The 56,768-nt window shown below is 71.3% G+C and carries 47 protein-coding genes and 3 tRNA genes (2 of these 50 only partly in view); 19 read left to right on the forward strand and 31 right to left on the reverse strand.

Annotated features, from left to right (window positions below; translation table 11 throughout):
• Both ACQHII_RS32720 and ACQHII_RS32725 read right to left on the reverse strand, forming a co-directional pair.
• Positions 1-1,038 carry the 5' portion of a xylulokinase gene (locus ACQHII_RS32720; protein ID WP_427922647.1) on the reverse strand. The gene continues 420 nt to the left of window position 1, outside the view, so only the first 1,038 of its 1,458 coding nucleotides appear in the window; the start codon lies at positions 1,036-1,038; its stop codon lies beyond the left edge, outside the window.
• A gap of 51 nt (positions 1,039-1,089) precedes the next feature.
• Positions 1,090-1,395: a hypothetical protein gene (locus ACQHII_RS32725; RefSeq protein WP_019066994.1), complete on the reverse strand. Its 306-nt coding sequence runs from the start codon at positions 1,393-1,395 to the stop codon at positions 1,090-1,092.
• A 181-nt stretch (positions 1,396-1,576) separates the two neighbouring features.
• On the opposite strand from ACQHII_RS32725, the gene ACQHII_RS32730 reads away from it, so the two are divergent.
• From ACQHII_RS32730 to ACQHII_RS32750, 5 genes are all read left to right on the forward strand, one after another.
• A tRNA-Asn gene (locus ACQHII_RS32730) sits at positions 1,577-1,649 on the forward strand.
• 6 nt (positions 1,650-1,655) lie between these two features.
• Positions 1,656-1,731: transfer RNA gene (locus ACQHII_RS32735), tRNA-Asn, on the forward strand.
• A 185-nt stretch (positions 1,732-1,916) separates the two neighbouring features.
• Positions 1,917-1,993 (forward strand) — tRNA-Ile (locus tag ACQHII_RS32740).
• Positions 1,994-2,325: 332 nt separating this feature from the next.
• Positions 2,326-2,559, forward strand: a complete 234-nt coding sequence (locus ACQHII_RS32745; protein WP_053672219.1) for a type II toxin-antitoxin system VapB family antitoxin — start codon at positions 2,326-2,328, stop codon at positions 2,557-2,559.
• Positions 2,556-2,963: a PIN domain nuclease gene (locus ACQHII_RS32750; RefSeq protein ID WP_427922648.1), complete on the forward strand. Its 408-nt coding sequence runs from the start codon at positions 2,556-2,558 to the stop codon at positions 2,961-2,963. Before ACQHII_RS32745 ends, ACQHII_RS32750 begins: the two co-directional genes overlap by 4 nt.
• Positions 2,964-3,374: 411 nt before the next feature.
• Here the strand turns inward: ACQHII_RS32750 and ACQHII_RS32755 are convergent, their stop codons facing one another.
• On the reverse strand, positions 3,375-5,486 hold the full coding sequence (locus ACQHII_RS32755; protein WP_427922649.1) for a LamG-like jellyroll fold domain-containing protein: 2,112 nt from the start codon (positions 5,484-5,486) through the stop codon (positions 3,375-3,377).
• A 320-nt stretch (positions 5,487-5,806) separates the two neighbouring features.
• Between ACQHII_RS32755 and ACQHII_RS32760 the strand changes: the two genes are divergently transcribed.
• Positions 5,807-6,685: an alpha/beta fold hydrolase gene (locus ACQHII_RS32760; protein WP_427922650.1), complete on the forward strand. Its 879-nt coding sequence runs from the start codon at positions 5,807-5,809 to the stop codon at positions 6,683-6,685.
• Between the two features lie 3 nt (positions 6,686-6,688).
• Here ACQHII_RS32760 and fxsT read toward each other — a convergent pair whose 3' ends face one another.
• The 5 genes from fxsT to ACQHII_RS32785 form a co-directional block, all read right to left on the reverse strand.
• Complete coding sequence (gene fxsT, locus ACQHII_RS32765) at positions 6,689-10,630, reverse strand: FxSxx-COOH system tetratricopeptide repeat protein (protein WP_427922651.1); 3,942 nt, start codon at positions 10,628-10,630, stop codon at positions 6,689-6,691.
• The gene (locus ACQHII_RS32770; protein ID WP_427922652.1) at positions 10,627-11,958 is read right to left on the reverse strand and encodes a TIR-like protein FxsC; all 1,332 of its coding nucleotides are present in this window, start codon (positions 11,956-11,958) and stop codon (positions 10,627-10,629) included. The genes fxsT and ACQHII_RS32770 overlap by 4 nt, the downstream gene beginning before the upstream one ends.
• A 105-nt stretch (positions 11,959-12,063) precedes the next feature.
• Positions 12,064-12,897 carry an AAC(3) family N-acetyltransferase gene (locus ACQHII_RS32775; protein WP_427922653.1) on the reverse strand — a complete coding sequence of 278 codons (834 nt, stop codon included), beginning with the start codon at positions 12,895-12,897 and terminating at the stop codon, positions 12,064-12,066.
• The gene (gene fxsBH / locus ACQHII_RS32780) at positions 12,890-15,058 is read right to left on the reverse strand and encodes a radical SAM/SPASM protein FxsBH, inactivated beta-hydroxylase extension form (protein WP_427922654.1); all 2,169 of its coding nucleotides are present in this window, start codon (positions 15,056-15,058) and stop codon (positions 12,890-12,892) included. The genes ACQHII_RS32775 and fxsBH overlap by 8 nt, the downstream gene beginning before the upstream one ends.
• Before the next feature lie 159 nt (positions 15,059-15,217).
• The gene (locus ACQHII_RS32785) at positions 15,218-15,400 is read right to left on the reverse strand and encodes a hypothetical protein (RefSeq protein WP_427922655.1); all 183 of its coding nucleotides are present in this window, start codon (positions 15,398-15,400) and stop codon (positions 15,218-15,220) included.
• A gap of 214 nt (positions 15,401-15,614) precedes the next feature.
• Here ACQHII_RS32785 and ACQHII_RS32790 point away from each other — a divergent pair, with 214 nt between their 5' ends.
• On the forward strand, positions 15,615-16,535 hold the full coding sequence (locus ACQHII_RS32790; RefSeq protein WP_427922656.1) for a DUF4231 domain-containing protein: 921 nt from the start codon (positions 15,615-15,617) through the stop codon (positions 16,533-16,535).
• A 54-nt stretch (positions 16,536-16,589) separates the two neighbouring features.
• On the opposite strand, the gene ACQHII_RS32795 is transcribed toward ACQHII_RS32790, so the two are convergent.
• Positions 16,590-17,126 (reverse strand): hypothetical protein, encoded by a 537-nt coding sequence (locus ACQHII_RS32795; protein WP_427922657.1) that lies wholly within the window; start codon positions 17,124-17,126, stop codon positions 16,590-16,592.
• Between the two features lie 160 nt (positions 17,127-17,286).
• Here ACQHII_RS32795 and ACQHII_RS32800 point away from each other — a divergent pair, with 160 nt between their 5' ends.
• Entirely contained in the window at positions 17,287-17,796 is a 510-nt protein-coding gene (locus ACQHII_RS32800) for a hypothetical protein (RefSeq protein ID WP_427922658.1), read from the forward strand.
• Between the two features lie 81 nt (positions 17,797-17,877).
• Here the strand turns inward: ACQHII_RS32800 and ACQHII_RS32805 are convergent, their stop codons facing one another.
• Complete coding sequence (locus ACQHII_RS32805) at positions 17,878-18,717, reverse strand: DUF1932 domain-containing protein (protein WP_427922659.1); 840 nt, start codon at positions 18,715-18,717, stop codon at positions 17,878-17,880.
• A 218-nt stretch (positions 18,718-18,935) separates the two neighbouring features.
• Here ACQHII_RS32805 and ACQHII_RS32810 point away from each other — a divergent pair, with 218 nt between their 5' ends.
• Positions 18,936-19,460, forward strand: a complete 525-nt coding sequence (locus ACQHII_RS32810; protein ID WP_427922660.1) for a hypothetical protein — start codon at positions 18,936-18,938, stop codon at positions 19,458-19,460.
• A gap of 270 nt (positions 19,461-19,730) precedes the next feature.
• Here ACQHII_RS32810 and ACQHII_RS32815 read toward each other — a convergent pair whose 3' ends face one another.
• The 5 genes from ACQHII_RS32815 to ACQHII_RS32835 form a co-directional block, all read right to left on the reverse strand.
• The gene (locus tag ACQHII_RS32815) at positions 19,731-21,155 is read right to left on the reverse strand and encodes a GAF domain-containing protein (RefSeq protein ID WP_427925462.1); all 1,425 of its coding nucleotides are present in this window, start codon (positions 21,153-21,155) and stop codon (positions 19,731-19,733) included.
• Complete coding sequence (locus ACQHII_RS32820) at positions 21,152-22,192, reverse strand: rod shape-determining protein (protein WP_019067023.1); 1,041 nt, start codon at positions 22,190-22,192, stop codon at positions 21,152-21,154. Before ACQHII_RS32820 ends, ACQHII_RS32815 begins: the two co-directional genes overlap by 4 nt.
• A gap of 193 nt (positions 22,193-22,385) precedes the next feature.
• On the reverse strand, positions 22,386-24,086 hold the full coding sequence (locus ACQHII_RS32825) for a carboxyl transferase domain-containing protein (RefSeq protein ID WP_427922661.1): 1,701 nt from the start codon (positions 24,084-24,086) through the stop codon (positions 22,386-22,388).
• Positions 24,079-25,524, reverse strand: coding sequence for an acyl-CoA synthetase (locus tag ACQHII_RS32830; RefSeq protein ID WP_427922662.1), 1,446 nt, complete (start codon positions 25,522-25,524; stop codon positions 24,079-24,081). Before ACQHII_RS32830 ends, ACQHII_RS32825 begins: the two co-directional genes overlap by 8 nt.
• 60 nt (positions 25,525-25,584) lie before the next feature.
• Entirely contained in the window at positions 25,585-26,631 is a 1,047-nt protein-coding gene (locus tag ACQHII_RS32835; RefSeq protein ID WP_427922663.1) for a MerR family transcriptional regulator, read from the reverse strand.
• Between the two features lie 140 nt (positions 26,632-26,771).
• On the opposite strand from ACQHII_RS32835, the gene ACQHII_RS32840 reads away from it, so the two are divergent.
• The gene (locus tag ACQHII_RS32840; RefSeq protein ID WP_427922664.1) at positions 26,772-27,647 is read left to right on the forward strand and encodes an ATP-grasp domain-containing protein; all 876 of its coding nucleotides are present in this window, start codon (positions 26,772-26,774) and stop codon (positions 27,645-27,647) included.
• On the opposite strand, the gene ACQHII_RS32845 is transcribed toward ACQHII_RS32840, so the two are convergent.
• The 10 genes from ACQHII_RS32845 to ACQHII_RS32890 form a co-directional block, all read right to left on the reverse strand.
• The gene (locus tag ACQHII_RS32845; RefSeq protein WP_427922665.1) at positions 27,637-28,227 is read right to left on the reverse strand and encodes a hypothetical protein; all 591 of its coding nucleotides are present in this window, start codon (positions 28,225-28,227) and stop codon (positions 27,637-27,639) included. The two genes, ACQHII_RS32840 and ACQHII_RS32845, sit on opposite strands and share 11 nt — an antisense overlap.
• Complete coding sequence (locus ACQHII_RS32850) at positions 28,115-29,056, reverse strand: FkbM family methyltransferase (protein WP_427922666.1); 942 nt, start codon at positions 29,054-29,056, stop codon at positions 28,115-28,117. The genes ACQHII_RS32845 and ACQHII_RS32850 overlap by 113 nt, the downstream gene beginning before the upstream one ends.
• The gene (locus tag ACQHII_RS32855; protein WP_427922667.1) at positions 29,053-29,262 is read right to left on the reverse strand and encodes a Trm112 family protein; all 210 of its coding nucleotides are present in this window, start codon (positions 29,260-29,262) and stop codon (positions 29,053-29,055) included. The genes ACQHII_RS32850 and ACQHII_RS32855 overlap by 4 nt, the downstream gene beginning before the upstream one ends.
• Positions 29,259-30,164, reverse strand: a complete 906-nt coding sequence (locus tag ACQHII_RS32860) for a hypothetical protein (RefSeq protein ID WP_427925463.1) — start codon at positions 30,162-30,164, stop codon at positions 29,259-29,261. The genes ACQHII_RS32855 and ACQHII_RS32860 overlap by 4 nt, the downstream gene beginning before the upstream one ends.
• 23 nt (positions 30,165-30,187) lie before the next feature.
• Positions 30,188-30,916, reverse strand: a complete 729-nt coding sequence (locus ACQHII_RS32865) for a methyltransferase domain-containing protein (protein ID WP_427922668.1) — start codon at positions 30,914-30,916, stop codon at positions 30,188-30,190.
• A complete protein-coding gene (locus tag ACQHII_RS32870) occupies positions 30,913-32,202 on the reverse strand; it encodes a condensation protein (RefSeq protein ID WP_427922669.1) in 1,290 nt (429 codons plus the stop codon). The genes ACQHII_RS32865 and ACQHII_RS32870 overlap by 4 nt, the downstream gene beginning before the upstream one ends.
• Positions 32,199-36,530 carry an alpha-(1->3)-arabinofuranosyltransferase domain-containing protein gene (locus tag ACQHII_RS32875; protein ID WP_427925464.1) on the reverse strand — a complete coding sequence of 1,444 codons (4,332 nt, stop codon included), beginning with the start codon at positions 36,528-36,530 and terminating at the stop codon, positions 32,199-32,201. The genes ACQHII_RS32870 and ACQHII_RS32875 overlap by 4 nt, the downstream gene beginning before the upstream one ends.
• Positions 36,527-37,261 carry a class I SAM-dependent methyltransferase gene (locus ACQHII_RS32880; RefSeq protein ID WP_427922670.1) on the reverse strand — a complete coding sequence of 245 codons (735 nt, stop codon included), beginning with the start codon at positions 37,259-37,261 and terminating at the stop codon, positions 36,527-36,529. The genes ACQHII_RS32875 and ACQHII_RS32880 overlap by 4 nt, the downstream gene beginning before the upstream one ends.
• On the reverse strand, positions 37,258-38,445 hold the full coding sequence (locus ACQHII_RS32885; RefSeq protein WP_427922671.1) for a glycosyltransferase family 4 protein: 1,188 nt from the start codon (positions 38,443-38,445) through the stop codon (positions 37,258-37,260). Before ACQHII_RS32885 ends, ACQHII_RS32880 begins: the two co-directional genes overlap by 4 nt.
• A gap of 212 nt (positions 38,446-38,657) precedes the next feature.
• Positions 38,658-39,635, reverse strand: a complete 978-nt coding sequence (locus ACQHII_RS32890; protein WP_427922672.1) for a DUF3068 domain-containing protein — start codon at positions 39,633-39,635, stop codon at positions 38,658-38,660.
• A 174-nt stretch (positions 39,636-39,809) separates the two neighbouring features.
• Between ACQHII_RS32890 and ACQHII_RS32895 the strand changes: the two genes are divergently transcribed.
• The 4 genes from ACQHII_RS32895 (at position 39,810) to ACQHII_RS32910 (ending at position 42,971) form a co-directional block, all read left to right on the forward strand.
• The gene (locus ACQHII_RS32895) at positions 39,810-39,962 is read left to right on the forward strand and encodes a hypothetical protein (protein WP_362970637.1); all 153 of its coding nucleotides are present in this window, start codon (positions 39,810-39,812) and stop codon (positions 39,960-39,962) included.
• Positions 39,963-39,966: 4 nt separating this feature from the next.
• On the forward strand, positions 39,967-41,238 hold the full coding sequence (locus tag ACQHII_RS32900) for a helix-turn-helix domain-containing protein (RefSeq protein WP_427922673.1): 1,272 nt from the start codon (positions 39,967-39,969) through the stop codon (positions 41,236-41,238).
• Between the two features lie 120 nt (positions 41,239-41,358).
• Positions 41,359-42,132, forward strand: coding sequence for an IclR family transcriptional regulator (locus ACQHII_RS32905; RefSeq protein WP_427922674.1), 774 nt, complete (start codon positions 41,359-41,361; stop codon positions 42,130-42,132).
• Positions 42,129-42,971, forward strand: a complete 843-nt coding sequence (locus ACQHII_RS32910; protein ID WP_427922675.1) for an SMP-30/gluconolactonase/LRE family protein — start codon at positions 42,129-42,131, stop codon at positions 42,969-42,971. The genes ACQHII_RS32905 and ACQHII_RS32910 overlap by 4 nt, the downstream gene beginning before the upstream one ends.
• Before the next feature lie 100 nt (positions 42,972-43,071).
• On the opposite strand, the gene ACQHII_RS32915 is transcribed toward ACQHII_RS32910, so the two are convergent.
• From ACQHII_RS32915 to ACQHII_RS32930, 4 genes are read right to left on the reverse strand one after another with little or no spacing between them, the layout of a single operon-like run.
• A complete protein-coding gene (locus tag ACQHII_RS32915; protein WP_427922676.1) occupies positions 43,072-44,463 on the reverse strand; it encodes an FAD-dependent oxidoreductase in 1,392 nt (463 codons plus the stop codon).
• Positions 44,464-44,512: 49 nt separating this feature from the next.
• Positions 44,513-45,688 carry an MAB_1171c family putative transporter gene (locus tag ACQHII_RS32920; protein ID WP_427922677.1) on the reverse strand — a complete coding sequence of 392 codons (1,176 nt, stop codon included), beginning with the start codon at positions 45,686-45,688 and terminating at the stop codon, positions 44,513-44,515.
• Positions 45,685-46,869 carry an MAB_1171c family putative transporter gene (locus tag ACQHII_RS32925; RefSeq protein WP_427922678.1) on the reverse strand — a complete coding sequence of 395 codons (1,185 nt, stop codon included), beginning with the start codon at positions 46,867-46,869 and terminating at the stop codon, positions 45,685-45,687. The genes ACQHII_RS32920 and ACQHII_RS32925 overlap by 4 nt, the downstream gene beginning before the upstream one ends.
• Positions 46,866-47,402, reverse strand: coding sequence for a toxin (locus ACQHII_RS32930; protein WP_427922679.1), 537 nt, complete (start codon positions 47,400-47,402; stop codon positions 46,866-46,868). Before ACQHII_RS32930 ends, ACQHII_RS32925 begins: the two co-directional genes overlap by 4 nt.
• 485 nt (positions 47,403-47,887) lie before the next feature.
• Here ACQHII_RS32930 and ACQHII_RS32935 point away from each other — a divergent pair, with 485 nt between their 5' ends.
• Both ACQHII_RS32935 and ACQHII_RS32940 read left to right on the forward strand, forming a co-directional pair.
• Positions 47,888-48,856, forward strand: coding sequence for an arabinan endo-1,5-alpha-L-arabinosidase (locus ACQHII_RS32935; RefSeq protein ID WP_427922680.1), 969 nt, complete (start codon positions 47,888-47,890; stop codon positions 48,854-48,856).
• 20 nt (positions 48,857-48,876) lie between these two features.
• The gene (locus ACQHII_RS32940) at positions 48,877-50,397 is read left to right on the forward strand and encodes an alpha-N-arabinofuranosidase (protein WP_427922681.1); all 1,521 of its coding nucleotides are present in this window, start codon (positions 48,877-48,879) and stop codon (positions 50,395-50,397) included.
• A 5-nt stretch (positions 50,398-50,402) separates the two neighbouring features.
• Here the strand turns inward: ACQHII_RS32940 and ACQHII_RS32945 are convergent, their stop codons facing one another.
• Complete coding sequence (locus ACQHII_RS32945; protein WP_427922682.1) at positions 50,403-53,378, reverse strand: glycoside hydrolase family 35 protein; 2,976 nt, start codon at positions 53,376-53,378, stop codon at positions 50,403-50,405.
• A 118-nt stretch (positions 53,379-53,496) separates the two neighbouring features.
• Here ACQHII_RS32945 and ACQHII_RS32950 point away from each other — a divergent pair, with 118 nt between their 5' ends.
• The 3 genes from ACQHII_RS32950 to ACQHII_RS32960 all read left to right on the forward strand — a co-directional run bounded on the left by ACQHII_RS32950 (position 53,497) and on the right by ACQHII_RS32960 (position 55,984).
• Positions 53,497-53,955 (forward strand): RrF2 family transcriptional regulator, encoded by a 459-nt coding sequence (locus ACQHII_RS32950; protein ID WP_019067053.1) that lies wholly within the window; start codon positions 53,497-53,499, stop codon positions 53,953-53,955.
• A 102-nt stretch (positions 53,956-54,057) separates the two neighbouring features.
• The gene (locus ACQHII_RS32955) at positions 54,058-54,981 is read left to right on the forward strand and encodes a sulfite exporter TauE/SafE family protein (RefSeq protein ID WP_427922683.1); all 924 of its coding nucleotides are present in this window, start codon (positions 54,058-54,060) and stop codon (positions 54,979-54,981) included.
• A gap of 346 nt (positions 54,982-55,327) precedes the next feature.
• Positions 55,328-55,984, forward strand: a complete 657-nt coding sequence (locus ACQHII_RS32960) for a DUF4360 domain-containing protein (RefSeq protein ID WP_427922684.1) — start codon at positions 55,328-55,330, stop codon at positions 55,982-55,984.
• Positions 55,985-56,041: 57 nt separating this feature from the next.
• Here ACQHII_RS32960 and ACQHII_RS32965 read toward each other — a convergent pair whose 3' ends face one another.
• On the reverse strand, positions 56,042-56,768 hold the 3' portion of the coding sequence (locus ACQHII_RS32965; RefSeq protein WP_427922685.1) for an intradiol ring-cleavage dioxygenase. It continues 29 nt past the right edge of the window; 727 of the gene's 756 nt are visible here — the last part of the coding sequence; its start codon lies off the right edge, out of view — the gene reads right to left on this strand; the stop codon is at positions 56,042-56,044.

Below are 56,768 nucleotides of genomic sequence, written 5' to 3' on the forward strand. Positions count from 1 at the left end.
GGCCAGCGTCCCGGCGGTGTGCGGCAGATTGGGCGTCCGCTCACCCTCCAGATACGGCAGGAACACCAGCCCGTGCGCACCCGGCGTGGACTTCATCGCCAGCTCGGACAGACTCTCCAGATCGGGCAGCCCGAGCAGCTCGGCGGCCCCGCGCAGGGTCCGTACGGCGTTGAGTGTGGTGACGACCGGCAGATGCATCCCGGTCGCGTCGGCCAGCGAGGTGATCATCCCGCTCTGGTCGAGGAGCGCCTCGGGGTGTACGGCCATCACGGACCCGGAGGCGCCGAGCGACACGACCGCGTCTCCGAACCCGATCCCGAGCCCGAAGGCGGCGGCCATGGTCTCGCCGGTCCCGGCGGAGATCAGCAGCCCCTCCGGGGTCGTACCGGCCGCGTCGGACGGGCCGATCACCTCGGGCAGCATGGCCTGGTGACCGAGGGCCAGCTCGACGAGGTCGGACCGGTAGCCGCCGCCGGCGGCGGACCAGTACCCGGTCCCGGAGGCCCCACCACGATCGGTCGTCCGCCTGACGGGCCGTCCGAGGAGCTGCCACACCAGCCAGTCGTGGGCCTGCAACAGGGCGGCCGTACGGCGGGCGTTGTCGGGCTCGGTCCGGTTCAGCCAGCGCAGTTTGGTCACCGGCTGCGCGGCCTGCGGGACACAGCCCACCGCCTGCGCCCAGGCCTCGCGACCGCCGAGCGCGTCGATCAGATCGGCGGCGGCGACCTGCGCCCGCTTGTCACCGCCGACCATCGCGGGCCGCACGGTGTTGCCCTGCGCGTCCAGCGGCACCAGCGCGTTCTGCTGCGCGGACACGCCGATGGCCTGCACACCTTCGAGCAGCCCCCCACCGGCCGCCTCGCCCAGCGACAGCAGCCAGGCCTGTGGATCGACATCGGAGGGCCGCCCGCCGCCCTCGGTCTCCGTTTCGACCGGATGCGGCGCGTATCCCTGCCTGAGCACGGACCCCGTGTCCGTGTCACAGACGACGATACGAGTGAAATCGGGCGAACTGTCCAACCCGGCGACTATCCCCATGGCGGAAATTCTGCCGTACGGCGGGAGGTGGCCGTGCCGGGTCGGGGCTCCCTAGGTGTTGCTGGTGCCCCAGTCGTCCTCGCCCGTGCCGTTCGCGTTGCGCTCACGCAGGGACCGTACGCGCTGGGCGACCGAGTCGGGGACCCGATCGCCGACCTTGTCGCCGACCGCGTGGTACGCCTTGCCCGCGAACTGGCGGCCCTGCTGCGCCGCCGACTCGGCGGTGTTGCGGACGGCCGGGTTCTGCGCGACCTGGCGTGCCGACTTCTTCAGCTGCTCGTAGCGTTCGCGTCCGGCCCGCGTGCCCAGCACGTAACCCAGAGCCAGTCCGACGACGAACGTGAGCTTGTAGCGCATGACGGCCACCCTTCCCTTGCGTAGTCCCTCGCGGGTCGGTCCCCCGCGGGTCTCCGGCGCGGCATCGGTGCCGGGGAACCGATTGGCGGAGCACCCCCCTGCTTGCGCTAATGTATGTGTCGCAGCGAGCGCACGCCCCCTGGCGAATACCCGGGTAGGTACGATCGATGCAACGAGGCATTCCCCTGTAGCTCAATTGGCAGAGCAGCCGGCTGTTAACCGGCAGGTTACTGGTTCGAGTCCAGTCGGGGGAGCTTCGATCTTCCGTAGCTCAATTGGCAGAGCAGCCGGCTGTTAACCGGCAGGTTACTGGTTCGAGTCCAGTCGGGAGAGCCAGGAGTTGGCAGTGCCTGGAGAGTGGACGAGGACCCCGATGGGGTCCTTTTTCATGTCCCCCGGAACCGCCCGGCGCAGGCCGCAGTCCTCATGGTCGTGCGAAGTCGACCATCCGAAGCAGGAGATCGTATGAGCGGCTATGCTGCGGCAGACGGCGCGCACAAATGTGCGCGACGCGCCGTAATGGGGCGGTAGCTCAGCCGGTTAGAGCAGCGGACTCATAATCCGTCGGCCGTGGGTTCGAGTCCCACCCGCCCCACCACTTGCTACGCGAGCAGAATCGATCTGACCGGCAACTTCGCTGGAGGGTCAGGCGAGTTGGGGCTCCCGGTGCCCCTGTCGTGATCGTGATCTCGTGATCGTCTGGACGGATTCTGGACGCCGATTCCGGTCAAGCCGGGCATGGTCCGTATGTGACATTTCGTGTCGACGTCGAGCAGGTCTGCGCCGCCTCGCCCTGTGGCGGGAGGCGGTCCATGGGAACGCCCCGACATCCAGCGCACTTCCCTCGCGCGGTCTGTTTGTGATCGATGACTGCGCCCAATGTTGGTGATGTATCTTGGGTACATACATCGTGGATGTTGGAGGTGTCCGATGTCCGTCACGCAGATTGATCTCGACGACGAGGCGCTGGCCGAGGCCATGCGGCTCATGGGTGTTACGACGAAGAAGGAGACCGTCAACGCGGCCCTTCGGGACTACGTGGCGCGGATCAAGCGGCTTGAGGCTGCGGAGAAGCTGGCCGCGCGAGGCGCGCGCGGCGAGTTCGAGCAGGCTGCGGCGGCGCATGACGCGGAGAAGCGTGCGCGACGCGAGGCCTTCGAGTGATCACATATCTGGTGGACACCTCGGCTCTGTGGCACCTGTTTCGCACCCCTGGCGCATTGCGTCCCTGGGAGGGGCACATTGCCGCCGGGGTGTTCCACCTCTGCGAGCCGACACGGGCCGAATTTCTCCACTCGGCAACCAGCCCGTCCCATCGGGATGAGCTCGCAGAGGAACTGGACGCGCTCTGCTTGCTCTCTCCGGTTCCGAAGAACGCCTGGCGCTGGGTCGACACCGCCCAGTACAAACTGACCCAGCGGGGCCGGCATCGGGCGGCTGGGGCGATCGACCTGTTGGTGTGTGCGACCGCGGTCCATCACGGGCACACCGTGCTTCACGTGGACAACGACTTCGTGACGGTGGCCGGAGTCCTCAAGGAAGTTCAGCAGCGAGACGCACGAGCCTGATCTCCTGAGGCAGGATCGCGTCTGTCGGCTTCTGACCTCAGTGATCGATGTTTCTGGGCGCATCAGCGGTCCTTCTACTGCACCGGCAATAAAACACGGAGCTATCCCGCCTGCACGGGGATCGCTCCGCAGGTCTGGGCCACATGGCGGGCATGCTTGCGTCGACCCCGTGCACGACGGGGAAGGCTCGTGCCCGCAGGCGCCGGTAGCAGGCTGTGACTTCCAGCGGCGCGGCTTTGGTGCGCTGCCGGCAACAGGGCCTCCTGGCGATCGGGTTGGTTCGCAACCCCGGACTGCCAAGAGGCCCTGCTGGCATGCGTCGGCCCTCGCGCGATCACGCCATCACGCCATCACCCGGTCAGGAACCCTGTTCGGCCGGGCCGGTCCCGTGATCGGTGGGCGGACGACGTCTCAGCACAGGCAAGGATTTGTACTCCATCCCAGGGCGATGACGTCGCGGTCCCTCAGCGCGCCGGAGTAGGCCTGTACCTCGTCCACGTCTCCGTGCAGGTACTCGCCCCAGCCGTCGCCGGACCTGGCCCGGCCGATCTGGAGGGCACCGGTGCTGTGCCAGCCGTTGGGGAGGCTCGTGGTCGCCTGGGCGTTGGTGTAGCCGTCGAGGTAGAGCTTGATCGTGTCGGTGGCGTCGTCGTAGACCACGGCGAGGCGATGGCCCTGGCCCTCGCCCCCGTCCGCGCCCACGATCTGGGACACCACCCTCTCGGGGGCCCCGGCCTCGTCCTTCTCCGGCATCACCAGTTGCCAGGTGTGCGTGGACGGCTCGTAGCGCACCTTGAAGGCGTCGGTGTGCTCGCCAGCCTGCGAGAGCACGGTCATCGGGTGGGCGGGCTCGGAGTCCGCGAGGCGTACGACGACGCCGAGAGTGAAGCTGTCCCCGGTGTCCACGACGGGCCCGTCGGCGGCGGCGTACCCGCTCTCGCCGTCCAGCCGCAGATGCCCGTCACCGACGAGTGGCGGCGGCACGTAGGTGCAGTCCGGGTCGATGTCCGGGATGCAGGAGTCGTCGGAGCCCTGGTAGATCGAAGCCCCCGCGCCGAGCCGCAGCGGCGCGCCGTCCGACTGCTCGGGGCTCACACCGTCCGTCGCGTTCTCCAGCGACCAGTGGCCGAGCAACTGCGGCTTGCGGTAGGCCAGTTCGGCCACCTCGTCCGGCACCACGACCCGGTCGTGAACCTGTACGTCACCGATGTCCCCGTGCCACTGGTCCTCATAGCCGGTAGCTCCGAGGGCGCGCCCGATCTGGAAGGCGCCGGTCGCCTCGGCGGGAGTCGCGTCGGTCGCGGTCCCGGCCTCGTGGCCGTTGACGTACAGCCGCGCCTTTCCGGTCTCGGCGTCGTACAGCCCCAGCAGATGGGCCCACTCGCCGGTCTCGGGGGCGCCGCCGGACACCTGCGCGCCGCCGATCGCGAACGACCAGGCGGGCCCGGAGTCCTGGTGGCGCAGCCCGAGGCTGAAGCCGGGCGCCCCGTCGGCGTCCTGGCTGACGGCGGTCATGTTCCGGTCGGTTTCGGCGGGACGTACCCACGCGCTCACCGCGAAGGTCTTGCGGACGTCGGTCGCCGGGGCGTCCGGGGTGAGGAAGGCGTCGCCGCTGCCGTCGAGGGCGACCGTGGCGGTGGCCGTGGTGCCTGTGGGCGCCGGGCCGCCGAAGGTCACGCCGGTCCCGGCGCGGGCGGGGGTGCCGGTCTCGGCGGCGGCCGAGCCGGAGTCCGCCGGGTCGTCCAGCTTCCAGCGGGCGACGGGGGCACGGCCGGCCTGCACGTTGAAGTCGTAACGCGACTCCGCGCTGCTTCGGCCCGAGCGGTCGATCGCGTGGACCGTCAGCGACTTGGGTCCCTCGGAGAGCGGCAGGTACGGAATGGTCACGGCCGCGCCCGGCCGCGCGGCGGAGGCGGTGCCGTAGGGGCCGCCCGTGAAGCCGTACGTGTACGACACCACGTCGTCGGAAGGCGAGTCCATGGTGAAGTGGCCGTAGACGCCCACTCCGTCCACCGAGAACACGTCCTCCGGGTTGGGATATTCGGGAGAGGTGATCGTCGCCTTCTCCGGGCTCACGTCGTCGTACACGAACGAGCAGACCGAGCCGTCGCCCTCGTCGCTCCACGGGGAGGTCGCCTTGCCGTCGTTCGCGCGGACGTGCCAGGAGACGACGGTGTTCGCCGGGATGTCGTTCGGCATCGTCCAGTACTGGCGCTGCCCCGAGGAGAGAGTGACGGTGGTGTAGGTGCGCTGCTGTCTCACTCCGGCCGCGTCCGTCCACCAGGCTTCGAACTCGCCACTGAGCGGGCTGGATTCGGAGGGCTGGTTGTCCTCCTCCGGGTCGTACAGCACCGCACTGAGCCTGGGCGGCGCCGATACGTATGGCGTGTCGTCACCGGTCGCGCATGCCTTGCCTGCCGACTGGAGGTCCTGGACGAGCGGCTGATTCGGCGGCAGGTTGTCCACCGCGTTCGCCGTCCCGGCAGCCGTGGCCAACAGCGCCGCCGCACAGCTCCCCACCACCGTGCGTCTGAGTCTGCCTGTCCTTGTGAACCTGCTCAAGTGGCCCTCCCCTGTGAGTACTTGATGCTCGTGGATCGCACGAGCGCCTGAAGCTAACAGAGACCACTGACAGCGCGGAAAGGGTTTCCTGGCCGACCCGTTCCAGAACGACCCACGTTGAAATGTGCGTCGGCGTAACGTCCTACCGTGGTCGTGCCGCTGGTGCCGCCCGGGTGTGGGCCTGGGGTGAACGCCCAGGTGTGGTCGGGCAGTTGGGCTTCCGTGTCGTTTCGCGTCGCGGCCGTACGGGCAGACCACGGGCACGGGAGGGGGACTCGGCGGTGCCTGATCTGGTGGAGACGAAGGGCGGGCGGCGGCTGCAGGTGGAGGTCTCGGGGGACCCGCGGGGCCGTCCGGTGTTCCTTCTCCACGGCATGCCCGGCAGCCGTGTCGGGCCGAGGCCCCGGTCGATGTTCCTGTATCAGCACGGCGCGCGGCTCATCAGCTTCGACCGCCCCGGATACGGCGGTTCGGACCGCAGTCCCGGGCGGCGCGTCGTGGACGTCGTCGAGGATGTGACCGCTGTCGCGGACGCTCTCGGGCTCGGCCGGTTCGCCGTCGTCGGCAGGTCCGGCGGCGGACCGCACGCCCTGGCCTGCGCCGCGCTGCTGCCCGGCCGGGTGACCCGCGCGGCGGCCCTGGTCGCACTCGCGCCGCGGGACGCGAAGGGGCTCGACTGGTTCGCCGGGATGACGCCCTCGAACGTCCTTGAGTTCCATACGGCGTTCACCGACCCGGAGCGGTACGCGGCCCGGATCATCCCGCGTTCGGCGGCCATCCGCAGCCACCCGGCCCGCCTGCTGGAGGAACTGCGCGCGGAACTGACCGACGAGGACCGGCTGATCGTCTCGGACAACAGCATCCGCTCCATGCTGCTGCGCAACTACCACGAGGCGCTGCGGACCTCGCCGTACGGCTGGATCGACGACGCCATCGCCCTGACCAGCCCCTGGGGCTTCGACCCGGCGCACATCGGCGTGCCGGTGCTGCTGTGGCACGGCGCGAAGGACGTCTTCTCGCCCGCCGCCCACTTCTCCTGGCTGGCCGCGCGCATTCCGCGCGCCAAGGCCGTCCTGGAGCCCAAGGCGGCCCATTTCTCGGCGCTGCGCGCGCTGCCCGACGTACTGGACTGGCTGCTGTCGGGCACGCCCCGGGGCTGAGGGTCACACCGCGAGCGGTTCCAGGTCCCGGTACACGCGGCGCTCGTGCGTCGCCAGGTGGGTGATGCCGTTGTTCTCGCCGAGCTGCCGTGCCTGCCTGCGCAGTTCGGTCACCGCCTCCTGGCGCAGCACATGGGCCTCGTCGGTGCGGCCGAGCGCTTCGAGGGTGAGCGCGCCGTTGCTGACGACGGCCAGGGTCTCGGGGTGCTGCCGGCCGAGGATCTCGCGCAGCGAGTCGATGGCGCGCTGTTCCAGTTTCCAGGCCTCCTCCAGCCGGTCGGTCTCGGCCAGCACGATCGCGTAGTTGGCGGAGCAGAACAGGGTGTGCGGGTGGTGGTCGCCCAGCACCGTGTTCATCCGGTCCAGCACCTTGCGGAACACCGACTCCGCCTCGCCGAGGTCGCCGCAGCCCCAGTGGAAGATGCCGAGGTTGTTCATGGCGGTCTGGGTGTACGGGTGGGCCTCGCCCGGCACCTTCACGTACTCGGCGAGCACGCGCTGGGCGGTCCTGCGCGCGTCCTGGCGGTCGCCGGCCGCGAACATGTCGGCGGCGAGGTTCAGTTCACAGGCCAGCGCGTCCGGTGTGGTCGCCGCGTTCTGCTTGCGGTACTGCTCCAGCGTGGCCGCCGTCAGCCGCTGGCCCTCGTCGAACCGGCCCGCCCTGCGCAGCGACACGGCGAGCGACTTCGCGCACCGCAGGGTGCCGGGGAACTCCGGGCCCAGTGTGCGTTCGTGCTTGGCGTACGCGTCCTCCAGCACGGTCACGGACTCGGTGTAGCGGCCGACCTCGCGCAGATCCCGGCCGAGGTTCTCCGCGGACGACAGCGTGTAGATGTGCTCGGGGCCGTGGACCCGGGTGCGCCGGTCGAAGGTCTCCTTGTCGATCTGGCGCGCGTCGCTGTACCTGCCGACCATGCGCAGCGCCAGCGCCAGGTTGTTGGCCGCGTTCAGGGTGCGCGGATGCGACTCGTGGAAGATCTCGCTGAACCCGCTGTGCGCCTCCCGGGCCAGTTCCACGCCGCGCGTGTACTGGCCGAGGGCGGCGAGGTCGGTGGCGAGGCTGGAGGTGGTGACGTAGGTGTGCGGGTGGGTGCTGCCCAGGACCCGTCGCTGCCGTTCGCGCAGCGCCTCGTTGATGTTCTGCGCCTCGACGTAACGTCCCTGCGAGCGCAGCACGTTGGCGAGCTGGCCCTGGAGGTAGAGGTACTGCACGTCGTCCTCGCCGAGCATCGGTTTCCAGTGCGCGAGGAGGGTCTCGGCGAGCTGCTGGGCGCGGGGGAAGTCGCCGCGTTTCCACAGGTAGCGGACGCGGTCGATGAGCAGCCGGCGGGGGTCGGCCTCCGTGCAGTTGCGGATGTCCGAAGCCGACAGGTGCGGCCAGATGGCGTCGAAGCGGGGCCAGGACTCGCGGTCGTCGGTGGGTTCGTCGCCGTCGGGCCGGGCGCCCGCGAGCACGGTGTGCACCATGTGCCGTGCCGTGCGCCGCTCGTCCTCCGTCATCTGCGAGCGGATCACGGCCTGGACCAGCCGGTGGATCTGGACGGAGCTGGACACCTGGTCGACCTTGGCGAGCGCGAGCCGGCCGATCTCCCGGATCACCCGGCCGAGGAGCAGGCCTTCCTGGAGCGCGGGGTCGTAGGGCTTGAGCGCGTCGAGCATCGCCTTGCCGTAGAGCAGATGGGAGGAGATCGGCTCGGGGGCGAGGAAGGCGCAGAGCTGGAGCAGTCGTACCGAGGCGGGTGAACGTTCCTTCAGGCGCTCGATGGAGATGTTCCAGGTCGCGGCCACTGTCTCGGGGTAGTCGGCGGCCTGGTTGAGGGCGAGGACCGCGGCCGCCTGTTCGGTGAGCCGGCGCAGGTACTCGGCGGTCGGGGTGGCGGTCTCGGCCAGCCAGGCCGCGGCCTGTTCCACGGCGAGCGGGAGGTCGCCGACGGCGGTGGCCACCTCGTCGGCCTCCTCCAGGCTGAGCCCCGGGGCGCGGCGGGAGAGGTGCTCGGTGCTCTCGCGGCGCAGGAAGACGTCGACGCCGAGGGTGGCTCCCCGCTGGGACCACGACTGGTTGCGGGAGGTGACGAGGATGTGGCCGCCGCTGCCGGCCGGGAAGTAGCCGACGAGGTCCTCGGGGTCGTCGGCGTTGTCGAAGACGAGGATCCACCGCCGGGTGGGGTTCCCCTCGGAGAGCATGTGCACGGCTTCCTGGCTGGCCAGCGCCATGTCGTCGCCGCCGGGCGCCCCGATGAGGGCACCGAGTTCGGCGAGCGAGGCGACGACGTCGTCGACGTGTTCCGCCGAGACCCACCAGACCAGGTCGTAGTCGGCCATGAAGCGGTGCACGTACTCCAGTGCGATCTGGGTCTTCCCGACCCCGCCCAGGCCGAAGAGGGCCTGGGGCTGCGGCAGGACGACCGACATCCCGCCGCGCAGCTGTTCGCGCACCTGGTCGAGGATCGGGCCGCGCCCGGTGAAGGTGGTGTTGCGCTGCGGCACGTTCACGAACCGGGGCTCGTGCGCGGGGAACCGGGGTGCCGCGGGCCCGGCGTCCGGCAGCTGCACGGGCAGCTCCAGCGCGCTCAGCAGGGCGGCGGCGCACTGCGACTCGTCGGACCCCAGGAAGTCGATCATCAACTCCTGGTCCAGGTACGGCTCCTGCGGCCGGGCCTCGTCGATCCGCACCGGCACCAGCGTGCCCAGTGCCGGGGCGGAGCTCGCCAGCGCGCTCAGGACGCCCTCGGCATACCGCGAGTGCTGGAGGGCGCCGGACACCAGGACCAGGGTGCGGGTGGCGGGTCCGATGCGGTCGACGGGACCGTCGGAGAGCTCGTGCAGCGTGACGTTGCAGCCGGCCCTCTTGAGTAACGACTCCACCCAGTCGGCCCACATCCGGTTCTCTGCCGCGTACACGATGATCATCTCGGCGGTGGTAGCCGACGGCCGGCGCCGGATGAAGGCGTCGCGGCAGCGCTGCCGTACCGGTTCCGGGATGGTCGGCAGACTGGTGATCGCGCCGTCGGTGAGGACCGAGGTGAGCCGCTCGAAGGCGGACAGCAGGGACTTGGGGTCGCCCTTCTCGTCGCCGAAGGTGGCGAGCGTCTCCTCGTAGGCGTAGTAGGGGCGGTACGGGATCTCGACATGGCCCCAGTAGTCGGTGATCTCGTCGGTGCCCAGCTGCTCGCCCTGCCGTCCCTTCGGCAGTCCGGCGAACTTCAGCCGGGCCAGCGCGCGGCCCGCGTCCACCTTGTCCTTCTCGCCCTCGTCGATGCGCATCGGCACCGGGAGCACGCGTATGCGCCGCTTGCGGTGCTCGTCGCCGACGCTGTGCGCGACGTCGGCGGCGCCGTTGAGGGACTGGTCGCTCAGGGTGAAGCAGTCGACCAGGACGTCGGGCATCTGCAGGGTGCAGATGTCCGCGGTGTCCGAGAGACCGGTGCGGGAGTCGATCAGGACGTAGTCGTAGGAGCGCTTCATGCTGTCGCGCAGTTCGTCCAGGAAGGCGCCGCCGCCGAGCCGGTCGTAGAAGTTGTCCCACTCCAGGGAGGAGGCGGTCGCCGAGTAGGCGCGGAACTGGCGGCCCGCGGAGAGGAAGTCGAGCGAGCCGCCGTCCGGGAAGCTGAGCCCCAGCGGTTCGGGGGACAGGGAGGCGGCGTGCTGTTCGACGTCGGCGAACTCCCGGTGCCAGGCGCCGGTGCGGTGGGTACCGTCCGTCGCCGCCCAGGCGTAGTCCTGGAGGATGTTGAGGACACCCGTGGTGGCCGTGATCACGTTGGGGTCCAGGAAGGGGTGGAAGAACCGGTGCAGGCCCGGTGCCTCCAGGTCCCAGTCGACGGCGAGCACGCGTTTTCCGTTGGCGGCCAGAATCCACGCCGTGTTGGCCAGCGCCATCGTCCGTCCGGTGCCGCCCTTGTACGAGTAGAAGGTGATGATGCGTCCGTCTCGTGCGGCCGTCATGCCTCTCCCTTGTCGTCGTCATCCGGGTTCTCCGGACCGGGTCCGGGCGGTGCGGAAAGGTCCAGCAGCCGAGGTCGCGGAACGTGCGGGACCTGGGGCGGCCGGGCCTCGGCGTGCTTGAGGAACTGCCGGGTGGTGTGTGCGACCACGGCGGGCAGCACATTGGTGAAGGCCGTCAGGGTGGGGACGCCATTGACGGCGATGCGGTGGTCGCTGCGCCGGGCCCGGTCCAGGATGGTGGGCATCGCCCGCTCCAACTCCTCGGCCAGGCGCTGTCCTTCGGGTCCGCGGCACTGGATGTCGGCCCGGTTGCGGGGGATGATCGCGCTGAGCCAGGGACGGGCCGCCGCGTCGAACGTCTTGAGCCGGCGCCGGCGTTCCTCGTCGCTCAGCGCCCACTGGTCGACCAGCAGGATGCCGGGGCCCTGGACCGGGGGTTCGTGCGCGCCGGCGGCGAACACGTGCTCGCTGGTGTCCTCGTCGTCGAAGGAGGCGACCGTCACCCGGTAGTCCAGGGTGCGGATCAGATCCTCGGCGACCGCGGACAGCGGCCGGGTCGACTCCGAGTGGTACGGGTTCCAGCCCAGCGCGTCGTCGCCGTACGGCTGCCGGTCGCGGTGCCGGGGGACGGTGTCGCGGGTGGGCGCGGCCACGGTCAGGCGGATGTGGCGGGGGCCGGTGCCGGGTGGTTTGAAGGCGCTGGGGGTGGCCTCGTAGTCGCGGGGCCTGCTGGGCGGGAGGTCCGACTCGTGGGCGACCCGCACGATGCGCTCGGCGAGACCGAGCACGGTCTCCTCGTACTCCTCGCGCAGGCGCTTGAGCTTGATCAGTCCGTAGATCCCCCGGGTCGCGTATCCGCTGCCGAGACCCGAGTCGTCCAGGTGGATGTGGCGTACGGAGTCGGGCAGTTCGTTGAACTCGACGCGGGTCCACAGCGCGGGCACGATCGCGGACACGTCGCTCTCCCCGGTGGTCCTGGCGTGCAGCATCCGCTCGGTGAACGCGAACCACTCCCGGCCGCACATCTCGCTGGAGAAGTAGCGGGGAGAAAAGAGCGGTACGAACACCCGGCACGAGGCGAGGTTCTGGCTCAGCTTCTCGGGCCAGCCCTCCCCGGAGCGCATCTCCCGGTCCATGAAACCGGCGTTGGAACCGGCGGGCAGGGCGGTGAGGGCCATGATGTGGCTGCACAGATCCTTGAACAGGACACGCACCCAGTGGTCGGGGTCCCCGCTGTCCGGACCCCACGGCGGTGTGTGGGCGTAGGACAGGAAGAAGTAGGGCCTCTGGTCCGGAACGCGGCCCTGTGCCCGTTCAGCTCTGTCCACCAGTCCCCCTGCCTGCCGACAAGCCGCCGGTCCGCCCCGTCGGCGGCGCCCCTCCGGCCGGAACCAACAATGTGCCGGACCGGGCGCCCCTACGGTTCGCTATTTTCAGGCCAAAGGCTGGCGATATCTGGACATCTGGTCCCGGGCGTGACCGACCACGTCCCTTATTCCACACAAGGTGACCGTTTTTGACGCCCACGCGGTTCTGCGCAGCAGTTCTCCCGGCAGCCGGGCGCCGATCGCGCCGAAGTCGCTGTCGTCCAGGACGAGATCGCGGTACGCGACCCAGTTCCCCTCCTGCCCCAGCACGCACCGGTACGTCCGCCGGGCGGGCCGGGGACGCAGGAGGTAGTCCGTGCGCGGGCGCACCAGATACTCGGCGTAGTGGAAGGCGCTGCACACCTCGAACCCCACCCGCAGCAGCAGGATCTGGGCGTCCGCGGCGTACAGCCGCCGCATCGGCGAGAGCCTGCCGAGATGACTGCGCAGCGGATGCCGGTGGAGCAACTCCTCTGCCCGCGGCCCGAGTCCGGCGAACGAGGTCTGCGGATGCGTGCTGCGCACGGCGCCGGGCGTGGAGCGCACGCACTCGGCGAGCGCCCCCATGGTGGGGCACCCGGTGGAGCCGGGGTCGAAGGGCGGCATCGTCGCGCGGTACCGCGCCGCCGCCTCCTCGCTCAGCCCCGCGACGGCCGTCCGGTACGCCCGTGAGGTGTCGGAGTTCTCGGGACTGAACGCCGGCACGACCAGGGTTCCGTCGGGGCCGAGCGCGTCCCGTAACGCGTCCCGGACCTGCCCGGGAGCGGTCCCGGTGCCGCTCAGCGCCGCGTGCACCATCAGCACACCGCCCCGGCGGATGCCCAACGACCCCAGCAGGGAAGCGAGTTCACCGGTCCGCGAGCCGCGTCCGGTCGCGGAGGCGTACGACTGCTCAGCCATGGGTGTCCGCCCACTGGGACCACATCCGGGCCACCAGCACGGTGCCGGTGACGGTCAGTTCGCCCTCGGGCAGCAGGGTGAGCGCGGTCAGTGCGCAGGCGGTTCGGTGGTCGTCCGTCGCCGCGCCCAGCGCCTCGTCCGCCTGGTCCAGCAGGGCGCCGGCCGGGCTGCCCAGCACATGCAGGTCCGCCGTCTCGCGCAGGGCGGTCAGCCGGGCCCGGCGGCCGACGCGGGGAAGCTCCCGGGCGAACTCCTCGGGCCGCACGTCCACCGCCACGCCCAGCGCGCCCAGCCCGTGGGACCCGAGCCGCAGACCGCTGCCCGGGACGAGCGGGGTGAGGACGGTGGGGCGGAACAGGTCGGGGCCGGTGTGCCGCGCCGAGGCGTCCTTCTCCAGCAGTTCGTAGCCGCGGATCACCCGTTCCGCGAACGCTCCTGACTCCAGCGCCGGTGCGACGGGCACGGGGAAGCAGTCGCGGTAGGGATCCGCGTCGTCGATCAGCGGGCCGTCCTTCGCCCACAGCCGGCCGAGCGGGCGCCAGCGCCCGGACGGGGCCGTCCCGTCCAGCGAGACCCGGGTCCCCGCCGTGTTCCCGCCGCTCTCGCGCACCTGGAACTCGCCCGGTCCCACGGTCACTTCGACGCGGCCCGGGGCGTCCAGCCGGTAGGTGCCGAGGGCCGGCAGATGCAGCCGGGTGCCGGGCTGGTCCCAGGAGAGCGAGGTCCTGACACCTGTCCACAGGGCCGCGGCGACGGACAGTGCCATGAACCGGGCCGGATCGGGGGGACCGCCGAGGGACCGCTGGAGGCCGGTGCGGACGTAGGGGTGGGCGAGGACCTCGTCCAGCAGTGGGGAGGTGTCCCGGTCCCCGTCCACCGCCAGCAGAAGCCGCCAGGCCTCCAACTCGTCAGGACCACCGGCCAGTTGCTCCCTCGCCCGGCGCAACAGCACCCGGTCCAGGTCGAGTTGGGCCCATTTCAGCTGCTCGGTGCCCAGCACCGCCGGGGCGAAGGAGCGGTCGGTCACCCGGTCGGCGATGCCTTCCACCAACGAGCGCAGATCGCCGCAGAAGACGCTGGGGTTCCCGAACCCCGGTTCCACGCCCGGCTGTTGCTCCGAGCTGTACCGGTGTCCGTACAGCCCGCCGCCGCACGAACCCACCACGGGACAGCGGCGGCACGTGTCACTGATTCCCTCGATCCCCGACTGCCGTGCCTGCACGCCCTCGTGGGACGCGAACTCGGCGAAACCGTGCTGGAACACGTCGTAGCCGGTCTCGGGAGCGCCCGCATAGGCGGTCTTCAGCCAATCCGCCTGCTCGAAGGTGCCGTCCGTCTCGATCACGGCCAGATCGCTCGGCGCGAGTCCCATCGCCTCGGTCAGACTGGGCCCGCCGCGCAGGGTGCTGAGCACGGATTCGAAGGTCCGCACCGGCATCGGGCGGCCCTGCTGGTCCCAGCGGTCGAAGACCTTGAGCAGCCAGTCCGCGTACGGGGTTTCGGCGCCGGACGGATTGGGCGGCGGCCGGTCCCAGGTGGAGTGGGGGAGGAGGTAGTCGATGCGGGGCGGGGCGAGTTCGCTGAGGGCGTCCTGGACGGCGACCGGGTCGTTGGTCACGTCCACCGTGCAGAGCAGTCCGCTGAACAGGTGCCGGTACTCGGGCTCCTGGAGCAGCCGGATGCCGCGTACCACACGGTCGTAACTGCTGCGTCCCTGACGGTCCAGCCGGTGTCTGTCGTTCGCCGCACGGCCCCCGTCGAGCGACACGCTGACCTGGACCCCGAACTCCTTGCAGACGTCCAGGTGGCGGCGGTTGAGGGTGACCGCGTTGGTGTGCATGCGCAGGTCGAGCGAGGTGTGCGGGGAGAGGGTGCGGGTGAGTTCCGCGCAGATGTCCCGTAACCTCGTCGGGCCCACGAGCAGCGGTTCTCCCCCGTGCATGATGACGGAGACGGAGTCGAGGCCCTGTCCGGTGGCGTGGTCCGCGAGTCGGCGGGCGACGGCCCGCACGGTGTCGGGCCGGATGAAGGTGGGGCGGGAGCGCCAGCTCTGGTCGGCGTGCTGATACACGTAACAGTGGTCGCAGAGCAGATCGCACCTGCTGTGGATCTTGAGGACCAACTGTCTCAGAGGTGGGTTGTCGGCATCCTGACTCGTCACCGGCAGCAGTGTCGCAGATGGGGAGCAGAGGAAAGTACCGAATGGCACAACCCTGTTGAAGCATTGACGTCTGACGGCTCACTGACGTGGGCACTGGTGGTGGACGCGTCCGCCGGGCGCACCCACGTCAGTGTGAAGTTCCGTGGACGGCGGCCCGGATCAGGTTGCCGAGTTGAAGGTGATCGGACGGCGCGTGCCGTGGCCCGGGCGGTCGGTGACGCGGCCCGCGTTGTGCACGGTGGCGGCGGTGTACGGGTCGATGTCCTTCAGCGGGGTGGTGCGCCGGGGGGTCTGCCCGGCAGGGCTGGAGGAAGACCTCAGGTCATTGGTGACGGCGATCATGTCGGTTGGTCGCTCCGGTTCGACTGGATCGGATGGAGATTACGGGGGAGTCCAGCTAGCCGGTCGACTCGTGTTCCCGATGATGCGGACCATACCGGAGGAACGAGCCAAGAGGTGTCCCACATCAGGCTGGTTCCTGTACTCACAGAGTTCTTAGTCTGGATGCCGGGGCGCGCGAAACAATTCGGGGCGCGCAACGACATCGGGGGGCGCCATGGGGGCTGCTGCCACACCTGTGCCGAGCACCGTGTTGCACGACGAGGATCTGCCACCGCTGTTCCGTTTCAGTGATGAGGCGGCGTTGCACCATCAGAGTGACGCCTTCCGGGGGACCCGCACGCATCTGACCGTCCTGATCCTGGCCACCGCCGCCGCCGCGCTGACCCAGGCGGCGTCCGGCCGGGCGATGACGGTGTGCGCGGGCGTGCTGTACGGCGCGACCATCCTGCTGGGGCTGAGCACCTCGCGTCGCCGTGCCCGGGCCCGCTGGCAGACCCACCGTGCGGCGGCCGAACTGCTCAAGTCGCTGGCCTGGCAGTACATGGTGCACGGCGGCCCCTTCCACTCCGGGGTGCCGGACCCGGACGGCCTGTTCGCCGAGCGGCTGGAGGAACGTTTGCGCGAGCTGCGCAAATGGGGCTGGGAGGACTCCCGCGACGGCACGGGCGAACGCGGAAAGGGCCAGATCACGCCCCGGATGCGGGCGGTGCGGGCCAAGCCGTACACCGCGCGCCGGGACCTCTATCTGCGCGACCGGCTTCTCGAACAACTGCTCTGGTACCGGAACAAGGCGTCGAGGGCGTACCGCTCCGCCGCCCGCTGGTCGGCCGTCACCGCGGTCCTGACCCTGTTCGCCCTGGTGGCGGCCCTGCTGCCGAGCGCGGGCGCCGGACTCGGCGGCGCGGACATAGCGGGGCTGCTGAGCGCGGCGGCAGCGGCGGGCGTCGCCTGGCAGGAGGTACGCCGGCACGGTCCGCTGACCTACGCCCACTCCCTCATCGAACAGGACCTGGAGACGACCCGGATCGCCATGTCCACCACGGTGACCCAGGGCGGCTGGGCGGAGGCGGTGGAGCAGGCGGAGCGGCTGATGTCGCCGGCGCACACCGAGTGGCTGGTGCGGTTCGGGGGATGACGTGTCGTCAGTTCACGTCTGTGAAGGGCGGGTTGGTCCGGGACGGGGGGCGGGTCAGTCCCGCCGCTCGCCCGGCGGCCACACCACGGTGACCGGCACCCCGGTGCGCCGGGCGTACTCCACGACGTCGCCGGTGCCGCCCGGGCCGCGGGCCGGGCGGCCGTCCCAGACGGCGATCAGCCGGTCGCAGTGGTCCACGATCCAGCGGCCCGCGGCGAAGTACGCCTCCTCGTGCGTCCGTTCGGCGGGCAGATGGATGCGGGCCGCGCAGGACCTGAGGATCCTGCGGTACGCGGAGCGGACCTCGGCGCCGCCCAGATGGGCTTCGTAGTCCATGCCGGGGATCACCGCCGTCACGGACACCCCGTGGTCCAGGGCGATGTCGGCGAACAGTTGGTCGGCGCCCGCCGCGAGGCTGCTGAGGGCCGCCAACTCGCCCTCGGCGCCGGACAGTTGGGCCCGCAGTTCGGAGCGGACCAGGGGCAGTACGGCCGACGGGATCACGCGGTGTCCCGTGATGCCGATCCAGGTGGCGGTGACCCGCGGTTTCAGGACGGCGGTGTTGAGGGTGCGGGTGGTCTCAGCCGACATGGGAACGCCCCTCCCGACACCATCAGTACGCATACCATAACTCAGGGCGATGAAGGCGCACAGGGGGCGCAGGGGGTCACGGACGGTGTGCGCTCCGGGGCGTGGGGCGTCGAGGCCCGACAGGGTGAACGCCCGCCACGCTCCACCCGTACCCCCTGCCGTGACCCACCAGACACAGCAGCCCAACCGGCACCGCACAGCCGGCCTCCGTCTCCGCCGTGGCGCCGCGCTGGCGCTGCTTCCGCTCGCCGTGGCGTGCGGTGGGGGCGAGGACGGCGGCGAGGGGAGACGGAAGTCGGCCGCGCCCTCCGTGACCGCCGCACCCGAAGCCGGCGTGGTCGCGCCCGCGAAGGTCGAGGTGATCGCCGGGCTGACCGGGTGCACCGCCGAGATCCGGATCGAGGCGGAGGAGTTGCGTGAAGGGCAGTGCCGTACGAAGCAGGGCGACTACCGGATCACCACGTTCCCGGAGGAGCGGTTCAAGGTGACCTGGCTGGACACCGCGGCCGTCTACGGCGGCAAGTACCTCGTCGGCACCCGCTGGGTGGTCAGTGCGCGGCCGGAGCTGCTGGAGGGGTTCCGGGCCCGACTCGGCGGAACCGTAAGGGAGTTGAGCGGGGTCGGGCCCGCGGCGTCGCCCTCCGTCGGGCCCAGGGCGCCGGCCTCCTGAGCCCGGCCCTCGATCTCCTGACCCGGCCCTCGATCTCCTGAGCCACCCGTCCGCCCCCTGACTCACCCCTCCGCCCCCGAGTCACCCCTCCCTGCGGAGGTGCCCCAACACCTCCGTCAGCGGCAGGTCGAACCGGTCCTTGTCGTCGGCCCACCGGCGCAGCACGCTCGCCGCGCCCTCCGCCAGCTCCGGCGGCAGTTCCGCCGCACGCAGGGTCGCCGCGATCTCCTCCAACTCCGGTGCCCAGCGCCAGGCCCGCGCGGCGACGCTCGGCAGCTGATCGGTCTCGGCGAGGATGTTGGACGTCAACGAGCCCGCCTCCAGGGCGAGTTCGGCCGCCACACCGTGGCTCGCGGCGAGCGCGTGCGAGACGGCGGCCAGCACCCGGGCCGACTTCTGGAACGAGGCGTACGACATCTTCAGCGCCGAGGCCGCACCGATCCCGGCGTCGAGGGGCCGGGCCAGCACCTGGGTGCCTTCGAACAGCGCCGCCAGCCCGGCCACTTCCTTCCCGTCGCCGCTCAGATAGAGGCGCGGGGCGCTGCCCGGTCCCGGCGGGCCGCCGACGATCGAACCGTCGAGCATCGGCACCTCGTGCTCCGCGCACGCCGCCGCGATACGACGCGTCCGGTCGGGGCTGATCGCGTTGGCCTCGACGTACACGCCCCGGAAGGGGTGCGCGAGAACCTCGTGCGCCACGTCCTCCGCCGCGTGCGGCGGGCACACCGACAGCGCGAAGTCGCTTGCCGCCAGGGCCGATCGGAGGGAGTCGGCCGCCTCCAGGCCCTCTTCCCGGGCCCGTTGGAGACTGGCGGCGCTCCGGCCGGTGGGGACGTACAGCACCCGGGCACCCGCTAGGGCCGCCTGGCCGCCGACTCTCGCGCCCATGGCGCCGGGATGCAGAAGCGTCAACGTGGTCATGAGCCCCACGGTAGGCGGGGCCCGCGGCCGGGTCGGTGCGCGGTGCCGACAACCAAGCGCGGGCCATGACTTGCCCTCCGCCTGCCCCGCCGTACTGAAACATTCAACAAAAGGATCTACGTGACCGGCAAAGGGCTCTACCCGCATAGATGATCCCGGTGCTGTCATGCTCACGACTGCCCGGAACCCCTGCCGGGCGCCACTACGGGAGATCCCCCATGCCCCGAATATCCCGCTCCCTGGTCACCGCCCTCTCCTCCCTCGCCCTCGCCGCCGCCGGTCTCACGGTCGCCGCGGGCACCGCGCACGCACAGAGCTGCAGCCAGGCCTACCTCCCGCTCCCCGACCCCAGTTGCCAGCCCGGTGCCTTCAACCCGGACGTCACCCAGTCCACCATCGACACCACGATCTGCGTCTCCGGGTGGACCGCGACCGTCCGGCCGTCCAGCTCCTACACCACCGCGCTGAAGAAGACCCAGATCGTCGAGTACGGCTACACCGACACCAGCACCTCGGACTACGAGGAGGACCATTTCGTCCCCCTCGAACTCGGCGGCTCCCCCAAGAGCGCGCTCAACCTCTGGCCCGAGCCCGAGTACGGCACCAAGACCGCCGCCAACAAGGACACCGTCGAGAACAAGCTCAAGAAGGCCGTCTGCGCCGGCACCGTCACGCTCTCCCAGGCCCGGAACGCGATCCTCACCGACTGGACGACCGCGCTGTCCGACCTCGGCCTGAGCTGATGTCCCTCGCATGACTCAGGGGCCGGTCTCCTCCCCCGGGAGTAGCCGGCCCCTCCCTGCTCCTTCTCGGGAGGCAGACCAAGTGCCTCCGCAAGGGCGATGTTCTTGGGCGTCGCGAGGAAGAGTGTGGGGCATAGGAGAGGGGCATAGGAGATATGAGCCTCGGGAGGGCGCCATGAACCGACAGATCCGTGTTCGCGTGATTCGCCGGCCCGCCACGCCCCGCGACGACACCATCGACCGCAGGACGCCGTCGGGGCGGATCCTGCCCTACTGACTCCCGGGTTGCAGGGGCGACCGCCAACTCACGGTCGTGCCCTGGCCGTCGTACACCCTCAGCCGTACGGCGTCCCGGCCGTCCGGCAGCGGAGTCGTCACGTCGACCGTGATCTCCAGGCGGGAGACGTCTGTGCGGCCGGACGCGGCGGCCAGGGTGCGGCGCAGGGCGGCGAGGAGCCGGGTCGCCACCTGATCGGGGACGAGGGTGTCCACCGGGCCCTGGAAGCGGGTCGAGGGCCGGCTCGCGAGGGTGGCCGCCGCCTCCCGAAGTACCCTGCCCCGCAGGCTCGTCGGGGCCTCCGCCGGCGGTTGTTGCAGGGCGAAGATCGCGGTGCGGACCTCCTGGACCGTCGACTGGAGTTCGTCGACGGCGCGTCCGAGGGCCTCGTGGGCGGGGTCGTCCGGTCCGCCCCTGCGCTGCGCGGACTCCAGCAACATGCCGGTGGCGAACAGCCGTTGGATGACCAGGTCGTGCAGGTCGCGGGCGATCCGGTCGCGGTCCTCGTAGACCGCGAGGCGTTCCCGGTGGTGTCGGGCGTCGGCCAGGACCAGGGCGAGTGCGGCCTGGGACGCGAACTGCGTTGCCAGCGACCGCTCCACGGCCGTGTAGGGGCGGTCGCCCGGGCGGCGGGGGAGGGCGAGCGTGCCGATGAGACGGCCCTCGGCCTGGAGCGGCAGCATCATGCTGGGCCCGAACCGGTGCCGTACATGCGTCGTCATGCGCGGGTCGGTCGCCGAGTCGTCGATGAACACCGGTTCGCCGCCCAGGAGTTGGACGAGGACGGGGCTGCCGGGCGCGATGGTCGTGCCGACGATGTCGCCCGGGTCCTCGAAGGTGGAGGCGGTGACGATCTCCATGCCGCCGGTCGGGGTGGGCTGGAGGATGACGCCCGCCGCCGCGTCGGCGAGTGCCCGGGCGCCCTCCGCGACCGTCCCCAGCGCGTCGGCCGCGCTCTCGCCGGTGAGCAGCGCGGTGGTGACGGCCGCCGCGCCCTCGATCCAGCGCTCGCGCTGCCGGGCCGTCTCGTACAGGCGGGCGTTGCCGATCGCGATACCGGCCTGCGCGGCGAGGACGTGCAGCAGTTGTTCGTCCTCGGCGGTGAAGGGGGCGTCGGGTTGTCCGCCGGCCAGGTGGAGGTGGCCGAACACCTCGTCGTGCACGTGGATCGGCACGCTGAGCATTCCCGCGGGCGGCGGCTCGGTCCCGCCGGCGCGGATCTCGGTGAGGCCGTCCTGCCCAGGGTCCGTCGTGCAGAGCGCCGCGTACCGTGCGCCGGTCAGCTCGGCGGCGCCGTCCACGATGTGCTGGAGGGTGGTGCGCAGTTCGAGCTCGGAACCGACACTCAGGACGGCTTCGAGGAGACGGGAGAGGTCGGGGACACCGTCGCGCGGGCGGTCGTCCGGGTCCGGGCTCAGGCGGTCGCCAGCGGGTCCAGGACCAGCGGCTCGATCTTGCCCTCCAGCATGTAACCGAGGCCCTGTACGGCGCACACGTCGGGCCGCTCGGCGATGTGCACCGGCATGCCGGTCGCCGCGCGCAGCATCTGGTCGAGGCCGGGGAGCAGGGCGCTGCCGCCGACCATCATGATCCCGCGGTCGGCGAGGTCGGCCACCAGGTCCGGCGGGCAGTTGCGCAGCACCCGGCCGATGCCGTCGAGCACGGCGGTCAGCGGGGTCTCGATCGCGTCCCGTACGGCGGCGGTGTCGACCTGCACGGAACGGGCGAGACCGGTCGCCACGTCCCGCCCGTGGATCTCGGTCAGGGCCGGGCCGTGCGGGGTGAGACCGTTGCCGGACAGCGCGAGCTGGAGCGGTCGTACGGACTGGCTCGGGAGCATCAACTCGTGCTCGTGGCGCAGGTGTTGGACGATCGCGTGGTCGACGGCCTCGCCGCCCACCGGGATGCGTTCGGCGGTGACGATCGAACCGAGGGAGAGCACGGCGACCTGGGTCGCGGCGGCCCCGCACACCATGATCATGGTGGCCTCGGGCCGCTCGACGGGGAGCCCGCAGCCCACGGCGGCGGCGATGAGGGTGTCGACGAGTTCGACGCGCCGCGCGCCCAGCCCGACCAGCGTCTCGATCGCGGCCCGCTGCGCCAGCGGATCGGCGTCGTGCGGGGTGCAGGCGGCGGCCCGCAGCCGGGGCTTGCGGCGCAGCGCGCGGCGCACCTTGTCGCCGATCAGGTGCCGCAGCATGCGCTGCGCCATCTCGATGTCGACGACGGTCCCGCCGGAGACGGGCCTGACCACGCGAATGTAGTCGGGCGTGCGGCCGGTCATCTTCTCGGCGAACTCCCCTACGGCGATCAGCGCGCCGGTCCGCGTGTTCACGGCGGCGGCGGACGGCTGGTCGACGACGAGCCCGGCGCCCTTGACGTAGACACGGGTGCGGGCGGCTCCCAGGTCGACGGCGAAATGGCAGCGTCGCAACTGCTCCAGACTGACGGTCATGGAAGGTTCTCCCGAGAGCGGACCGGGGCGTCGCCGGGCGGCGGGCCTCTATCGCATCGTGCGGGGACCGGGCGGTCGGCGCGCCTTGTGGTGGGCCGGGCGGGGTGCGGCTGAATGGGGGTATTTGTCTGTTATGTCTGAAGTAAATGGTGCATAAAGAGCACTGGAGGGCGTCCTCATGACAACCCGTCGCTCACACGGGCCCGGTCCTGATCACCCCCAACTCCGCCAAGTCCGCCGGACGGAGCCGGAGTTGGTCCGCCGTCCGCTCCGTCTCCGCCGGCGCCCGCTTCAGGATCGAGGTGGCGAGCTCCGGGGCGATCACCGAGAAGTAACTGTCGGGCGTGGCCCAGGTGTTGCCCGGCGCGGCCAGTGCCAGCGCACCCCCCGAACCGCCCTCGCCGATCAGCAGCGTGGTGATCGGAACCCGGGCGGAAGCCACCGCACCGAACAGCTGCGCGATCGCCGCCCCCGCCCCCTCCCGCTCCGCCGCGGCGTCGTTCGCCGCACCCGGCGTGTCCACCAGCGTCAGCACCGGCACCCCGAGCCGGTCCGCCAGCCGGATCAGCCGCGCGGCGGTCCGATACCCGGCCGGCCGCGTCGCCGTCCCCGCCTGCGCGGCAAACGCGATCGCCCGCCCCGCCCGCTCCCCGAACCCGCACAGCATGCCCGCGTCGGTACCACCGCACCGGTCCCCGCTGATCGCGAGCCGGTGGGTGAAGTAGTCGTCCAAGTAGCGCTCGGCACGCGGGCGTTGGGGGCTACGGGCACGCTGCACGGCTTCCCAGCCGGTGGCCGGTGGGTCGGCCGAGGTGTGCTGTACGGCCTCTTGCGCGCGCGTCGGTGGGTCGGTCGCGCCGAGGGCGGGTGGCGGGCCCTCCCGTCCGGTCGCCGGGGGTCCGGTCGAGATGCGCTCTACGGCTTCTCGCTCGGCGGGCGGTGGGTCGTCCGCGTCGAGGGTGGGTGCGGTGTCTGCCCGCACGGTCGAGGTGCGTTGCACGGTCTCTCGCGCGGGCGTCGGTGGGTCGGTCGCGCCGAAGGCCGGTGTCGCGTCCCCCTCTGGGGCTGCCGGGGGACTGTCCGTGGCGTGCCGGGTCGGCCGGGCACGGTGTGCGGCCAGTGCTGGGCGGTCCGTGTCGGCAGCGGGTGCCGTGTCCTCCCGTCCTGCCGTCGGCAGACCCGTCGCGCCGAGCGCCGCCGGCACCGGCGCCCGCCCCTCCCACGGCGTGGTCAGCAGCCGTAGCCACCTCCCCAGGGTGTCCCTCAGCTCCTCCGGTTCTACGATCGCGTCGGCCGCGCCCGCCGCCACCTGGGCCTCGGCCGTATACGCCGTGGGGTCCGTGTCCGGTGGGCGGACGCGGGAGCCCGCGAAGCCGATCTGGGCGCCGGGGAGCGCCAGGATCACGTCGGCGCCCGCGCCCAGCGTGGCCCAGCCGCCGCCCGTGGTGGGGTCGCGCAGCACCGCGATCTGGGGGAGGCCGGCCTCCCTCGTGAGCGCCGACTGGCGTGCCACGCGCTGGAGTTGGGTGAGGGCGATCATGCCCTCCTGCATCCGGCTGCCGCCGGTGGCGATCAACGGGACCACCGGCAAACGGTGTTCACGGGCATACGTGTACGCCGACTCCAGCCGGTCCCCGGTGCGCTCGCCCAGCGAGCCGCCGAGGAAGCCGAACTCGAAGGCGATCAGCACCGCCCGCGTGCCCCCGACCGTCGCCGTACCGCACACCACCGACTCCGACTCGCCCGTGCGGTCGGCGGCGCGGGCCCGCGAGGCGTCGTAGCCCTGCCAGGCGAGGGGACCGTCGGGCCTCGACTCCCTTACGGATTGCGGGAGTTCGCCGAAGTCATCTGCGACGAGGGCCAGAGTCTCGCGGGCGGACAGGCGGTCAGTCATGGGTCAGGGCGCGCTTGAGGATCTTCCCCATGTCGTTGCGGGGGAGCGCGGAGAGGAGGTGGAGGACGCGGGGGCGCTTGTGCGGGGCCAGGCGGCCCGCCACGTGGTCGGCCAACTCCGCCAGCTGCGGCGGGGATTGAGGGTCCGCCGGCACGATCCAGGCCACGATCCGTTCGCCCAGGTCGGGGTCCGGTTCACCGGTGACGGCGGCCTCGCGCACCCCGGGGTGTTCGAGCAGCGCGTTCTCGATCTCGCCCGCGCCGATCTTGTAACCCCCGCTCTTGATCAGGTCGGTGGCCTTGCGGCCGACGATCCGCACATAGCCGTCGGGATCGCGCACGGCCATGTCCCCGGTGCGGAACCAGCCGTCCGCGGTGAAGGCCGCGGCCGTCGCGTCGGGCCGGTTGAGGTACTCCGTGAACAGGTTCCGCCCGCGCACCTGGATCTCGCCCACGCTCTCGCCGTCGTACGTGGCGAGGGGCGTGCCGTCCTCCTCGACCAGGCGCAACTCCACGCCCGGCAGCGGGACCCCCACCGTCCCGGCGCGCGGCTCGCCGTCCGCCCGGACACTCGTGTTCATGAGGGTCTCCGTCATGCCGTAGCGCTCGATCACCCGGCGCCCGGTCGCCGACGCGATCCGCTCGTGGTCGTGGACCGGCAGCGCGGCCGAACCGGAGACCAACAGCCGTGCCCGGGCAAGGGACTTGGCGAGTCCGGGGTCGTCGGGCAGGGTCTCCGCGATGCGGTGGTACATCGTCGGGACGCCGAACAGCATGGTCGCCCCGTCGTTCAGCTCCCGCGCCACGCCCTCCGTGCTGAACCTGCCCAGGTGCCGCACCGAGCCGCCGCGCCGCAGCGGGCCCAGGATGCCCAGCACAAGACCGTGCACATGGAACAACGGCAGCCCGTGCACGAGCACGTCCTCGCCGGTCCACTGCCAGGCGTCGGCGAGCGCGTCCAGCGTCGTGGCGATCGCCCGGCGCGGAAGCACGGCGCCCTTGGGCGGGCCGGTGGTACCGGAGGTGTAGACGACGAGGGCGGGGTCCTCGTCGTCCGGAGAGACGGCCGGACCCTCGCCCCCGACACCCCGCACGTCGACATCGACGCGCTCCAACTCCCATAGTACGGGGGGCAGTTCGTCACCCGGAGCCGCCAGCACCAGAGTCGGCGCGCTGTCCGCCAGGATGTGCCCCAACTCCTTGTCGCCCGACTTCGGGTTGAGCGGCACGGCGGCCACCCCGGCCCGCAGGGCGGCGACCACGGCGACGGCCGTCTCCAGCGAGTTGGTGGCCCATACGGCGACCCGGTCGCGGCCCGCGCACCGGACCGCGAGGGCGTCGGCCGCAGCGCCCAGCTCCGCGTAGGTCAGGGACCGGTCGCTGAACCTGAGGGCGGGCTGCTCGCCCGGGTCGGTCAGGGCCGGGAAGAGGGTGGACACGCGGTGCGCTCCTTGGTCGTAGGGGGCATGGGTCCCCAGACCTCGGGGACACCCCCGTTCCTACACCACGTCCGCCACCACACAGCTGATGTTGTCCGGACCCCCGGCCGCGTTCGCCGCGTCGACCAGGGACCGTACGGTCTCCTCCGGGTCCCGGCCCGCGGTGAGGAGTTCGCGGATCCGGTGCTCCGGGACGACCGCGGTCAGGCCGTCCGAGCACAGGAGATAGCGGTCGCCGCGGCGGGTGTCGTGGAGCTTCAGGTCGGGGTCGCCGGTCGTCAACGCCTTGAGCAGCAAGGCGCGTTGGGGGTGCGAGCCGGCTTCCTCCGGTGTCAGCCGGCCCTCGTCGATCAGTGACTGGACGACCGAGTGGTCGTGGGTGATCCGGAACAGCCCGCCCTCGCGCAGCAGATACGCGCGCGAGTCCCCGATGTGCACGAGCGCCAGCTGCGAGCCCGTCCACAGCAGCGCGGTCAGGGTCGTGCCGTTCTCGCTCGGATCGGCCACGTCACGGACCGCGTCGGTGGCGCCCCGTACCGCCTCCTCCAGGAGGTTGAGCACATTGCCCGCCGGTACCTCCTCGGTGTCCAGGAACCGCAGCGCCTCCACCGCCGCGCTGCTCGCGGGCCCGCCCGCCGGGCCGAACCCGTCGGCGACCGCGAGCAGCCGCGCGCCCGCGTACGCGGTGTCCTGGTTGGCGGGGCGGACCCGCCCGCGGTCCGAGTGGGCGGAGTAACGCAGTTCGAGCATGGTGGTGTCCTTTCCGGGTACGGCGGCTACGGCCGTGAGTTGGTCGACGAGGAACCCGGCGAGATCCCGCCGTACCGCCGTCTCCGCCTCGACCCGGGCCCAGTAGGCACGGATCTCCCGGGCGGCGGCGGCCGGTTCGAGGGCGCACACCTCACGGATCGTGGCCAGCGGCATGCCCAGCCGCCGCAGCCACGCGACCAGCCGCGCCCGCTCCAGCTGCTCGACCGCGTAGTAGCGGTATCCGGTGTCGGGGTCGACGCGCGCGGGCCGCAGCAGCTCCAGCTCGTCGTACAGCCGCAGCGCCTTCGGCGACAGCCTGCACGCCCGCGCGAAGGCCCCGATCGTCAGCATGCTCATGCAGGCCCCCCTGTCTCTTCCGGTTCCGCCACCGATGCTGGGGCTTCACCGAGGGTGAAGGTCAATCCGGTTGCCCCGGTTGCGGGGGCCGTGGTTACCCTGCAAAAACGATCTACCGCCGTACGAAGCTGGAGGCTCCCGTGCCCCGAATCGCGCTTGCCACCTACGACCCCGGATCCGAGCCCAGCAAGGACCGCGACCTCCCGGTGCTGGTCGAGGCGTTGCGGGCGGCCGGGGCGGAGGCCGTGGCCGTCCCCTGGGACGACGAGGGGACCGACTGGGCCGGCTTCGACCTCGTCCTCATCCGCTCGACCTGGGACTACACCTGGCGGGCGGCCGAGTTCGTGGCCTGGGCCGAGCGGGTCGGCAAGGCCACGCGGCTCGCCAACCCGGTGCAGGTCGTGCGCTGGAACACCGACAAGCGCTACCTCGGCGACCTCGCCGCGGCCGGCGTACCCGTCGTACCGACCCGCTATCTCGCCGCCGGCGACCCGGCCGGCCTCCCCGACGACCACGAGTACGTCGTCAAGCCGACCTCCGGCGCGGGCGCCCGCTTCGCCGCCCGCTACACACCCGACGAGCACGAGACGGCCGTACGACAACTGGAGCGCATGCACGCGGAGGGCCTCACCGCGATGATCCAGCCGTACCTCACGAACGTGGACGTCAGCGGGGAGCGGGCGCTGCTCTTCTTCGGCGGGCGGTACGTCCACGCCTCCCGGAAGGGCGCCGTACTCTCGCGGGGCACGGCCTACGACGACGACAAGGTGTCCCACCCGGACCTGGAGCCGTGGACCGCGACCGAGGCCGAACTCGCCGTCGCCGAACGGGCGTTGGCCGCCGTACCGGATGCGCCGGAGCTGCTGTACGCGCGCGTGGACCTGGTGGACGGGCCGGACGGACAGCCGTGCGTGATGGAACTGGAGCTGGTCGAGCCGAACCTCTTCCTCGATCTGCATCCGGGGTCGTCGTTGGCCGCGGTGGTGGAGGCGGTGCTCGCCGCCGCTAGTCGCTGACCGCCGTTCTCTGGAGCAGCCCCCACGTGAACTCGGCCGCGCACCGGTGCCGTACGCCCTGCGCGTCCGGAGCGGTGAAGGCGAGGCCCCAGCGGGTGGGGGCCGTGCCCTCCAGGGGGCGGGCGGGGGCGAAGGCGCGGGCCGCCTCGTCGACCGTGCAGGACCAGGGGGTCAGGTCGTCGAGGGTGTGGAGGGGCGGGGGCGTGGCACCGGGGGCGCGGACCAGCCATTCGTTCCATACGGCGCCGTTCGGGGCCGTGAGCACCTCGAAGCGGAGGTCTGGCCAGAGCGGGACCGGCCACTGCCAGGCCTCGCAGTCCAGGTCGCCGAGCTTGCGGTGCACGCTCGATTCCGGGGTGCCGAGGATCGAGCGGTACCGGGAGGCGGCGGCCCGGCCTCTCGGGGAGTGCAGCATGGCCTGCCAGCGCTTGTTGGCCTCGCGCATGTCGGCGATCGAGACGCCCAGCTCATGACGGGCGTCCTCGACCAGGTCCGGGTTGTGGTCCGCCATGCGGCGCAGCAGGACGAGTTGGAAGTCGAGGGGGCTGAAGGGGCTCGCGGGGCGTTTCGCGTCGGGCATGCGATCCATCGTCGCGCACGGCACTGACATCGGGGCCGTGGCCACCGGGACCGCGGCCACCGGGGTTGCGGCCGTCGGGCAGGAACAGGACCGAGTTGACGTAACGGGGGCCGCGGGAGAAGGGCAGGACGCGGCGCAGCAGGCCTTGCGAGACGACGTACGAGGTGCGGGCCTGGTGGTCCTCCAGGGGGAAGGCCGACAGTCTCGTCCAGGTGGTGTCCGGCAGGACCCAGCCCTCGTAGCCCAGCAGCGACAGGTAGGTGACGACGGGCGCGATCGGCTGGATGCGTGACTCCAGTTCGACGAAGAGCGCGGGGCGGTCGCGGGTCAGCAGGCCGGTCGCGCCGTGCAGGACGGCCAGTTCGCTGCCGTCCACGTCGATCTTGATGAAGCCGACGTCCTTGAGGCCGAGCCCGTCGAGCGTGACACAGCGGACGTGCACGGCGCGGGCGTGGATGTCCCGGCGGACCAGCGAGGACACACCCCGGTCGCCCTCGTCGTCCGGCGGCAGCCACAGGCGTGCGGTGCCGGGGCGGTCGGAGGCGGCGGCCGGGATCACCCGGGCGTGCGCGGGGGCGGCAGCGGCGAGCAGTCGCGCCAGGTGCGGGACCGGTTCCACGGTCACGACCTGGCGCGCGTGTCTCCACAGGCGGTGCGTCCAGGGGCCGTACCAGCCGCCGACGTCGACCGCCGTACCGCAGTCGGGCGGCAACAGGTCGCCCAGGCGGGCCAGTTCGGGTTCGAAGCGGGGGTAGACGGCGCGGGCGATGGCGGCGACCAGGCGGGTGGGGAGGAAGGGCGCGAGGCGGGCGGTGAGAGTGGCTGTCATGGGGCCATCCGGTTGAGGAGTTCCAAGTGCTCCTCGTCGTCGGTCACTTGCTCTCCGGACGAGGGCAGGAGCTGGGGGATGCCGTCGACGATGGGGTAACGGCGGCGCAGGCGCGGGTTGTAGAGGGCGTCTGTGGGGAGCAGGTGCAGGGGGCCCTTGTCGAGCGGGCAGGCCAGGATCTTCAGCAGGGGGTCGTCCGGGTTCATGGGGGAGCCAACTCCTTGGCCTCGACCGGTCGTCGAGGCGCGTTGTCGTGCTTGGGCATGGTCAGCAGGACCATGACCGCCAGGGCCGTACCCCCGATCCGCAGGGACAGGCGCAGCGGATCGTGCGGCAGTGCCTCGCCGAACGCGAGGGTGCCGAGCACCGCCGTGAAGAGGCTCGTCACCGTCGTGCAGACCGGCACGATCAGCGAGGCGCGGCAGCGTTGCAGCGCCGCCTGGGACATCACCAGGCCGAACGCGCCCGTGCAGAGCAGGAGATACGGGTACGGGGACCGCAGCAGGTCAACCACCGCCCCGCCCAGGTCACTCGTGGTCAGGAAGCTCGACACCCCCTTGATGGCGAGCGAGCTGACCCCGTACAACAGGCCCACCGCCACGCCGTATTCGACGCCCGTGGTGGGCAGCCGGTGCCGGTGGGCCGCGCGGCGCTCGGTGGACCGGTACAGCCATACGCCGGCCGCCAGCGAAGGCACGCACACCAGCAGGATCAGCGGATAGGGCGCGGCGCGGCTGACGTGGTCCGAGCCCTCCTTCAGCGACAGCACGACCATCAGCAGGGCGGCGAGGATCGCGCCGAGCGCGTACCGTTCCCGGCCGCTGGTCCGCTCGCCGAGCATCCGCGCCGACAACAGCACGAGCAGCACCAGACCGGACACGAAGATGCCCTGCGCGGCGGCGATCGGCAGCGTCCGGTACACGGCGAGCTGCGCGCCGAACCCGGCGGCGAGAGCGAGGGACCCGCCGATCCACAACGGGCTGCCCAGCACCAGCCGCAGCAGCCGGGCCGGTTGACGGACCGTCACCTCGGGCAGGGCCGTCAGCGCCCGCTTCTCCAGCACGAAACCGGTGCTGTACAGCACGTTCGCCAACAGGGCCGCGGCCACTCCCCACCACACGGCCGCGCCCCCTACGTCTTCCGCGCGTGCAACAGCAGGATCGACGCCAACTGCGCTCTGACGCAGGCCAGTCGGTCGAAGGGGCGCAGTGGGCGCGGTACGCCGTGGAAGGGAGCGCCCTTGAGTCCTACGACCTCGAAGCCTGCCGCCGTCACGAACTCCCGTAGCGCGCGCGGGGTGTAGAGCCGCAGATGTCCTACGACCTCCTTGCCCGGGCGGCCGTGGATCGCGCGCAGGCTCACCTCCGAGAACACGGGCTGGACGCCGGCGAGCAGCAGGGCGCGGTTGTACCAGGCGGCCAAGTTCGGTGTGGACAGCATGAGATGACCTCCCGGACGCAGGACCCGGCGGATCTCGGCGAGCGCTGTGTCCGGGTCGACGAGATGCTCGACCACCTCGCTGAACAGCACGGCGTCGGCGACGGCCGTCCGCAGTGGCAGCGCGGTGAGTTCCCCACGGACCGTGTAAGGCAGGTGGGTTCGGGCTCGGGTCAGCGCGTCCTGGGACCAGTCGACGCCGATGACGCGGTGGCCGGTGAGGAGGGGTGCGGCGGTGGCCGCCGCGGTGCCGTCGCCGCAACCGATGTCGAGGATCGTGAGGGGGCGTTCGGTGGGCCGCCCCAGGGCGGTGGCCAGGACGCGGGCCTGGCGGAGGGAGCGGGAGGGGCCGGAGGCGACCGGGACGGCGGGGTTCTCGTAGAAGTCGCGGAGGCCGGGGTGGTGCGGGGCGGTGGTCGTCATGCCTCGTGCTCCTCCGTCGTGTGCAGGTAGCGCTCGAACAGGTCGCGGAGATGGGCGCCGTCGCCGGGGCCGAGGAGGGTGCGGGACCAGCGCAGGACCACGTGCAGCTTTCCTGCGGTGGAGGCGGTGGTCACGGTGAAGCCGCGGGGCATCCGGGCGGGCGCCGAGAACCACACGGCGTGCGCCCGCCCGGCCGGTTCGCCGAAGTCCAGGGCGTACGGGACACGGCCGATGTTGCTCAGGAGGGTGGTCGAGGTCCAGGGAGCGGCGGCTCTGCGCAGGCCCCGGGTGACGGTGGCCCGCCAGGCGACGGGGACGACGGGTGCAGTCAACAGGGCGGCCCCGTGGCCGAGTTGGGGGCGTGGGAGGGCTTTGAGCGCGCGGGTGCGGGTCGCCGTGCGGTGGAGCAGCTCGCCCATCTCGGGGGGGCCGGCGGTCAACTCGGCCGGAGCGAAGGTGACTTCGACGAGCCGGGTGCCGTTGCCGATGGGCATGTCCGTGCCCCGGGGACGGTCGTCGACGGGCATCGTGACGCGCAGTGGGCGGGGGTGTGCGCCGTGTTCGCGGTTCCAGTGGGCGATCATCAGGGCCGTCGCGACCATGAGTTGGTCGTTCACGGTGTACGGGGAGCCCTTGGGGCGGTGCGGGACGGCGAGTTCGGTGAGGAGGAGGCCGTTGCCGCCGGGGGAGGGGTCGGGGGTGCCGGGGGCGACGCGGGCGGGCGGGGCCCATACGGAGGGGGTGGCCGTGGAGGGTTCGGGGGTGTCCGGGGGGCGGGTCGGCGGGGCGGTCGGGGCGTTGTCCTTGCCGCCGTACAGCTCCGCTGCGGTGGCGAGGATGCGGAGGCAGGCGGGGCCGTCCAGCGCGGTGTGGTTGACGGTGAGGAGGAGGGCGGTTCCGTGGGGGAGTTCGACTGCTTCCAGGCGGATGGGTGGGGATGCGGTCAGGGGCGGGGTGTGGTCGAGGGAGCGGGTGCGGGCGTGTTTGAGGGCGTCGGGGGTGGCGGGCGTGAAGGTCAGCACCTCCACGTCCGGGTCGTCGGTCAACTCCCATTCGTAGCGGCGGCGGTACCAGGGGCCCGGGGCCTCGCGCATGAGGATGCGGGGGTGGTGGTGGAGGGCTTGGGCGAAAGCGGTGCGGAGCCGTTCCGGGTCTACGGGGCCCGGGAGATGGACCTCTATGTGGACGGTTTCCGGTTCGGTGGACTGGTGGCAGTGGCGGGCTATTTCGTCGACTGTGGGGAAGGGGATGCGGGTTGGGGAGCGGGGGTGGTCGAGTGTGGTCATTGGGGGTCGTCCTCTTGGTGCGGGTCTGTGGGGGCTGGTCGCGCCCGCGCGGCGGAGCCGCTGATGTCACGGCCCCGCGCCCCTGAAGGGGCGCTGCCGCGGGCCTGGGCTGTGATGGTGCGGCTCGACTCCACTGACCCAGGCATCTCGGCCAGGGCGCTTGTTCCTCGCTCTCTTTGCGGCAGAGGTGGGGCGGGTATTGTTTCCGTCTCCGTCCACTCCCGTACGCTCACCAACCCCGCGAACAACCCGATCAGCGCCAGGAGTTGGGCCGCGCCGCTGAACGCTCCCTCGCCCGCGCCCACCGGGTCGCCGGCGCCCGTCGCCGCCACGATCCCCACGCCCGCCAGCGCCACGAACGCGATCGGGACGAGCAGTGCGTGGCGGCGATACGCCAGCAGCGCCAACGCCGGGACCAGTAGGGCGAACCAGCCCGCGATCACCGCTCCCACCAGCGTCAGGGCCACAGTGCCCAGCCACAGACCCGGGAGGGGCGGGGGTGGTTGGAGCTCGTCGGGGTTGGGCTCTCGGCGGCGCCAGATCACCAGGGCCAGGAGGACGGCCACCGCCGCCCCACTGCCGATGAGGCCTGCTTCGTACGTCGTTGCCGGGGTGTAGGAGAGCTTGATCGTGCCGCCCGCGCCCGCGGGGACGCGCCAGCCCTGTTGCCAGCCGTCGAGGCGGACCGGGGACAGCTCCTTGCCGTCGAGGGTGGCTTTCCAGCCGTCGTTGTAGTTCTCGTACGTGGTGAGGTAGGAGGCTGTGCCCGAGCCGACCGTCACCTCGCGGCGGTCGCCGAGCCAGTCCACGACCCGCAGGTCCCGACCCGCGTCCGTCGCCGCTGTCACACTTCCGCGGGTGAGTGTCACGTCTGTCAGGGAGAGGGGCCCCGCGTCGCCCGCCTCGACCCGGTGCGTGCCCGATGTCAGCTGCAACCCCGGCTCCATACTCCCTTCCTGACAGAGCGTCACCTCTACTGCCCGGCGCTCCGTCAGATCCCGTACCGTCCCCGTCACGCTCGTCTGGTACAGCTCACCGTCGACCGCCACCACCGGGCCCTTTCCGCAGGCCAGCTGGAACGTGCGGGTGGGGTCGGGCTGGGGGGTGCGGTACTGGTCGAGGGCCGGGACGTATGCCTCGGACAGGCCCACGGGGAGTTGGAGGTTCTCGTCGGCCACCGGGTTGTGGAGGGTGAGCGGGGCCGTCTTCGTGATCGTGATGTCGAGGTGGTCCGTGGTGATCGGATCGAAGCGGACCACGCCGTTCTCGTCGACGCCGGCGATCGTCGCGCCGTCGGGCGAGCTGATGTCGACCTCGGTCGCACGGGTCGACAGACCGCCCGCGGGCGCCAACACCACTTCTCCCACTGCCTGTTTGCCGGTCCAGGACAGGTGGATCGTCGGGCGGTCGCCCGCCACCCACCCCGTCGTCAGGTCGCCGTCCGTCAGGTTGCGGGCCGAGAGGCCCGCCCCGAGCGCCGCCGTGGAGTCCGCCGTGGCCGTGATGCGGTGCTGCTGGGCGGGGGCCACCTCGTAGAGGAGTCTGTCCAACTCCTCGCCGGGGATCGCCACCGCGCTCGCCTTCATCTCGTACGTTCCCGCCGTCGACGTCGAGAACGTACGGTGCAGGCCCGCTTCCGTCCCCGTCGGGGAGAGCCCGGTCGGGTCGGCCGTGCGGTGCAGGGAGATGATCTCGGCGGCGGCGTCGGAGCTGTTCGCGTCGGTGGGGAGTTTCAGGAGCCGGGTCACCTGGACGTGCGGCAGGGCGATCTCGGAGAAGCCCGCACCGGTGAGTCCGGTGCGGCGGGCCACCGAGTCGACGATCGTCAGCTTCATCCAACTCGTCGTGCCGGAAGGGGCTTTGATCGTCTGCGTCATGCCGTTCGGCTGGAGATAGCTGGTCGCCGACCCCTTCGCCGTCTCCACCCGCACCTCCGTCGCCGCAGCCCGCACGCTCTCCTGCGGAAGCGGGGTCACCTTGAACGAACCCGGCATGTCGTACGACCCGCCGGTGAAGCCGATGCGCAGCCACTGCCCGTTCGGGGAGCCCGCCGCGCCCTCGGCCCACGCGGTGTCGGGGTTGCCGTCGAAGGCGTTCACCGGGTCGAACTGGGGCAGCTGGAACAGCCAGTTGCCGCTGGAGGACGCCGTCACCGAGCGCGCGCCGCGCAGTTCCGCCACCGTCTGATGGGCGATGCCCTTCGTCGGCAGGATCTGCTTCGGCTTCTTGCCCGCGTCCTGGACGGCGTCCGGCGCGTTGCGTTCGTCGGGTGTGTACGTGTACGAGGTGTTGGCGTCGACCAGGCCGAACCGGGTGTCCGCGCGGCGCAGTCCGTCACCGAGGACCTGGAGGGTGGGGGAGCCCAGCCCCGGATGGTTGTCACCGGTCAACACCGTTGCCCGCCCCCGGAGTTCGGTCGCCAGAGGCAGCAGGGACTCCGGTCCGCCGGAGACCACCGCCGTGTCCGCCACCGGCGTCAGGCCCGCCTGGCCCGGCCGTACGACGTCCTTGCTCGTCGGCTCGTAGATCTCCACCGCGCGCTGGCGCGGGTAGAGGCCCTCGACCTGGAGGGGTGTGTCGTTGGCGATCCGGCCGCCGGTCATGACCGGGCCGAGGCCGGTCACCCGCTGGTAGCCGGACTGTTCCAGGGCGCGCTTGACGGTGGTCGTCGGGACGTAGCCGATCTGGTCCGGATCGAGGTCGTTGCGGACGACGACGTAGTAGATGCCCGCGCGGCTCAAGTAGTCGGCCAGTCCCGGGACTTCGCCGCCAGAGTCCAGCGCCTGCTCCACCGCGTCCATCGCGCGCCGGTTGCCGGGGGTGCCCATCGGGACGTAATCCCGTTCCGCCCAGCGGGAGTCGGCCAGGACATCCAGGGGCTCGTCGATGGGCGAGCCCCAGGTGTAGATGCCGTGCGCGGTCGCCGGGACGACCAGGGCACGCGAGTCGGGGGAGTACTTGTGCAGCCAATCGGCCGTGGACTGCCAGTACTTGGGCAACTGCTGGAACGAACCCGGGTTCAGGATCGACCCGTTGAGATACGGCCACGCGAGGCCGGGGAGGACAAGGACCGCGGCGATCAGCGGGGCGTACCGGCGGCCGGGAACCGGGCGGGCCCCGCGTGTCTCGGCCGCCACACCCACCAGGTGGGCCAGACCCAGGACGAGTGCGAGAGCGAGCCCCGCCTGGAACTTGTAGATGTTGCGGAACGGGACGAGCGGGCCGTTCAGCCAGTCCTGGACCAGCCCGTGGAAGGGGGCCCCGAACGAGCCGCCGTACCCGGCGAACAGGATCAGCGCGACCGACACCCCGACCAGCACCAGCCAGCGCCGCTCCGGCATGTCCCGGCGGGCCAGCCCGGCGAGACCGAGGCCCGCAGCGAGCGCCGAGCACACGATCACGATCACCGACGAGGCGACCGTCCAGCCGGCCGGTATCCATGCCTCGCCGAGGTGCAGATAGGCGACCCAGTCACCGGCTCCGCGCAGGCCCTCCGTCGCCGACATGGTGTCGGTCGTGGTCTGCGAAGTCTCCACGTAGGGAAGGAAGTTCTCGCCGTAGACACCGAGCATCAGCAGCGGGATCCACCACCAGGCCGTGGCCAGCACGACCCCCGGCACCCACCAGGCGATCAGCTTGCGCTGCCGTGGTCCGGGCGGGCGGGACAGCAGATACAGGCCCACCGGGAACAGGGACGCGAGGGTCGCCGCCGCGTTGACCCCGCCCATGAACGGGACGATCAGCGCCGAGCGCAGGGCGGCCACCCGGGCCGTGTAGCGCTCGTTGGTCAGCGGCAGCAGGACCCAGGGGAGGAAGGCGCCGGGCAGCGCGGCGGCCGAGGTCGAGCCGACGACGATCGTGAACACCGGCCACAGCGCGTAGGTCACGGCGGCGAGCAGCCGGGACGCCGGGCTCCCGACCCGCAGCCGCTCGGCCAGCCGCAACGCGCCCCAGAAGGCCACCGAGACGACCAGCGACAACCACAGGCGTTCCGCCAGCCACACCGGCAGGTGCACGGCGTGCGCCAGCCAGTAGAACGGCAGCATCGGCCAGAGATAGCCCGCGTACTGGTCCTGGATACCGCCGAAGGAACCCCGGTCGTGCCACAACTGGCCCAGATCGGCGAGGAATTGGCCCGGGTCGACGGTGACGCCGAGTTTGGTGTCGAAGGTCTGCCGACCCGGGTGCACGGCGAGGAACAGCACGAACACCACGGCCCAGAACCCCAGCAGCCAGCGCCGCGACCTCGGACCCTCCGGGGGCCCTGCCAGGGTCGTGCTGGTGGGATCGGCCGCCGGGGGCGGAGCCTGGACCGTGGTCGCCGTCATCGTGGACACCGCCGGAGGATGAGGAGGAGGTTCCAGGTGGCCAACTCCCTTATCCCGGGCGCCTTGACGACGGCTCGGTCGAGGAAGGGCCAGTAGCGGGAGCGCGCCGCGACGACCGTCACGTCGTCGCGGGCGCGGACCTGCCGCAGGGTGGCACCGATGTGCACGGCGAACAGGTTCTCGCCGAGGGTGTGCTTGGCGGGCCTTCCGGTACGGCGCCGGTAGCGGGCCCGGGCCCGCTCGGCACCGAGGTAGTGCCAGGGTGCCCACTCGTGACCGCCCCACGGGGACAGCCAGTTGGTGAACGACACATAGATCAGCCCACCGGGCCGGGTGACCCGGGCCAGCTCACTGAGAAACGTCTGCGGATCGGCCACGTGCTCAAGGACGTTGGACGAGAAGGTCACATCGGCGACCCCGTCCGACAGGGGGAGCAGATACCCGTCCGCGACGACCGTCCCGTCCGGCGGCTTCTGCCCCAACTCCCTTACGTCGGGCTCGAACAGGTAGGCGTGGGCGCCGCGCCGCCGGAACTCCTCGGTGAAGTAGCCGCTTCCACCGCCGACATCGACGACTGTGCGTCCGGTGACGGGACCGTCGTAGGCCTCGACCTGATCGGCGGCGTCGCGAGCGAGGAGCGAGTAGCAGAACTCCGGGTCGTCCTGCTCATGCAGAAAGGCACGGAAGAGGGCCACCGACCTGCGCAGGGAGGGATCCTTGGGGCCGGTCACGACCCCCAGCCCCTCACCGCCTCGGCGGCAACGGCCCGAAACTGTCTGACGGTCCGGTGCCAGCGATAACGCGCCGCCCGATCACGGGCCGCCTTGCCCATCAGCTCACGGCGATGGGTGGACAGCGCAAGCGTGCACCAGGCAGCCGCGAAGGAAGACTCTCCCCGCGCCAGTACCCCGGTCTCGCCGTCGACCACGGAGTCCCGCAGCCCAGGCACGTCGAACGCGATCGCCGGCGTCTCCCGGGCGGCAGCCTCCGTCACCACCAGCCCCCACCCCTCCAGCGCGGAGGGATGCAGCAACAGCCAGGCAGCGCAGAGGAGTTCGTGTTTCCGCGCCTCCGAGACATGGCCGGTGAACTCCACCCCGGGCCCCGCGAGTCGCTCCAGCCGCTCCCGCTCGGGCCCATCGCCGACGATCAGCAACCGCCCGCCGGTGACCGGCCGCACCCGCTCCCACAGCCGCAGCAGCAGATCGATCCGCTTGTACTCGACCAGCCGCCCCACCGCCACGAACAACGGCTCCGGCGAGCGCTCGGCACAAGGGCCGGGTTCCTCGACTCCGTTGTGGACGACCCGGATCCGGTCCCGCTCGATCCCGATGCCGCGCAGTGCGTGCGCGGTGGAGGGGGAGACCGCGACCAGCAGGCCGCGATGCTGCGCCCCGGTCAGCGCCCACTGTTCGAGCCGCCGGCCGATCCGGGCCGCCGGGGCCATCGGACCGTCGAACCGCATCCTCCACAGGTCCGTGTGGACGTGGTTGACCAGGCAGATGGTCGGCCCGTGATGCCAGACGGGAGCGAAGTAGGGCATGCCGTTGCACACCTCGACCAGCAGATCGCAGTCACCGATCCGCCGGCTGAAGGCCGTACGGGCGCGCAGGTAGTGGCCGTAGGTACCGCCCGCCGACACCACGCGGTAGTCGTGGTACGCCGCGGGGCCGCCGCACAGCAGGGTCACCTGGTGGCCGAGCCGGGTCAGGCCGTCGGCGAGTCTGTCCACGAGGAGTTCGGAGCCGCCGGCCGAGGGGTTGTCGAGATCCCGGTGGGCGAGGAAGACGATCCGGCGCGGTTGCGGCACCGGCGTCGCGTGGTGCTGCGCGGCTGGTGGGGACGCGGTGCGGTGGGGGTCCCCCCACCCGAGTGAGTTCGAGGGTGGGGGAGGAGGGGGCACGTGCTGGGGCATGGGTGCTCCAACTCGTCTCGGGGTGCGGAACTCGGTGGGGACATGGGAGGACAAGGGCTGGCAGGGGCTGAAACGGTGCGGGCAAAGGGCGGACGCGGTGCGGAGTTCTGTGGGCGGGCTGTGCTCGGGTGGGTGGACAGTTTTCGCTTCGGCGTTCCTGACGGCTACTCACCCGCGTGACAATTTCCGGGGTTGTTAGAACTGACGTCACGTCACATCGTGGGCGGATACTCGGTCGAAGCGGGCGATTCGGGGCGCCGACGCCCTCGTAGCACCAAAACACCCCCGGCCACGGCGAGGACGAATCCGGCCACAGCGGCACCGATCGGCAACGACTGCCCCACCAGGCGCAGTTGACCGCTCTCCTGCTTCGCCAGTTTCACCTGTTCCTTCTGCGTGGCCGTGGTGAACGCGAGCTTGTCGGCGTCCAGGAGGAGCACCGCGTCGTAGACGTGGTTCGGGGCGCGCAGGGTGCGGCGGGGGCCGGTCTGGGCGTAGATCACCCGGCCGGTGCGCTGGTCGACGACCAGCTCGATGCCGTGGTTGGAGTACCACTCCTCGGCAAGGATCTGGGGGGAGCCCGGCTGGTCGACCAGGCTGCCGGGGACCAGCCGGGTACCGATCTTGGTGGGCGGGACCGTGCCCTTGAAGACGTAACCCGAGTAGCCCTGCACCTTCTTGGTCCCGGCGTAGCGCAGAGTGACCGTGTCCCCAAGGGAGTTGTCCCACCACTGGTACGGCTGTTTCCGCACGTCGAAGGGGAACTTCAGGTAGGCGTCGCCCTCGAAGTACGGGTTCTCGTGGCAGCAGTGCACCGGTTTGTTGGTCCTACGGTCCGTGACCCAGCGGTTGGGGAAGAACTCCAGCGCGTCGTGCGGATCGGCGGCCGGCAGGGACTTGTCGGTGTCGACGGTCGTGGTGACGTCCCACACCGCGTCCCCGCTCTTCTCGCTGTCCGCGACATCGCCGCGCACCTGCTGGGTGACGGTGATCCGCTGGTCGTCGACGGTCCGCAACTCACCGGTGTCGAAGTAGCTCCCGGTGCCCCGGTAGACGGCGGTCGTGTCGATGTCGATCGGCGTCACGGCGGCCCGCGGTTCGACGTACCACGCCAGCAGCGGCGCCAGGACCAGCAGAAATGTGCCAAGTCCCAACAGGATCAAGGAAAGTGGAGAGGCTGTACGGCGCATCCGGACACTCCAGTGGAAGGTGGTGAGGAGTTCGGGCCGGCCCTTGGGGCGGGAACCGTAGGCGCCCCTTGACGGAGTGTCAATGTCTGCCGACACTGGGCCGACGGGCAGGGGCGGACGACCCCGGGGCAGCACCTCGGGACAGAACCTCAGGACAGAGAGGCCGACCCTGCGATGTCCAGACTGCTCGCCGCCGTACTCACCATGGCTCTCGCCGCCGCCCTCGCCGTCGGCGCCGCGCTCGGCATCGTCGCGCTGCTCGACGCCAGGCCCGACCAGCCGAACACGCCCCTGATCACGTACGAGCAAGCGGGTCAAGGGAGTTGACCCCATGGCCGCTCGACCGGCGACCGCACCACCGGCGACCGTCCGCCCGGCGACCGTGACGGCACGCTCGGCGTGGCTCGACGTGCCGCGCCCCCAGGTGCGCGAGTTCGCCGCGATCGCCATGGCCGAGGCGCCCGCGCTCGCCGAGGAGATCCTGCGCGAGATCCGCCGCGAGCACCCCCAACTGCCCCTGGTCCTCGACGACTCGGGCGAACCCATGGCACTGATCGGCATCCGCCGCGCCATCGAGGTCTTCGTCCAGCACCTGGAGACCGCCGAGGGCCGCCCGACCGTACCGCCGGGCGTCTTCCAGGAGTTCGGGCGCGGTGAGGGCCTGCACGGCCGCACCCTCGACTCACTCCAGGCGATCTACCGCATGGGCGTACGGCTCGCCTGGCGGCGCTTCGCCGACATCGGCCAGCGGGTGGAGATCCCGCCGCCCGCGATGTACGAACTCGTCGACGCCGGCTACGAGTACCTGGACGGGCTGGTCGACCAGTCCGTGCGCGGCTACGCGGAGGCCGCCGCGAGACAGGCGGGGGAGCGGCTGCGTCTCCAGCGGCGGCTGATGGAACTCCTCCTCGCCGAACACCACCGCGGTGACCCGGCCGAGGCCCTCTCCGAACGCGCCGCCCGCATCGGCTGGCCGCTGCCCGACAAGGTCTCCGTCGGTGTGCTGCTGCGCCCGGCCCGCGAGGCGGTCGCCCCCGCCGTAGGGCAGGAGGTCCTGCTCGACATGGAGTACGAGCAGCCCCGCATGGTCGTCCCGGAACCGGACGCGGCCGGCCGCCCCGAGCTGCTGCACCGCGCGCTCACCGGCTGGGCGGGCGCGATCGGGCCCCCGGTGCCGCTCGCCGACGCGGTGAAGTCGGCGCGCTGGGCCGAAGCCGCCGTAGGACTGATGGAGCGGGGGCTGCTGCCCGCGGGCGGTGTCCTGTACTGCACCGAGCACACCGAGGCGCTGGTCCTGCTCCAGCCCGAGGAGCTGATCGACGATCTCGCGCTGCGGTGTCTGGCGCCGCTCGCGCACTGCGGGCCGACGCACGGGCGGCGGCTCGCGGAGACCCTGCTGGCCTGGCTGGAGACGCGGGGCGGGGCGCCCGAGGTGGCCGCGCGGCTCGGGGTGCACCCGCAGACCGTGCGCTACCGGCTGCGTCAGATCCGCGAACTATGGGGCGGCGAGATCGACGATCCCGACCGGCGCTTCGAGCTGGAACTCGTCCTGCGCGCCCAGCGGTTGCGCGGCGCGCTGGGCGATCCGCGGGCCCGGCGGTAATCGGGCGATCACCCGACCATTGCCCGTGCAACCCTCTATGGCTAGCCTGTGTTCGTTATCCCGATCGTCAGTTGAAATTTCGAACACGCCAGTCGACACCACTCTAAGAAGGGGGCCGGTGTGGGACGCCTCGTACCTGCCGTGACCCGGGCTCTCGACATTCTTGAGCTCTTCCTCGACGGGGACGGGACGCTCTCCGCCCCCGACATCGTGCGCAAGCTGCAACTGCCGCGCACCACCGTGCACGAACTCGTCACCACGCTCTCCGCCCGGTCGTACATCGTGCCCGTGCCCGGACAACCCGGACGCTACCGGCTCGGAGTCCGTCCGTACCAGCTCGGGAGCCGGTACGCCGAGCAGCTCGACCTCGCCGCCGAGGGCCAGCAGGTCGCCCGGTCCGTCGCCGAGACCTGCGACGAGACCGTGCACGTGGCCATCCTCGAAGGCACCGACGTCATCTACATCGCCAAGGTCGACTCCACGCACGCGGTGCGCATGGTGTCGGCGGCCGGTCGCCGGCTGCCCGCCCACTGCACCTCCGTGGGCAAGATGCTGCTGGCCTCCCTCCCCGAGCCCGAGCTCACCGCCCGCATCCCCGCGGGCGCGACGCTGGTCGCGATGACCCCCAACAGCATCGTCGAGCCCGACGCCCTGCGCGAGGCCCTCGCCGAGATCCGGCGGCGCGGGGTCGCGGTCGAGAGCCGCGAGTCGAATCCGGACGTCTCCTGCGTGGCCGCGCCGGTCCGGGACCGCACCGGGCAGGTCGTCGCCGCGCTCTCCATCTCCGTCCCCATGATCCGCTGGAGCGACGAGCGGCGGGACGAGCTGGAGCAGCTCGCCGTCAAGGGCGCGGCGGAACTGTCGGAGCGACTCGGACACCGGAGCGTGGCATGACGTACGAGGTGGCGGTACGCGCCGAGGCCACCCTCGGCGAGGGGCCCACGTGGGACGCGGCGGCCGGGCGGCTGATCTGGATCGACATCCTCGGCTCCCGGGTCCACACGTACGACCCCGCGACCGGCGCGCGCACGGTCCGCGTGACCGAACAGCACGTGGGCGCCGCGAAGCCGCGGGTCGGCGGGGGGCTGGTCCTCAATCTCCGGGACGGGGTCGGACTCGTCGACCCCGACGGGGAGTTCCGGTGGCTGCACCGCGAGCCGGTGCCCGGGCGGCGCGCCAACGACGCGGCCGTGGCGCCGGACGGGGCGCTGTGGGTGGGCACGATGCGCTACGACGAGGCGGCTCGCGGCGGCACGCTGTCCCGGATCGCCGGGGACGGTTCCGTACGGCTCGTTCTTGACGACGTGGCGGTCAGCAACGGGACAGGGTGGAGTCCGGACGGGCGGCTCATGTACTACATCGACTCGCCCACGCGGCGGATCGACGTCTTCGAGTACGCGGACGGGCGGGTCTCGAAGCGGCGTCGCTTCGCCGAGATCGAGGACGGGGCCGGGTTTCCCGACGGGCTGACCGTCGACGCGGACGGGTGTGTGTGGGTTGCCTTGTGGGACGGGGGTGCGGTGCGGAGGTATACGCCGGACGGGGAGTTGGACCGTGAGGTGCGGCTGCCTGTTCCGCTGATCACCGCGTGCGCGTTCGGCGGTGCGGACCTGACCGACCTCTACGTCACTACAGCTCGGGTGGGGCTCAACTCCCCGCATCCGGTTGCCGGTTCGCTGCTGGTGGTGGCGGGGGCCGGGAAGGGGCTGGCGCAACCGGCGTTCGACGGGTGACGGTTGAGTTCTGGGTGCGGGGCGGTGGGGGCTGGGCGCGGCCGCGCGGCGGAGCCCCAAATCGATACAGTCCCGCGCCCCTGAAAGCAAAAGCCGAAAGCTACGAGCCCTTCAAGCCGGCCAGCGTCTTTCTCTCCGACGGAGTCAAGGGCGGGCCCGAAAGCGGCGGCAGCAGTGGGCCGTTGAGGGCCGCCAGCAAGGTGCCGGGGCGCAGCAGTGTCGACGCGTCCGCCTCCATGCTCGTCACCGCCGCCAGAGCCGCCGCCGCCTTGTACGAACCCGTCGCCGACTTCAGGAGGCGTCGGGAGTAGCCGGTGATCAGGCGGTCCGCCCTGGTCGGCTCGGGGCCCTTTGTCTCGGGGTACCAGATGTCCTGGCCCACCGCCATCGACCAGGCGCCCTCCACGGGGGCGGCGACCGAGCGCTGGACCCTGGCGGCGAGGCCGGGGGCGGTGAAGCCCTCGTGGTCCAGTTCGCGGGAGAGTATCCGCGCGCCGAGCGCGGCCACCGACATGCCTTGTCCGTAGGCCGGGTTGAAGGTGGCGAGGGCGTCGCCGAGGACGACCAGACCGTCCGGCCAGTCCTGGAGATTCTCCAGGTAGCGGCGGACGTTCTTGCTGCTGTGGCTGGTGTGGATGTCCGTCAGGGGCTCGGCGCCGGAGACGAGGCGGCCGAGGATGGGGTGCGGCAGGTCGCGGATGTACTGGAGGAAGCCGTCCGGGTCGGCGGGCGGTTCGCCGCCCCGGGTGCCGGCGAGGCTGACCATCCAGCGGTCGCCCTCGATGGGCAGGACCATTCCGGCGCGGCCGGGCCGGGACTCGTACGGGTTCGCCTGGAGGATCGTGAGGGGGAAGTGCTCGGCGCCCTCGGGGCGGCGGTAGATGCGGGTCGCGTTGACCAGGCCGGAGTCGACGGTCCTCTCGTCGATCCCGGTGATCCCGAGCGCTTCCAGCCAGCGCACGATCCGTGAGCCGCGGCCACTGGCCTCGACCACGAAGTCGGCGTCGAGTTCCGTGATTCCGGCGTCCGTCGAGATGCGTACGCCGGTCACGCGCCGGGCGTCGCCGAGCAGTTCCAGACCCCGGGCCGTACGGATCTCGGTCTTCGTGTTGGCCAGGACCGCCGAGCGCACCACCCAGTCCAGCAGCGCGCGGGTGCAGGTGAGCATCCGGGGGCCCTCCTGCTTCCAGCGGCGCAGCCAGCCCTCGGAGGTCAGGGCGATCATGCCCGAGTTGAGGGGGATCTCGTGGGCGCCGGCGGCGAGCAGCTGGTCGCGCACGCCCGGGCCGGGCACGAGGTCGTCGATCGCGGCCAGGCCGCCGGACATCAGCAGATGGGCGTGGCGTCCCTGCGGGAGACCCCTGCGGTGCTCCGGTCCGTCGGGCAGCTCGTCCCGGTCCAGCACGATCACCTCGTCCGTGTGGACGGACAGGGCGGCGGCGGCCAGCAGGCCGGCCAGACCGGCACCGACGACGACAGCTCTCCGCGGCATGGGGCTCCTCAAGTCAGCCTGGAAACAGGGGTGTTCGCGCAACCATCGGTCAGTGCGGGGTGGCCTTCACCGTACTCTGCGGTACGGCCGTGGCGAGCCGCGAACGGGCGAGTGCCCGCGCCAGCTCGACCAGGCCACAGGTGTCGGAGACCTCGGTGGCGTAGAGGCGGTAGGTGCTCGGCGTGCCGAAGGGCTCCTCGCGGGCGGCGGCGCGGCGGGCGGCGTCGGCCACCATCGCCGCCTCGGCCGCCACCCGGGCCTCGTGCGCGGAGCGGCCCTCGCGCAGGGCGGCGTCGCGGGTGCGTTCGCGCAGCCGGTCGTCGAAGTACGGGGCGAGCGCCAACAGGCCGTCGTGTATGGACACTTCACGCCAGTGCAGCCGCATCCGCGGAAGCTGCCAGAGCGCGCTGGGCGGCTTCGGGGCGAGGGAGGCGAACCGGACCTCCGTCCACAGCGGGCCCAGTCCGCGCAGCGCGCCGAGGTCGCGCCGGTGCGCGCGGAGCGCCGGCAGCAGCCTCGGCAGGGCGAAGCCCGCGGAACAGGTCAGCGCGGCCAGCGAGGCCATCGGCGGGGCGATCCGGGTGGAGAGGAAGTCCAGGTCGTGACCGTACCAACGGGCCACCACCGCCGTGTACTTGGCGAGCTGGAAGCCGACCACGTCCAGCAGCGTGCCGATCAGGATGAGGCGCAGACCGGTCCGCAGCAGACCGGTGACCTCCCGGGCCCAGGTCACGCACACGGAGCACATCGCCAGCGTGGCCGCGCTGTGCCCGAGCAGATAGAGCACGATCATCTCGCGTATGCAGGGCGTGTTGGCGTAGTACGTGTCGAGGTCGGTGAGCCGCTCGGTGCTCGCGTCGCCCAGCGCGAACAGCACGACGATGGCGACGATCAGCGCGCCGTAGGCGGCCATGCTGCGCAGCACCATGCGGCGGATCCGGGCCGGGGAGCCGCCCCGCCAGTGGATCAGCAGGACGAGCAGGGAGCAGCTGTACGCGGAGATCATGCCGTAGGTGAGGGGGGCGCCGAAGTTCGGGATGCCGGTCAGGGCGTTGACCGCGCTCAGGGTCGTCGGCGCCGCGCAGACCAGGCCCAGGGAGCCGAGGACGATCGCCGCGCAGGTGGACACGGTCAGCGGGTCGCGCGGGGCGTTCGAGGGCCGGGCCAGCAGGGCGGTGCAGGAGAGCAGGAAGACGGCGGCGGCGAGGTACACCATGAGGCTCATGCCCGGGTGCTCCCTTCCGTCGTGCCGGTACGGACCCGGGCGGCGGCGACGAGCGGGGACCGGGTCAGCGCGTCGGCGATGGGGACCAGGAGGGCGGTGCTGGGGGCCGGGTGGGGGAGCCCGCCCGGTTCGTCGGCGGGCGCGAGGCGTGGGTCGCCGGTGCGCTCCTCGGCCACGGCCGCCGCGACGACCGCCGCCCACGCGGTCGCCTCGGCCCGTTCCGGGGCGCCCCCGGTGTGCGCCGCGGCCTCCAGCGTCCGCTCGTACAGGGCCCGGTCGAAGAACGCGTCCAGGTGGCCGAGCGCGTTGTGGATGCTGGTCTGCCGCCACACCAGCCGGGTCGCGGGGGAGGAGAAGCGGGGCCGGGGCAGCCGTAGCGCACGGCGGGTGAGGAGTTCGTCCAGTTCGTGTTCGAGCGGTTCGAGACGGGCGTACGTCCGCCGGGCCTGCCGCCGCTGGGTCAGCCGGGGGCCGGCCAGCGGGATCAGCACGCCGACGACGATCAGGACCGCGCCGAGGCCGGCGGCGGCCGGCGAGACGGTCGTCCCGAGCTTCGTCCAGTCCCGCCCGGACCAACCCGCCACCACCGCCGCCAACTTGGTCAGGCTGTACCCGGCGCCGCACAGCGAGCCGACGCCCAGCGTGAGAAGCCCGGCGCGCAGCCAGCCGTGCACCTGCCGGGCCCAGCGCAGCGAGGAGACCGTGGTGACACTGACGGCGGCGAGGTGCCCGGCGAGATACAGCACGATCATCTCGGCGGTGAACGGGGTCGTCGCGTAGTAGGTGTCGAAGTCGGTGCGGCGCTCCACGGGGGTGTCGCCGAGCGCGAACATCACGGCGATGCCGACCAGGACGATCGTGTAGGCCACGATCCAGCGGCGGGCGGTGCGGTGGACGTGCGGTCCGCCCCGCCAGTAGACGATCAGGACCTGGGAGGACGCGCTGTACGCGGTGATCGAGGCGTACGTCAGCGGTGCGGCGAGGTTCGGGACGCCGCTGAGCCGGTTGACCGCGCCGACGGTCGGGGGCGCCCCGAGGAAGAAGCAGGCCCCGGCCAGTGCGAGGAGGACGCAGATGACGCGGAGGTAGGGGTCGCGCCAATGGCGTATGAGATCAGGGGCCTTGACCAGCATGCCCAGCCACAGCAGGCCGCAGCTGAGGTAGTTGATCAGGCCGCTCATTTTCTGGTCCCCCGGTAGTTGAGGGCGGCGCCGATGCGCCCGGCGACGCCCTGCGTACCGTCGTCGGTCTCGGCGGGCCCGTACGCGGGGTCGGTGTCGGCCGCGGACTCCAGCCAGGGGCGCAGCCGTCCGCTCATCAACATGCCGAACCGGTCCGCCTCTTGTTCGTCGGCGAGGCTGAAGTCGGTGCGGGCGGCGACGGGCCGGGGGCCGCGCTCGGCGGTCAGCTGGAGCGTGTGCTGGGTGGTGCGGCGGTGCATGTGCCACACCTCGTGGCAGAAGATCACGATCTGGTGCCAGGCTGCGGCCCGCTTGTCGATGACGATGACGTCGTAGGTGTCGCCCTCCAGCCAGAGCCCGCTGGCGGTGTGCGGCGGGAACACCTCGCGGCGCACGACGACTTCACGTCCCCGCCAGCGGATGACGGAGTCGACCAGCGCGTCGAACAGGGCCTCGGGTTCGGCGGGGACCGGGACGCGCATGGGATCGATGAGGGCGCCGGCGAGCCGCCTCATCTCCTTCTTCGTGCGCACCGCTGCAATATGCCAGGACATACGTCGACTCAGCCACCTCACCGTCGCCGCGGCAGCAGGAAACCGGCCGCTCCCTCGTCTCGCCGTCCGCCGCACAGCCGGTCCGAGGTTACGCGTCCACAACTGCCGACGTCATGTCGTTCGGTGGCCGTTGTGGGACCGGGAACGACCGCTGTGTCCGGAAATCGACCCCGAGAATGAATGTTGCACTGTGCTCAACCCATTGACGTGGACGCGCTTCGATTTTACCGTCCCGTTCGAAGTTGCGAGCGTTATACGGTATTTCGAACAGAAGGGGACCCCTACCGGCAGGGGCAGGGCATGGGACCACGTGAGCCGAAGCGCCGACGCCTCCCGGCCGCGCCAGGCCCCGGCCTCGCGCCCGGCCGCCTCCCGGATCCCCGGGACCCGGAACCGCTCGCCAAGTACGGCGTGAAAGAAGCGGACGTGCGGCGGGCCGGCGACTCACCGACGGAGGTACCGAGTTGAAGCACCCGAGCCCGACGACCCTGCTCGCCGCCGCGGTGATCGCACTCCTCCCCGCCACGGCCGAGGCCGACACCACCTACCCCGACCCACAGCCCGTCACCGGCCAGCAGATCATCCACGACCCCACGGTCATCCACCTCAAGTCCGGCGGCTACGTGGCCTATTCGACCGGCGGCGTCATCGGCGCCCGCACCTCGAAGGACCGCGTCCAGTGGGACGACGCGGGCAACGCCTTCGCCGCGCCCCCGAGTTGGTGGTACGACTACAACTCCACCGGCGATCCCTGGGCCCCCGACCTCTCCTACCGCGCGGGCCGCTACTGGCTCTACTACGCCGTCTCCTCCTGGGGCACCAACCACTCCGCGATCGGCGTCGCCACCTCCCCGACCGGCCTCCCCGGTACCTGGACCGACCACGGCAAGGCCTTCACCTCCGAGACCACGGACGCGTGGAACGCCATCGACCCGGCGATCGTCCGGGCCGACGGACAACTGTGGATGGCCTTCGGCTCGTACTGGACGGGCATCCGCATGGTCCGGCTCGACCCCGCCACGGGCAAGGCGCTCCCGGGCGCGCCGGTCGCCCAGCTGGCGACCCGCCCGGACGCGCCGTACGCGGTGGAGAGCGCGTACGTCCTGAAGCACGGCCGCTACTACTACCTCCTCGCGTCCTACGACGCCTGCTGCGCGGGCGTGAACTCGACGTACAGGATCCGCGTCGGCCGCTCGACGTCGGTCACGGGCCCGTACGCGGACAGCACGGGCAAGCCGATGCTCGCGGGCGGCGGCGACCTGCTCCTCGCGAGCCACGGCCGCTACATCGGCCCGGGCGGAGAGTCCGTCTTCCAAGACAAAAGTCAGTATGTCTTGGCATACCACTACTACGACGGAGAGGATTCAGGCATTCCGAAGCTGGGGCTCAACACCCTGAGCTGGACAAGAGACGGCTGGCTTCTCCTCACGTAAGCACCCTTTGAAAGGACCCCATGAGCACGCGCACCGCCCGCTTCACCCTCGACCCCGCCTTCACGGTCGGCGAAGTCGACCCCCGCCTCTTCGGCTCCTTCGTGGAACACCTCGGCCGCTGCGTCTACACCGGCATCTTCGAACCGGACCACCCCACCGCCGACGAGGACGGCATCCGCCAGGACGTCCTCGACCTCGTCCGCGAACTCGGCGTGACGGCCATCCGCTACCCCGGCGGCAACTTCGTCTCCGGCTACCGCTGGGAGGACTCGGTCGGCCCCGCCGAATCCCGCCCCCGCCGCCTCGACCTGGCCTGGCGCTCCACGGAGACGAACCGCTTCGGCCTCTCCGAGTACATCGCGTTCCTGAAGAAGGTCGGCCCCCAGGCGGAGCCGATGATGGCGATCAACCTGGGGACCCGGGGCGTCGCCGAGGCCCTCCAGCTCCAGGAGTACGCCAACCACCCCGCCGGCACCGCCCTCTCCGAGCAGCGGATCGCGCACGGCGACAAGGAGCCCTTCGGCATCAAGGTCTGGTGCCTCGGCAACGAGATGGACGGCCCCTGGCAGACCGGCCACAAGACCGCCGAGGAGTACGGCAGGATCGCCGCCGAGACGGCCCGCGCGATGCGCCAGATCGACGCCGACGTCGAACTCGTCGCCTGCGGCTCCTCCGCCCAGCACATGCCCACCTTCGCCGCGTGGGAGGCGACCGTCCTCCAGGAGACGTACGACCTGGTCGACTACATCTCGCTGCACGCCTACTACCAGCCGCTCGACGGCGACCTCGACTCCTTCCTGGCCTCCGCCGTCGACATGGAGTCCTTCATCGAGAACGTGGTCGCGACCGCCGACCACGTGGGCGCCCGCCTCAAGTCGAAGAAGAAGATCAACCTCTCCTTCGACGAGTGGAACGTCTGGTACACGGCGGACTGGGAGGAGCACACCAAGAACGCGGACCCGGCCGACTGGCCCGAGGCCCCGCGCCTGCTGGAGGACAACTACAGCGTCATGGACGCCGTCGTCTTCGGCTCGCTCCTGATCGCCCTGCTCCGGCACGCCGACCGCGTCACCGTCGCCTGCCTCGCCCAGCTCGTCAACGTCATCGCCCCGATCATGGCCGAGCCCGGCGGCCCGGCCTGGCGGCAGACGACCTTCTTCCCGTTCGCCCAGGCCTCCAAGTACGGCCGCGGCCAGGTCCTGGACGTCCGCGTCGACTCCCCGACCCACGAGACGAAGCAGTACGGCGAGGCCGACCTGCTGCACGCCACGGCGGTGCGCGGCGAGGACGGTTCGGTCACGGTGTTCGCCGTCAACCGCAGCCGCACCGAGTCGCTCCCGCTCCAAGTCGCCCTGAACGGGCTCGACCTGACGTCCGTCGTCGAGCACAGCGCCCTCGCGGACGCCGACCCGGACGCCCGCAACACCCTGGCCGACCCGGAGCGCGTGGCCCCGCACCCGGTCGAGGGCACCGCCCTCCAGGACGGCACTCTGACCGCCGTACTGGAGCCGCTGTCCTGGAACGTGATCAGGCTGGTCTGAGGTGACTACCGGCCGGGGGAGGGCACCGGTGTCACCGGTACTCCTCCGGCCGCGCTGCCCATGAGCGTCAGCCGTACGTCCTTCGGGCCCGCCGGTGTGGTGCCGTCGGACAGGACGGCCAGCGCGAGTGTGTTGGTGCCCCGGGTGCGGAGGATCCCGTTCGGCAGGGCGAAGGTGTGCTGGGGGCCCACGTCGTTGATGTACTGGCCCATGTTCCAGCCGTTCAGGAAGATCTGGACGCGGTAGGCGCGCGTCGGGTCGTCGTCGAGGACGAGGCCGATCGAGGCGTCGATGCCGGTGTCCACGGCGAGTTTGAAGGTGGTCCGGTACCAGGCCACGCCCTGCCGCTTGTCGGCGCGGGGGAGGGTGACGGACTCCCAGCCGGAGTCCGGGAAGTCCGGCAGATGCCAGCCCTCGCGTTCGCCGTACAGGCCGCCGTTGTTCTGCGGGCCGCGCACCGGGTCGGGCGCCGTCTCGCCCTGGAGGAGCCAACTCACCTTCGGGGAGGCGCCCTTGAAGGTCGCGGCGGTGAGACCGCGGGCGGCCTTGTGGGTGTCGAGGGCCTTGCCGTCCTGGTCGTGCTGCATCCGCCGGACCAGGACGGACAGGACGTGCGGACCGGCCGTGCGCAGCTTCTCCGGGACCGCGAGAGTCGCCTTCGCGGTCCAACTCCCCTGCCGCACACTGGTGGTGGTCGGCACCGGCATCCGGTGGGTGCCCAGCGGTTCGCCGTCGAGCCAGGCCATCAGCAGGCCCTGCGTGCCGGTGCTGTAGGCGAGGGTCACCGATTCCAGGGCGTCGGCGGCGGCCGTGGTGAAGCGGCCCCGGTACCAGACGTCGCCGTAGTGGAAGCCGTAGTCGTCCGCGAAGAGGACCGGCTGTCCGGACGGGACGGCCGTCGTGCTGAACGACGAAGTCCTGTTCGCCACAGTCCACTTGGAGTCGTCGAAGGCGACCGCGGCCTCCTGGTTCTCCACCTTCCGCCGCCAGCCGTCGAGCGCGGGGAGCGGTACGGCGGGCACGCCCGGCAGCAGCGCGTCCGGGTTCGAGCGCAGGCTGCCCGCGGTGGTGACGGTGGCGGGCACGGCCTTGCCGTTCCAGGTGACCTCGGTGATCCCGCGCGGCCCCCACACCTCCAGGCCGGTCTCCGCGATGGTGTCGCCGGTCAGGTGGGCGGTCGTGCCGCTGATCGTGGCCCCGCGCAGCAGCGCCGGGCCGTAGACCAGGGCGGTGCCCGAACCGGTCTCGTACGGCCACAGGCGTACCGAGCCGATCTCGTCGGCGAAGACCAGCAGGAGGGGGTTGTCGACGCCGCCGCCCTGGACCAGGACCCGGGTCAGGCCGCCGATGCCGAGCGGGACGGTGACGTGCAGGATGCCGCGGTCCCAGACCCACGCGGCCTGCGCGTCGAGCCGGGTCACCACCGGCTCCTCCGGGCACTCCACCACGGCGTGCGCCATCTCGCCGCGCTTCCCGGCGAACACGGCGATGTCCTGCCGCCCGGCGGTGACGAACATCATCGGGGTGGCGGTCGAGTACCTCAGCTTCCGTCCGCCGAGGTCGAGTCGGGTGACGAGCAGGCGGGCGTCCTGGGCCGGGACGGTGACCTCGATGTCGTCGTCCGGGGCCGACAGCGTGGAGGTCACCTCGGCCGCGGTGTCGTTGCGCAGCACGTAGACGTGGGTGCCGGTGTCGGCGTTGGTGAGGTGGTACGCCTTCAGGCCCTCCACCGTGACGTCCGCCGCCCGGTCCAGCTTGGCGAAGTCGGGCACCGTCCGCAGCAGATGGCCCAGTTGGTGCATCGGCACGAGCTTCGGCGTCGGGTTGCGGCCCTCGTCGAAGGCGGCGCCGTAGTCGTACGACGTGTAGACGACCGGCGCCGGCAGCCAGCCCCACGAGGTGCCGCCGAAGGTCATGTAGACGTTGTGCAGGGTCAGTCCGTTGGCGAGGTTGGTGAGGTAGAAGCGCCGCTCGTACGCCGCGTCACGCGTCCGGCGCGACTCCGCGTACCCCTTCCCCTCGAACCACGACCCGCCCCACGGATCGAACCAGCCGCCCCCGAACTCCGGTACGAAACCAGGGGTCTTGGGGCTGGCGGTCGCCCCGCCCTTCGCCCCGCCGATCCCGAAGTGGCCCCAGTCCGGCGGAGGTTGGGTCGGCGTCGGATAGCCGTCGAAGCCGTACAGCCAACCGCCGGTGTCACCACCGGTGTCGAACGACCCCGGGGTCCAATAGCCGTTGCGGCCCTTGTCGTTGTGGAACAGGGGGACGTCGATGCCGTCGGCGCGCACCTTCTTGTACAGGTGGGACATGTAGGCGGCGCCGTCCGGGTGGGTCACCTGGCCGTCGTACTCGTTCTCGATCTGGTAGAGCAGCACCGTGCCCGTGCCCTGCGTGAACAGGTGCTTCGACACAATGGAGTTGACCTGCGTCAGCCACTCGTCGACGTGCGAGAGATACGTCGGGTCGGCGGTCCTGGCGGTGCCCTTGGTGGCGGTCAGCCAGCCGGGGAAGCCGCCCGCGTCGATCTCCGCGTTGATGTACGGGCCCGGGCGCAGGATGACGTAGAGGCCGGTCTCGGCGGCCGTGCGCAGGAACAGGTCGAGGTCGCGGACGCCCGTGAAGTCGTAGCGGCCCTGCGCGGGGGAGTGGAAGTTCCACGAGACGTAGATGCTGACCGCGTTGTAGCCGAAGGCGCGCATCTTCTGAAGGACGTCCCGCCACAGGGACGGGCTCGGCAGCCGGAACGGGTGCATCTCGCCCGACCACAGGACCAGGCGTCTGCCGTCGACGAGCAGGGAGTAGCGGTCGTAGCCGATCGTGTGCGGCAGCCCGTCCGCGGCCGGCGGGGCGGGGGGCGGGCCGGTCGGTACGACGTGCGCGGCGTACGCGTCCGGGGAGCCGGCGCTGCCACCGCCCAGCGCGAGTCCGAGCGCGGCCGTACCCGCGAGGGTGCTGAAGGTACGCCTGCTCAGCTCCACTGGAAGCTCCTTTCGGGTCCGGTCCGTCGGCGGCACGTGCGAGGCCATTTTCCGTGGTGATCCTTGGCGGCCGTCGTGCGGGGTCATTCTGTACGCCAGAACGGCCCACAATGGACGCATGAGGATCTCGGCACGGGCGGATTACGCGGTACGGGCGGTACTGGAGCTCGCCGTACGGGGTGACGACGGCCCGCTGAAGGCCGAGACCATCGCCACCACGCAGGGCATCCCGCACAAGTTCCTGGAGGGCATTCTCGGCGATCTCCGGCGCGCCGGGATCGTCGACAGCCGGCGCGGAGGGGGCGGCGGCTACCGGCTGGCGCGCGACGCGACCGCGATCACCGTCGCCGACGTCATACGCGCGGTGGACGGCCCGATCGTGTCGGTGCGCGGCGAGCGCCCCACCGGCCTCGCCTACACCGGCTCCGCCGAACCCCTCCTCCCGCTGTGGATCGCGCTGCGCGCCAACGTCCGCAAGATCCTGGAGGGCGTCACGCTCGCGGACATCGCGGCGGACGCGCTGCCGGAGCCGGTACGAGCGCTGGCGGCGGAACCGGCGGCCTGGGAGAACCCCTAGGGGCGCGCGGTCTCAGGTCGCACTCAGAATCACCCTTTAGCGTCACCTCCCGTTCATCCCTACCCAACCGGTGGGAAACCCGGGAACGAGAGGCCGCTCGACATGCGCACGCTGATACTGCTCGCCCTCGCGGGTCTGGGGGCCCAGCTCGTGGACGGCAGCCTCGGCATGGCCTACGGGGTCACCTCGACGACGCTGCTGCTGGCCATGGGCACCAATCCGGCCGCCGCCTCCGCCACGGTCCATCTCTCCGAGATCGGTACGACCCTGATGTCCGGGGCCTCGCACTGGCGGTTCGGGAACGTGGACTGGAAGGTCGTCGTGCGGATCGGCGTGCCGGGCGCGGTCGGGTCGTTCCTGGGGGCGACCGTGCTGTCGAAGCTCTCGACGGAGGTCGCGGAGCCGGTGATGTCGCTGATCCTGCTCGGGCTCGGTGTGTACGTCATGTCCCGGTTCACCTTCAAGGGGCTGCCGGAGGGTCGGCTCGGCAAGCCGCTGCGGAAGCGGTTCCTGGCGCCGCTGGGTCTGGTCGCCGGGTTCCTGGACGCCACCGGCGGGGGCGGCTGGGGGCCGGTCGGTACGCCCGCGCTGCTGGCCAGCGGGCGGCTGGAGCCGCGCAAGGTGATCGGCTCGGTCGACACCAGCGAGTTCCTGGTCGCGGTGGCGGCGAGCCTCGGTTTTCTCTTCTCGCTCGGGTCCCAGGGGCTGAAGTGGACCTGGGTGATCGCCTTCCTGCTCGGCGGGGTGGTCGCCGCGCCGGTCGCCGCCTGGCTGGTCCGGCTGGTGCCGCCCCGGGTGCTGGGCTCGGCGGTCGGCGGGATCATCGTCGTCACCAACGTCCGTACGCTCCTGCACAGCGACTGGATCGGCACGCCGGGCGCGCTGAGCACCCCGGTCTACGTCGTGCTGTACGGGATGTGGGCTGCCGCTCTGGCGTACTCGGTCCGTGCCCATCGCCGGGACGAGGCGAGGAAGGCGCGAACCGAGTCCGAGTCCGCCGAAGGGCGGCAGCCCGTCAGGGTGTGATCGGCACTCGCCGATCAGTGCGTTCCGGTCAACTGCCTCCCGGGCGAGTAGTGCCGACCTCATGGACAGCGAAGTTACGGCCGCACCTGAAGAGTTCCTTAATGTGCGGCTGTGAAGGGGCTGGGGACGGATCGGTCAACGCCCGCTTATTTCCACAGAGTTCACACACTGTGGAGACGGTGTGAAAGGCGCATCTGTGAATGGCCTGAGTTCGCCCTGACCGTTCCGCGCGCGGCTTCCTACGATGCGAGCGCCCCGTCGGTCTTCACAGGAACTTCATTGGTCCTTCAAAGACTGGGTCTTCAAGGACCTGGGGCGCAGCCACCCCCCAACCCAAGGAGAAACCATGCCTGGTGGGCTCCTCCTGAGTGGTGCGGTCGCCGCACTGCTCGCCACCGCGCTGCCGTCCGCGCAGCACTCGTCGTCGCCGGTCTTCAATGACCCGCCGCCGGACAAGATCGTCATCAACGTCGCGACCGTGAACGGCTCGGGCTGCCCGCAGGGCACCACGGCCGTCGCCGTCTCCGAGGACAACACCGCCTTCACGGTGACCTACAGCGCGTATCTCGCCCAGGTCGGCGGCAACTCCGACCCCACGGCCTTCCGCAAGAACTGCCAGCTCAACCTGGTCGTCCACGTCCCGCAGGGCTTCACCTACGCCATCGCGAGCGTGGACTACCGCGGCTTCGCCTCGCTCCAGCGCGGTGCGAGCGGTGCGCAGAAGGCCTCGTACTACTTCCAGGGCTCGTCGAGCACCGCGTCCAAGAACCACCCGTTCAACGGCCCCTACGACGACAACTGGCAGGCGACCGACAGCACCGACTGGGCCCAACTGGTCTGGGCGCCCTGTGGAGTTCAGCGCAACTTCAACATCAACACGGAGCTGCGGGTCGCCGCCGGCACCTCGTCGTCCAGCGCGGTCAGCTTCATGACCATGGACTCGACGGACGGCGACATCAGCACGGTGTACCACATGGCGTGGAAGGAGTGCCCGGCCTCCTGAGGTGATGCGGGGGTGGCCCGTGTCGCACCGCGGGCCACCCCCCTTGGGTCCCTGGGCTCAGCTCTCCTGGACGCCGAGCGTCAGCGTGCCGGTGTAGCCGGAGGAGGTCGAACTGCCCAGTGCCGTAAGGGTCATGAGGCCGGACGCGGCGCCTCCGTCGTCGTAGATCGAGTCCTGCGCGAGGGTGGTGCGGGTGACCGTGTTGGTCGAGTACGGCGAGATCTTGGCGACGGCGGTGGTGATCGTCTCGTCGATGAACAGCTGGCCCGTGTGGAGCTCCTGGCCGCCGGTGAACGAGCCGTCCGAGGTGAGCGTGACGCCGGTGTGCACCTTGACGTGGATGTGCACACAGCGACCCCGGTACCAACCCGGGTAGATCGTGGTGATGTTGGCGAGCCCGGCGGAGTTCGTCAGGACGCCGCCGCGCAGGAAGGTGCCGTCGTCCGGTTCGCTGTGGCCGTTGTTGCCGACGTAGCCGGAGTACTCGCCGAGCGCGTCGCAGTGCCAGATCTCGACCAGCGCGTTGGGGATCACCGCGCAGGTGCTGTCGTTCACCACCGTGAGGGCCAGCTTGAGCGGGATGCCGGCCTTGCCCTCGGTGACGTCGGCGCGGACGAGGGCGCCGTCGAGGTAGTAGGGGCCTTCGGTCATCTCCTTGGTGAGGGTGCAGACGGCCGCGGCCGCGGCATCGACGGGGGAGGCGGGGGCTTCGGGCGCGGCGGCGCCCACGGCCAGTACGGCGGCCGTGGTGCCGGTGGCGATCAGTACGGTGCGGCGCCCGATC

The organism is Streptomyces sp. cg40, from assembly GCF_050320165.1.
Classification (GTDB): domain Bacteria; phylum Actinomycetota; class Actinomycetes; order Streptomycetales; family Streptomycetaceae; genus Streptomyces; species Streptomyces hokutonensis.

Excerpts from the sequence above, each read along its gene's own strand:
- ACQHII_RS32725 (WP_019066994.1), bottom strand. The coding sequence starts at position 1,395 with ATGCGCTACAAGCTCACGTTCGTCGTCGGACTGGCTCTGGGTTACGTG.
- ACQHII_RS32745 (WP_053672219.1), top strand. The coding sequence starts at position 2,326 with ATGTCCGTCACGCAGATTGATCTCGACGACGAGGCGCTGGCCGAGGCC.
- fxsT (WP_427922651.1), bottom strand. The coding sequence starts at position 10,630 with ATGACGGCCGCACGAGACGGACGCATCATCACCTTCTACTCGTACAAG.
- ACQHII_RS32775 (WP_427922653.1), bottom strand. The coding sequence starts at position 12,897 with ATGGCTGAGCAGTCGTACGCCTCCGCGACCGGACGCGGCTCGCGGACC.
- ACQHII_RS32785 (WP_427922655.1), bottom strand. The coding sequence starts at position 15,400 with ATGATCGCCGTCACCAATGACCTGAGGTCTTCCTCCAGCCCTGCCGGG.
- ACQHII_RS32790 (WP_427922656.1), top strand. The coding sequence starts at position 15,615 with ATGGGGGCTGCTGCCACACCTGTGCCGAGCACCGTGTTGCACGACGAG.
- ACQHII_RS32795 (WP_427922657.1), bottom strand. The coding sequence starts at position 17,126 with ATGTCGGCTGAGACCACCCGCACCCTCAACACCGCCGTCCTGAAACCG.
- ACQHII_RS32805 (WP_427922659.1), bottom strand. The coding sequence starts at position 18,717 with ATGACCACGTTGACGCTTCTGCATCCCGGCGCCATGGGCGCGAGAGTC.
- ACQHII_RS32810 (WP_427922660.1), top strand. The coding sequence starts at position 18,936 with ATGCCCCGAATATCCCGCTCCCTGGTCACCGCCCTCTCCTCCCTCGCC.
- ACQHII_RS32820 (WP_019067023.1), bottom strand. The coding sequence starts at position 22,192 with ATGACCGTCAGTCTGGAGCAGTTGCGACGCTGCCATTTCGCCGTCGAC.
- ACQHII_RS32825 (WP_427922661.1), bottom strand. The coding sequence starts at position 24,086 with ATGACTGACCGCCTGTCCGCCCGCGAGACTCTGGCCCTCGTCGCAGAT.
- ACQHII_RS32835 (WP_427922663.1), bottom strand. The coding sequence starts at position 26,631 with ATGAGCATGCTGACGATCGGGGCCTTCGCGCGGGCGTGCAGGCTGTCG.
- ACQHII_RS32845 (WP_427922665.1), bottom strand. The coding sequence starts at position 28,227 with ATGCCCGACGCGAAACGCCCCGCGAGCCCCTTCAGCCCCCTCGACTTC.
- ACQHII_RS32850 (WP_427922666.1), bottom strand. The coding sequence starts at position 29,056 with ATGACAGCCACTCTCACCGCCCGCCTCGCGCCCTTCCTCCCCACCCGC.
- ACQHII_RS32855 (WP_427922667.1), bottom strand. The coding sequence starts at position 29,262 with ATGAACCCGGACGACCCCCTGCTGAAGATCCTGGCCTGCCCGCTCGAC.
- ACQHII_RS32865 (WP_427922668.1), bottom strand. The coding sequence starts at position 30,916 with ATGACGACCACCGCCCCGCACCACCCCGGCCTCCGCGACTTCTACGAG.
- ACQHII_RS32870 (WP_427922669.1), bottom strand. The coding sequence starts at position 32,202 with ATGACCACACTCGACCACCCCCGCTCCCCAACCCGCATCCCCTTCCCC.
- ACQHII_RS32875 (WP_427925464.1), bottom strand. The coding sequence starts at position 36,530 with ATGACGGCGACCACGGTCCAGGCTCCGCCCCCGGCGGCCGATCCCACC.
- ACQHII_RS32885 (WP_427922671.1), bottom strand. The coding sequence starts at position 38,445 with ATGCCCCAGCACGTGCCCCCTCCTCCCCCACCCTCGAACTCACTCGGG.
- ACQHII_RS32890 (WP_427922672.1), bottom strand. The coding sequence starts at position 39,635 with ATGCGCCGTACAGCCTCTCCACTTTCCTTGATCCTGTTGGGACTTGGC.
- ACQHII_RS32895 (WP_362970637.1), top strand. The coding sequence starts at position 39,810 with ATGTCCAGACTGCTCGCCGCCGTACTCACCATGGCTCTCGCCGCCGCC.
- ACQHII_RS32900 (WP_427922673.1), top strand. The coding sequence starts at position 39,967 with ATGGCCGCTCGACCGGCGACCGCACCACCGGCGACCGTCCGCCCGGCG.
- ACQHII_RS32910 (WP_427922675.1), top strand. The coding sequence starts at position 42,129 with ATGACGTACGAGGTGGCGGTACGCGCCGAGGCCACCCTCGGCGAGGGG.
- ACQHII_RS32915 (WP_427922676.1), bottom strand. The coding sequence starts at position 44,463 with ATGCCGCGGAGAGCTGTCGTCGTCGGTGCCGGTCTGGCCGGCCTGCTG.
- ACQHII_RS32920 (WP_427922677.1), bottom strand. The coding sequence starts at position 45,688 with ATGAGCCTCATGGTGTACCTCGCCGCCGCCGTCTTCCTGCTCTCCTGC.
- ACQHII_RS32925 (WP_427922678.1), bottom strand. The coding sequence starts at position 46,869 with ATGAGCGGCCTGATCAACTACCTCAGCTGCGGCCTGCTGTGGCTGGGC.
- ACQHII_RS32940 (WP_427922681.1), top strand. The coding sequence starts at position 48,877 with ATGAGCACGCGCACCGCCCGCTTCACCCTCGACCCCGCCTTCACGGTC.
- ACQHII_RS32950 (WP_019067053.1), top strand. The coding sequence starts at position 53,497 with ATGAGGATCTCGGCACGGGCGGATTACGCGGTACGGGCGGTACTGGAG.
- ACQHII_RS32955 (WP_427922683.1), top strand. The coding sequence starts at position 54,058 with ATGCGCACGCTGATACTGCTCGCCCTCGCGGGTCTGGGGGCCCAGCTC.
- ACQHII_RS32960 (WP_427922684.1), top strand. The coding sequence starts at position 55,328 with ATGCCTGGTGGGCTCCTCCTGAGTGGTGCGGTCGCCGCACTGCTCGCC.